General features: G+C 62.3%; 51 protein-coding genes, 1 tRNA gene and 1 pseudogene (1 of these 53 running past the window's edge). 24 read left to right on the plus strand and 29 right to left on the minus strand.

Annotated elements, in window-relative coordinates; genetic code table 11:
• Nucleotides 1-494, minus strand: partial view of a SulP family inorganic anion transporter gene (locus tag PM2_RS03270; protein WP_016713667.1) — the 5' portion only. 1213 nt of this gene lie to the left of the window's left edge; only the first 494 of its 1707 coding nucleotides appear in the window; the start codon lies at nucleotides 492-494; the stop codon falls past the left edge of the window.
• Between PM2_RS03270 and PM2_RS29680 the strand changes: the two genes are divergently transcribed.
• Entirely contained in the window at nucleotides 493-693 is a 201-nt protein-coding gene (locus PM2_RS29680) for a hypothetical protein (RefSeq protein ID WP_080587352.1), read from the plus strand. The genes PM2_RS03270 and PM2_RS29680 overlap by 2 nt on opposite strands.
• Here the strand turns inward: PM2_RS29680 and PM2_RS03275 are convergent.
• The 5 genes from PM2_RS03275 to PM2_RS03290 form a co-directional block, all read right to left on the minus strand.
• A tRNA-Gly gene (locus PM2_RS03275) sits at nucleotides 660-733 on the minus strand. The genes PM2_RS29680 and PM2_RS03275 overlap by 34 nt on opposite strands.
• 110 nt (nucleotides 734-843) lie before the next feature.
• A complete protein-coding gene (locus PM2_RS03280; protein ID WP_016713677.1) occupies nucleotides 844-1740 on the minus strand; it encodes an alpha/beta fold hydrolase in 897 nt (298 codons plus the stop codon).
• 345 nt (nucleotides 1741-2085) lie between these two features.
• The gene (locus PM2_RS03285; protein WP_028698575.1) at nucleotides 2086-2778 is read right to left on the minus strand and encodes a pseudouridine synthase; all 693 of its coding nucleotides are present in this window, start codon (nucleotides 2776-2778) and stop codon (nucleotides 2086-2088) included.
• A 9-nt stretch (nucleotides 2779-2787) separates the two neighbouring features.
• A complete protein-coding gene (locus tag PM2_RS29685; protein WP_080693990.1) occupies nucleotides 2788-3000 on the minus strand; it encodes a cysteine-rich CWC family protein in 213 nt (70 codons plus the stop codon).
• Entirely contained in the window at nucleotides 2993-4474 is a 1482-nt protein-coding gene (locus PM2_RS03290; RefSeq protein ID WP_028698574.1) for a sensor domain-containing diguanylate cyclase, read from the minus strand. The genes PM2_RS29685 and PM2_RS03290 overlap by 8 nt, the downstream gene beginning before the upstream one ends.
• Nucleotides 4475-4686: 212 nt before the next feature.
• Here PM2_RS03290 and PM2_RS03295 point away from each other — a divergent pair, with 212 nt between their 5' ends.
• On the plus strand, nucleotides 4687-5136 hold the full coding sequence (locus PM2_RS03295; protein ID WP_016713680.1) for a hypothetical protein: 450 nt from the start codon (nucleotides 4687-4689) through the stop codon (nucleotides 5134-5136).
• Between the two features lie 44 nt (nucleotides 5137-5180).
• On the opposite strand, the gene dspII is transcribed toward PM2_RS03295, so the two are convergent.
• Nucleotides 5181-6287, minus strand: coding sequence for an enoyl-CoA hydratase/isomerase DspII (gene dspII / locus PM2_RS03300; RefSeq protein ID WP_028698573.1), 1107 nt, complete (start codon nucleotides 6285-6287; stop codon nucleotides 5181-5183).
• Nucleotides 6288-6413: 126 nt separating this feature from the next.
• Between dspII and ung the strand changes: the two genes are divergently transcribed.
• Nucleotides 6414-7106, plus strand: coding sequence for a uracil-DNA glycosylase (gene ung, locus PM2_RS03305; protein WP_016713682.1), 693 nt, complete (start codon nucleotides 6414-6416; stop codon nucleotides 7104-7106).
• Between the two features lie 26 nt (nucleotides 7107-7132).
• Here the strand turns inward: ung and PM2_RS03310 are convergent, their stop codons facing one another.
• The 5 genes from PM2_RS03310 to PM2_RS03330 form a co-directional block, all read right to left on the minus strand.
• A complete protein-coding gene (locus PM2_RS03310; RefSeq protein WP_016713683.1) occupies nucleotides 7133-8164 on the minus strand; it encodes an AbrB family transcriptional regulator in 1032 nt (343 codons plus the stop codon).
• On the minus strand, nucleotides 8157-9671 hold the full coding sequence (locus tag PM2_RS03315; protein WP_016713684.1) for a tripartite tricarboxylate transporter permease: 1515 nt from the start codon (nucleotides 9669-9671) through the stop codon (nucleotides 8157-8159). Before PM2_RS03315 ends, PM2_RS03310 begins: the two co-directional genes overlap by 8 nt.
• A gap of 3 nt (nucleotides 9672-9674) precedes the next feature.
• Nucleotides 9675-10133 (minus strand): tripartite tricarboxylate transporter TctB family protein, encoded by a 459-nt coding sequence (locus PM2_RS03320; RefSeq protein ID WP_016713685.1) that lies wholly within the window; start codon nucleotides 10131-10133, stop codon nucleotides 9675-9677.
• 129 nt (nucleotides 10134-10262) lie between these two features.
• Nucleotides 10263-11243, minus strand: a complete 981-nt coding sequence (locus tag PM2_RS03325; protein WP_016713686.1) for a Bug family tripartite tricarboxylate transporter substrate binding protein — start codon at nucleotides 11241-11243, stop codon at nucleotides 10263-10265.
• Nucleotides 11244-11275: 32 nt separating this feature from the next.
• A complete protein-coding gene (locus tag PM2_RS03330) occupies nucleotides 11276-12565 on the minus strand; it encodes an OprD family porin (RefSeq protein WP_016713687.1) in 1290 nt (429 codons plus the stop codon).
• Nucleotides 12566-12766: 201 nt separating this feature from the next.
• On the opposite strand from PM2_RS03330, the gene PM2_RS03335 reads away from it, so the two are divergent.
• The gene (locus tag PM2_RS03335; RefSeq protein ID WP_016713688.1) at nucleotides 12767-13438 is read left to right on the plus strand and encodes a response regulator; all 672 of its coding nucleotides are present in this window, start codon (nucleotides 12767-12769) and stop codon (nucleotides 13436-13438) included.
• Nucleotides 13431-14810, plus strand: coding sequence for a sensor histidine kinase (locus PM2_RS03340; protein ID WP_028698572.1), 1380 nt, complete (start codon nucleotides 13431-13433; stop codon nucleotides 14808-14810). Before PM2_RS03335 ends, PM2_RS03340 begins: the two co-directional genes overlap by 8 nt.
• Nucleotides 14811-14872: 62 nt before the next feature.
• On the opposite strand, the gene PM2_RS03345 is transcribed toward PM2_RS03340, so the two are convergent.
• Together PM2_RS03345 and ygfZ are read right to left on the minus strand one after the other, a co-directional pair.
• Nucleotides 14873-15679, minus strand: a complete 807-nt coding sequence (locus PM2_RS03345; protein ID WP_025754590.1) for an HDOD domain-containing protein — start codon at nucleotides 15677-15679, stop codon at nucleotides 14873-14875.
• Nucleotides 15680-15734: 55 nt separating this feature from the next.
• Nucleotides 15735-16676, minus strand: a complete 942-nt coding sequence (gene ygfZ, locus PM2_RS03350) for a CAF17-like 4Fe-4S cluster assembly/insertion protein YgfZ (RefSeq protein ID WP_016713692.1) — start codon at nucleotides 16674-16676, stop codon at nucleotides 15735-15737.
• A 133-nt stretch (nucleotides 16677-16809) separates the two neighbouring features.
• Between ygfZ and PM2_RS03355 the strand changes: the two genes are divergently transcribed.
• Together PM2_RS03355 and PM2_RS03360 are read left to right on the plus strand one after the other, a co-directional pair.
• A complete protein-coding gene (locus PM2_RS03355; RefSeq protein WP_003252043.1) occupies nucleotides 16810-17064 on the plus strand; it encodes an FAD assembly factor SdhE in 255 nt (84 codons plus the stop codon).
• Nucleotides 17048-17512: a protein YgfX gene (locus PM2_RS03360; RefSeq protein WP_016713693.1), complete on the plus strand. Its 465-nt coding sequence runs from the start codon at nucleotides 17048-17050 to the stop codon at nucleotides 17510-17512. Before PM2_RS03355 ends, PM2_RS03360 begins: the two co-directional genes overlap by 17 nt.
• Nucleotides 17513-17594: 82 nt before the next feature.
• On the opposite strand, the gene nadB is transcribed toward PM2_RS03360, so the two are convergent.
• Entirely contained in the window at nucleotides 17595-19199 is a 1605-nt protein-coding gene (gene nadB, locus PM2_RS03365) for an L-aspartate oxidase (protein WP_016713694.1), read from the minus strand.
• Nucleotides 19200-19633: 434 nt separating this feature from the next.
• On the opposite strand from nadB, the gene rpoE reads away from it, so the two are divergent.
• The 10 genes and pseudogenes from rpoE to pdxJ all read left to right on the plus strand — a co-directional run bounded on the left by rpoE (nucleotide 19634) and on the right by pdxJ (nucleotide 29604).
• The gene (gene rpoE, locus PM2_RS03370; RefSeq protein WP_003252049.1) at nucleotides 19634-20215 is read left to right on the plus strand and encodes an RNA polymerase sigma factor RpoE/AlgU; all 582 of its coding nucleotides are present in this window, start codon (nucleotides 19634-19636) and stop codon (nucleotides 20213-20215) included.
• Between the two features lie 31 nt (nucleotides 20216-20246).
• Nucleotides 20247-20837 (plus strand): sigma-E factor negative regulatory protein, encoded by a 591-nt coding sequence (locus tag PM2_RS03375; RefSeq protein ID WP_015271600.1) that lies wholly within the window; start codon nucleotides 20247-20249, stop codon nucleotides 20835-20837.
• Nucleotides 20838-20849: 12 nt separating this feature from the next.
• Nucleotides 20850-21812 (plus strand): MucB/RseB C-terminal domain-containing protein, encoded by a 963-nt coding sequence (locus PM2_RS03380; RefSeq protein WP_028698571.1) that lies wholly within the window; start codon nucleotides 20850-20852, stop codon nucleotides 21810-21812.
• A 212-nt stretch (nucleotides 21813-22024) separates the two neighbouring features.
• On the plus strand, nucleotides 22025-23422 hold the full coding sequence (locus PM2_RS03385) for a DegQ family serine endoprotease (protein ID WP_371058986.1): 1398 nt from the start codon (nucleotides 22025-22027) through the stop codon (nucleotides 23420-23422).
• 181 nt (nucleotides 23423-23603) lie between these two features.
• Nucleotides 23604-25404: pseudogene (lepA, locus tag PM2_RS03390) on the plus strand (translation elongation factor 4).
• 5 nt (nucleotides 25405-25409) lie between these two features.
• Nucleotides 25410-26264: a signal peptidase I gene (gene lepB, locus PM2_RS03395; RefSeq protein WP_016713698.1), complete on the plus strand. Its 855-nt coding sequence runs from the start codon at nucleotides 25410-25412 to the stop codon at nucleotides 26262-26264.
• Between the two features lie 163 nt (nucleotides 26265-26427).
• Nucleotides 26428-27117, plus strand: a complete 690-nt coding sequence (rnc, locus tag PM2_RS03400) for a ribonuclease III (RefSeq protein ID WP_016713699.1) — start codon at nucleotides 26428-26430, stop codon at nucleotides 27115-27117.
• Nucleotides 27110-28012: a GTPase Era gene (gene era / locus PM2_RS03405; RefSeq protein WP_016498176.1), complete on the plus strand. Its 903-nt coding sequence runs from the start codon at nucleotides 27110-27112 to the stop codon at nucleotides 28010-28012. Before rnc ends, era begins: the two co-directional genes overlap by 8 nt.
• A 124-nt stretch (nucleotides 28013-28136) precedes the next feature.
• Nucleotides 28137-28820 carry a DNA repair protein RecO gene (recO, locus tag PM2_RS03410; RefSeq protein WP_016713700.1) on the plus strand — a complete coding sequence of 228 codons (684 nt, stop codon included), beginning with the start codon at nucleotides 28137-28139 and terminating at the stop codon, nucleotides 28818-28820.
• Nucleotides 28821-28881: 61 nt separating this feature from the next.
• A complete protein-coding gene (pdxJ, locus tag PM2_RS03415) occupies nucleotides 28882-29604 on the plus strand; it encodes a pyridoxine 5'-phosphate synthase (protein WP_219857540.1) in 723 nt (240 codons plus the stop codon).
• A 65-nt stretch (nucleotides 29605-29669) separates the two neighbouring features.
• Here the strand turns inward: pdxJ and PM2_RS03420 are convergent, their stop codons facing one another.
• Both PM2_RS03420 and PM2_RS03425 read right to left on the minus strand, forming a co-directional pair.
• A complete protein-coding gene (locus PM2_RS03420) occupies nucleotides 29670-31052 on the minus strand; it encodes a heavy metal sensor histidine kinase (protein ID WP_028698569.1) in 1383 nt (460 codons plus the stop codon).
• Nucleotides 31049-31723 (minus strand): heavy metal response regulator transcription factor, encoded by a 675-nt coding sequence (locus PM2_RS03425; protein ID WP_016713703.1) that lies wholly within the window; start codon nucleotides 31721-31723, stop codon nucleotides 31049-31051. Before PM2_RS03425 ends, PM2_RS03420 begins: the two co-directional genes overlap by 4 nt.
• Nucleotides 31724-31962: 239 nt before the next feature.
• Between PM2_RS03425 and PM2_RS03430 the strand changes: the two genes are divergently transcribed.
• Nucleotides 31963-32166 (plus strand): hypothetical protein, encoded by a 204-nt coding sequence (locus PM2_RS03430; protein ID WP_016713704.1) that lies wholly within the window; start codon nucleotides 31963-31965, stop codon nucleotides 32164-32166.
• Between the two features lie 68 nt (nucleotides 32167-32234).
• On the opposite strand, the gene cmoB is transcribed toward PM2_RS03430, so the two are convergent.
• Both cmoB and cmoA read right to left on the minus strand, forming a co-directional pair.
• Entirely contained in the window at nucleotides 32235-33191 is a 957-nt protein-coding gene (gene cmoB / locus PM2_RS03435; RefSeq protein ID WP_016713705.1) for a tRNA 5-methoxyuridine(34)/uridine 5-oxyacetic acid(34) synthase CmoB, read from the minus strand.
• Complete coding sequence (gene cmoA / locus PM2_RS03440; protein WP_019097224.1) at nucleotides 33188-33931, minus strand: carboxy-S-adenosyl-L-methionine synthase CmoA; 744 nt, start codon at nucleotides 33929-33931, stop codon at nucleotides 33188-33190. The genes cmoB and cmoA overlap by 4 nt, the downstream gene beginning before the upstream one ends.
• Before the next feature lie 210 nt (nucleotides 33932-34141).
• On the opposite strand from cmoA, the gene PM2_RS03445 reads away from it, so the two are divergent.
• The gene (locus PM2_RS03445) at nucleotides 34142-35332 is read left to right on the plus strand and encodes an alpha-xenorhabdolysin family binary toxin subunit A (RefSeq protein ID WP_016713707.1); all 1191 of its coding nucleotides are present in this window, start codon (nucleotides 34142-34144) and stop codon (nucleotides 35330-35332) included.
• A 1-nt stretch (nucleotide 35333) separates the two neighbouring features.
• Nucleotides 35334-36269 (plus strand): alpha-xenorhabdolysin family binary toxin subunit B, encoded by a 936-nt coding sequence (locus tag PM2_RS03450; protein WP_016713708.1) that lies wholly within the window; start codon nucleotides 35334-35336, stop codon nucleotides 36267-36269.
• Between the two features lie 6 nt (nucleotides 36270-36275).
• Here PM2_RS03450 and PM2_RS03455 read toward each other — a convergent pair whose 3' ends face one another.
• From PM2_RS03455 to PM2_RS03475, 5 genes are all read right to left on the minus strand, one after another.
• Nucleotides 36276-36668 (minus strand): protease inhibitor I42 family protein, encoded by a 393-nt coding sequence (locus PM2_RS03455; RefSeq protein WP_028698568.1) that lies wholly within the window; start codon nucleotides 36666-36668, stop codon nucleotides 36276-36278.
• Between the two features lie 107 nt (nucleotides 36669-36775).
• A complete protein-coding gene (gene lon, locus PM2_RS03460; protein ID WP_028698567.1) occupies nucleotides 36776-39196 on the minus strand; it encodes an endopeptidase La in 2421 nt (806 codons plus the stop codon).
• A gap of 227 nt (nucleotides 39197-39423) precedes the next feature.
• Complete coding sequence (locus PM2_RS03465) at nucleotides 39424-41835, minus strand: glucose/quinate/shikimate family membrane-bound PQQ-dependent dehydrogenase (protein ID WP_016713711.1); 2412 nt, start codon at nucleotides 41833-41835, stop codon at nucleotides 39424-39426.
• Nucleotides 41836-41864: 29 nt separating this feature from the next.
• Nucleotides 41865-43199, minus strand: coding sequence for a carbohydrate porin (locus PM2_RS03470; protein WP_028698566.1), 1335 nt, complete (start codon nucleotides 43197-43199; stop codon nucleotides 41865-41867).
• 217 nt (nucleotides 43200-43416) lie between these two features.
• Entirely contained in the window at nucleotides 43417-45465 is a 2049-nt protein-coding gene (locus PM2_RS03475; protein ID WP_028698565.1) for a TonB-dependent receptor, read from the minus strand.
• A 164-nt stretch (nucleotides 45466-45629) separates the two neighbouring features.
• Between PM2_RS03475 and PM2_RS03480 the strand changes: the two genes are divergently transcribed.
• Together PM2_RS03480 and PM2_RS03485 are read left to right on the plus strand one after the other, a co-directional pair.
• Nucleotides 45630-45851 carry a VF530 family protein gene (locus PM2_RS03480; RefSeq protein WP_028698564.1) on the plus strand — a complete coding sequence of 74 codons (222 nt, stop codon included), beginning with the start codon at nucleotides 45630-45632 and terminating at the stop codon, nucleotides 45849-45851.
• A 1-nt stretch (nucleotide 45852) separates the two neighbouring features.
• Nucleotides 45853-46494, plus strand: coding sequence for a Pr6Pr family membrane protein (locus tag PM2_RS03485; protein ID WP_028698563.1), 642 nt, complete (start codon nucleotides 45853-45855; stop codon nucleotides 46492-46494).
• A gap of 68 nt (nucleotides 46495-46562) precedes the next feature.
• On the opposite strand, the gene PM2_RS03490 is transcribed toward PM2_RS03485, so the two are convergent.
• The 3 genes from PM2_RS03490 to PM2_RS03500 form a co-directional block, all read right to left on the minus strand.
• Entirely contained in the window at nucleotides 46563-47324 is a 762-nt protein-coding gene (locus tag PM2_RS03490) for a siderophore-interacting protein (RefSeq protein ID WP_028698562.1), read from the minus strand.
• The gene (locus PM2_RS03495; RefSeq protein ID WP_028698561.1) at nucleotides 47317-47862 is read right to left on the minus strand and encodes a PadR family transcriptional regulator; all 546 of its coding nucleotides are present in this window, start codon (nucleotides 47860-47862) and stop codon (nucleotides 47317-47319) included. Before PM2_RS03495 ends, PM2_RS03490 begins: the two co-directional genes overlap by 8 nt.
• Before the next feature lie 88 nt (nucleotides 47863-47950).
• Entirely contained in the window at nucleotides 47951-51100 is a 3150-nt protein-coding gene (locus tag PM2_RS03500; protein WP_016713718.1) for a transglycosylase domain-containing protein, read from the minus strand.
• Nucleotides 51101-51492: 392 nt separating this feature from the next.
• On the opposite strand from PM2_RS03500, the gene PM2_RS03505 reads away from it, so the two are divergent.
• Nucleotides 51493-52911, plus strand: coding sequence for an amino acid permease (locus tag PM2_RS03505; protein ID WP_016713719.1), 1419 nt, complete (start codon nucleotides 51493-51495; stop codon nucleotides 52909-52911).
• A gap of 40 nt (nucleotides 52912-52951) precedes the next feature.
• Here PM2_RS03505 and PM2_RS03510 read toward each other — a convergent pair whose 3' ends face one another.
• Nucleotides 52952-54571, minus strand: coding sequence for an FMN-binding glutamate synthase family protein (locus PM2_RS03510; protein ID WP_016713720.1), 1620 nt, complete (start codon nucleotides 54569-54571; stop codon nucleotides 52952-52954).
• 240 nt (nucleotides 54572-54811) lie between these two features.
• On the opposite strand from PM2_RS03510, the gene PM2_RS03515 reads away from it, so the two are divergent.
• Entirely contained in the window at nucleotides 54812-55225 is a 414-nt protein-coding gene (locus PM2_RS03515) for an NUDIX hydrolase (protein WP_016713721.1), read from the plus strand.
• On the opposite strand, the gene metR is transcribed toward PM2_RS03515, so the two are convergent.
• Entirely contained in the window at nucleotides 55209-56126 is a 918-nt protein-coding gene (gene metR / locus PM2_RS03520; protein ID WP_019097212.1) for a transcriptional regulator MetR, read from the minus strand. The genes PM2_RS03515 and metR overlap by 17 nt on opposite strands.
• Nucleotides 56127-56321 lie beyond the last annotated feature (195 nt).

Here is a 56321-nt window from a genome sequence, read left to right on the forward strand (position 1 = left end):
ATAAAACCGTCGCCTTCGATCTTGAACCCCACCACCTTGGACAGCTGCCCGGCGATCAGGCTCAGGCCGATGCCGTTGAGGTAGCCGATGAGGATCGGCCGCGAGAAGAAGCTGGCGATGAACCCGGCCCGTGCCAGGCCGGCAGCGATCAGCATTACCCCCACCAGCACGGTGACGATCACCGACAGTTCGGCAATGCGCTGCGGGTCGCCCATGGCCAGCGGCGCCACGGCACCGGCGATCATCGCGCAGGTAGCGGCGTCAGGGCCAACCATCAGCTGGCGCGAGCTGCCGATCAGGGCATAGACCATCATTGGCAGCACGCAGGCGTACAGGCCGTACTGTGGCGGCAAACCGACAATTTGTGCGTAAGCGATGGCGATGGGTATCTGAATCGCCGCGACCGAGAGGCCTGCCTGCAAATCGGCATGGAACCATTCGCGGCGGTAGTGCAGCAGGTTGGCAAGGCCCGGTAGCCAGCGGGAGAGAAACATGCGTCGTCCTTTCGAAATGCTTCACGTAACCATCTACGCATTGAAGCGGATCGGCAGGCAATTGGCCATGGGCCAGATCAAACCGGGAGGGCAGAAACGAAAAAAGGAGCCGAGGCCCCTTTTGACAGCGATGACGTTGCTGGAACGCCATGCGGTGATGCAATGTGGAGCGGGTAGAGGGAATCGAACCCTCAACTAAAGCTTGGGAAGCTTTCGTTTTACCACTAAACTATACCCGCGTCTGCGCAGCACTTTTTACCAGAACCCTCCACGAATTAGAAGCCCAAGTTATAAAAAAGCTTGTCGGCACCCTATAGCCCGCGGGATCAGCCACAAGGCGCCGATGCGCTCAAATGGCCAATGCATGCTGCCCCTGCTGCCCTTGTTGAACAGGCTGGTAGCGGTGACGCGTTTCACGCACGGTCGGCTTGAGGAAACCGAGCAGGACGCTGCGGGTGTCTTCACAGGCCGTTTTGTTCTCCATGTCCAGGAAGTGGCCAGCGTCACGAATCACGCTGAAATGGCTCTTGCCCACATGCTTGCCGAACTGCCGGGCATCTTCGACCGTGGTGTACTCGTCGCGGTCGCCGTTGACGAACAGCACAGGGATGTCGATATTGCGCGCACCCTCCAGCGCCCGGTCCAGGTCGCGATGCAGCACCTCGTTGATGTGGAAGTGCATCTGCGCGTACTCGTGGCTGTCCAGGCTGCTGACGTGGCGGTAGTTGAAGCGCTTGAACAGTGATGGCAGATGCTTGCCGATGGTGTCGTTGACCAGGTTGCCGACTTGGTAGCGATCGCAGGCGGCCAGGTACTGGCAGCCACGGTCCAGGTAGTCGCGCATCGGTTCGTTGATCACCGGCGAGAAGGAACTCACGACGGCCTTCTTCACGCACCGCGGCTGGTGCGCCAGCGCCAGCAGGGTACTTGCGCCACCCCATGAGAACGACATCACATGGTCGGCCTGGAAGTGCTCGATCAGCTCAAGGAGAATATGCGCCTCGGTCTCCTTGCTGATAAACCGTTCCTGGCGGTTGTGTGGCTTGGACTTGCCGGCATACGGCTGGTCGAACAGCACTACGTTGAACTGCGGGTGCAGGTTACGTACCGTTTGGGCGAACGAGGCCGTGGTGGCCAGCGAACCATTGATCATGATGATCGTATTCTCGGCCGCTTCCGCGCGATAGAACTCCGTGTAAACCCGATACTGACCTTGGATATCAAGTACAGCGATTTCTGGCCTCATGTCATCGACTCCTGGCGCAAAAAGGGTATTCGCGTCACCTAGGGTGCACGTTCTTTATGACAGGTAGGCATTCGCCTGAAGAGTAACCGGGGGGCCCTGTGTCGATCCTTGGCACATGCGTCGACGGTATTGTTTTTGGCGGGCAATTTGCCGTGCCCCAAGGCATCAAGGCCCTGGGTGGCCGGCAAAAGGCGTCTTCGACTGCGGGCGTGACTTGTTAGTCACATGCAGACTGACGATTTGGATTCAAGCAGTGGGCCGGGGATCCTGCAAGTGCCGTTCGGGAGAATTTGTGACTTTTGTCGCTGACCGGTCGTATGACCACCTTGGGCCAGAACGGGCAGTCTAGACAGTGGCGATTTCATCCGCCGTCAGCTCGCGAAACGCCCCCGGAGCCAAATCAGGATCCAGGCGAATCGCGCCCATGCTTTCCCGGTGCAACCCCACCACCTTGTTGTCGAAGAACCCGAACATGCGTTTGACCTGGTGATAGCGCCCTTCGACGATCGCCAGCCGCGCCTGGCGCGGGCCGAGGATGTCCAGCTGGGCGGGCAGGGTGGTGAGGTCTTCAAAGGCGAAGTAGAAACCCTCACGGAACTTGGCCTCATAGTGCTCGCCAATCTCGTCCTCGGTGTCCACCAGGTAGTGCTTGGGCAGCTTGGTGGCAGGTTGGGTCAGGCGCCGTGACCATTGGCCATCGTTGGTCAGGATCATCAACCCGGTGGTGTTGAAGTCCAGGCGCCCGGCTATGTGCAGGTCGCCTCGCAATGCTTCGGGCAGCAGGTCGAGCACTGTAGGGTGCTGCGGGTCCTGGGTGGCGCTGACGCAGCCCGTGGGTTTGTGCAGCATCAGGTAGCGCGCCGGTCGGCCAGCCTGCAGCACCTGGTCGTCCAGTTCCACGCAGCTGAATTCGCGTACCTCGGTCAGCGGGTCGCTGACCACCTGCCCATCTACCCGCACACGACGTTGTACCAGCATCAGGCGGGTTTGTTGGCGGTTGAGGCTGGGCAGGTTGGCAAGGAAGCGGTCGAGGCGCATTTCAACAGGTCAGTGAGAAGTGGTTGATCGAAGTTGTTCTTCAACGACCGCGCAGCGTGGGCACAGGCAGGCTTTGTCACGTAATTCGGCGGGCAGGGCCTGGAGCACCGCCGGGTCGATACTCACGCTGTAACACCAGCAGGCCTGGGTGGCGCGGCGTGGGTCGGCCAGGCTGCACTGGTTGAGGGCACCGCAAGCGGGGCAGTGTTGGCTGTCATTCATCTTGGGTTTCACTGCAGACGCGGTTACGGCCGGCCTGCTTGGCACGATAGAGCGCTCGGTCGGCGCGGGTCAGCAGGGCGTGCAGGGTATCTCCCGGTTGCAGGTTGCTCAGGCCGATGCTGGTAGTCAGGCGCAGGGGTTGTTCGTCGTAGCTGAACGTGAGCTGTTCGGTGCGGCGGCGGATCTTTTCCGCAACCTCGATGGCCTGCCGACCCTCGGCTTCACGCAGCAGCACGATGAACTCCTCGCCGCCCCAGCGGCAGAGTATATCCGATTGGCGCAGGCTGCCCTGCAGCACATTGGCGAACTGGCGCAGCACTTCGTCGCCTGCCAGGTGGCCGTGGGTGTCATTCAGCGCCTTGAAGTGGTCCAGGTCGATCAGCAGCGCCACCAGCGGCCCACTGTCGCGCTTGGCTTCGTGCAACGCCTGGGCGGCGAGCAAGTCGAAACTGCGCCGGTTGGGCAGGCCGGTAAGGCTGTCGAGCGTGGCCAGGGCCTCGGTGCTGGCCTGATGACGGCGCACCATGGCATGCACCAGCGCCAGCACCACCAAGGTGATCATCGTGCAGATGGCCAGGTTCAGGTACAGGGAATGGCGAATGCGGTCGAGGGCGCCGGTTTCGCGCTTGTCCACCAACAGGTACCAGTCCAGCTCGGGCAGGTGACGCACGTTGAGGAAGTGGCTGTGGTTGTCGCTGTCGTGGTACTCGTGGCTGCCTTCGCCGGGTACAAGCTGTTCGGCCAGCACATCGCTCAATTCGGCGTTGTCGCTCAGTGGCTGGCCGACCCGCAAACCGTGCGGGCCACCTTCGGAACCGGTCAGCAACACTTTGCCTTTGGCATCGACAAACAAGACCGACCGCTGGTAGCGGCGCTGGTACTGGTCGATCAGCTTGACCACCGAGGACACACTCAGCCCCACCCCGGCAGCGCCAATGAAGCGGTGCTGGTAGTCGTGCACCTGGTAGTTGATGAACACGGTCAGGCTGTCCTGGTTGGCCATGTCGAGGTCGACGTTGATCTCGTAGGGGGCCTTGAGGTTGCGCAGGCGGAAATACCAGGCATCGCGCCATGTGCCGGCTTGCACCTGCTTGAGCACGCCCTTGGCTTGATAGTAGGTGAGGGTGCGGTCGGAGACGAAGAACGAGGTGAAGGTGTCCTGCTTGCCCATGACCTCGCCCAGGTAGCGTGTCATGCGCTGGGTGTCCTTTTCGCCCGACAGTACCCAGTCACGCAAAAAAGTATCCTGGGCCATCATCGAGGCGATCAGCACCGGGCGAATCAGGTCTTTCTGGATTTCCGAGTAGACCGTGTCGGAGGTCAGTGGCAATTCGGTATTGATAATGCCGTCGCGGATGGCGCTGCGCGAGGAGAAGTAGCTGAGCAGCGAGGTAGCAAGGAAGCCGCAGGCCAGCAGCACCAGCAGGGTAACGATCAGCGAGCGCTGCGAGAACAGAGCGGAACGTGAGGGCATGATCTTCCCATGATGTGTGCCGAGCCGCCCATTCTAGTGAGATGACCGATAAATGACTGCAAGTTTTTAGGGGCTATCGCACCTGTATCAAATTGTTGCAGAAATGGCACTGCACCTCGGCGTCGCTGTCTTATTCGGTGTCGATGAACGCATCACGCATCGATGCTCGCCAGCGCCGCTGTTCGGGCACTCCAGCGGTCCAGGAGGCCGCCATGTCCTATCGAATCCTGTTGATCGCCCTGCTGGGGCTGATGACTTCCGCCTGCGCCCCGTACTACGAGAGCGGGGGCTATTACCGTTCGGACTACTACTCCACCGACCGTTACGTCTCGCCGGGCTATTACCGTTATGACCGCTATTACGTCACGCCGCAACCGCGCTATTACTACCAGCCGGCGCCACGCTATTACTACCGGCCAGCCCCCGCGCCACAATACCGGCCGTATCCGCAGCCGGGGATGAACCGTTGGCATGGCAACCCCCGCTACGACTATGGCAATCGCCAACGGCAAGACTACAGGCAAGACCGGGATCGCCATGATTATCGTGATGGCAGTCAGCGCTACCAGCGTGGCGATTCGCATTCCAATAGGCAGGGGAATGGTGGCGGGCGTTGGGATGGCCAGCGTGGCCAGGGGCAAGGAGGCAACTGGCGGCGGTAAGGTGAAGTGAAGCGGGGGCGCTTTGCGCCCCATCGCCGGCAAGCCTAACCCAGATCTGCCAATGGGTGCCGCCCCTCCCACACCTTGGCAAAATGCGCCTCGACCACCGCCGCCGGCACCTGCGTCACATCGGGCCAGTGCCAGTGCGGCTGGTCGTCCTTGTCCAGCAGGCGGGCGCGTACGCCTTCGCTGAACTCGGGGTGACGGCAACAGTTCAGGCTCATGCTGTATTCCATCTGGAACACCTGTGCCAGCGACAGATACCGTGCCCTGCGGGTTTGCTCCCAGACCAGGTGCGCCGTCAGTGGGCAACCCTGATGCAGCCGTTGGCCGGCATCGGCCAGCAGCGAGTCGTCATGGTGCTTGAGCCCTTCCAGCGCACGCCAGGCCGCCGCCGCATCGGCCACGTCGAGCAACGCATCGATCACCTGCCGCCTTGGCAACCACTGGGCCTCGGGCAACTCGGCACAGGCGCGGCGCTGTTCGGCCTTGAGCAGGCTGTTCAGCTGCAGGGCGGTCTGCTCTTGCCAGTTCAACTGCAGCAGTTCTTCGATCAATGCCTCCTGCTGGTACTCGCCCAGTAAGCGGTCGGCCAGGCCCAGGTCAAGGGCATCGCGGGCGTTGATCGGTGCCCCCGTCAGCCCCAGGAACAACCCCAGCTTGCCCGGCAGCCGTGCCAGAAACCAGCTCGCGCCCACATCCGGGTACAGGCCAATGCTGATTTCCGGCATGGCCAGCCGGCTGCTGGGTGTGACGATACGCACGTTGGCCCCCTGCAACAGCCCCATGCCGCCACCTAGCACATGCCCATGTCCCCAGCACAGCAGCGGCTTGGGGTAGGTGTGCAGGGCAAAGTCCAGGCGATATTCGGCGGCGAAGAAGGCGGCAGCCAGGGGCGGCACGCTGCCGGGGTGGTCGCGGCAGGCTTGTACCAGTGCACGTACATCGCCACCGGCGCAGAAGGCTTTTGCGCCGGTGCCGCGCAGCAGCACGCAGACAACGCCCGGGTCGTGGGCCCAGGCATGCAGTTGTTCGCCCAATACTTCGATCATGGGCAGGTTCAGGGCATTGAGTGCCTTGGGTGCATCCAGGGTGGCAATGCCGATGCGGGCGCCATCGGCGCCGATGAGAACCTCGCAATGAATGGCCATGGACTACCTCGCTCAAGTCATCGCACAAGTATGGCCTGCCTGGCCGAACATGCCGGTTGTCGGTTGGATCGTTTGACAAGCGGGAAGGGCTTACCTAGTGTCGCGCCATTGTTTACGGATTGCCCCATGACTGACGACGATCGCATCAAACTCGAACCCAGCTGGAAGGCTGCACTGCGCGCCGAATTCGACCAGCCCTACATGCATCAGCTGCGAGAGTTCCTGCGCAGCGAATATGCCGCCGGCAAGGAGATCTACCCGCCAGGGCCGCTGATCTTCAATGCACTCAACTCGACACCGCTGGACCAGGTGAAGGTGGTCATCCTTGGCCAGGACCCTTACCACGGGCCGGGCCAGGCGCATGGTCTGTGTTTCTCGGTGCAACCGGGCGTGGCCACGCCGCCGTCGCTGGTCAACATCTACAAGGAACTGCAGCGCGATCTGAACATCCCGATTGCCAGCCATGGCTACCTGCAAAGCTGGGCCGAGCAGGGTGTATTGCTGCTGAACACGACCATGACCGTGGAGCGAGCCAATGCGGCATCGCACGCCAAGAAGGGGTGGGAGTTCTTTACCGACCGGGTTATCCAGGTAGTCAGTGAGCAGTGCCCGAACGTGGTGTTCCTGCTGTGGGGTTCGCATGCGCAGAGCAAACAGAAGCTGATCGATGGAACCAAGCACCTGGTGCTGAAGTCGGTGCATCCGTCGCCACTGTCGGCTTACCGTGGTTTCTTGGGGTGCGGGCATTTCAGCCGGACCAACAGCTTCCTTGAGCAGCGTGGCATGGCGCCGATCAACTGGGCGTTGCCGCCGCTTTGAGGATTACCGGGGCCGTGCAACGGCCCCTAGTGCTGGTTCCTTACCCAATACCTGAACAACGGCTCTGCCAAAAACAGCACGAACAGCAGACGCATCACCTGCAGCGCCGTCACCAGCGGTACCGACAGTTGCAGGGTTTCTGCCGTCAGGCTCATTTCGGCAATCCCGCCCGGCATCATCCCAAGCGTCAGCGAACGCAAATCCAGCGCGGTCATCACGCTTAGTACCCACGCGGCACTGCCGGCAATCGCCATGCATAGCGCCGTGGCTAACAGCGTGCGCCCCAGGAACGACGGTGCGCGGCGGAAGAAGGCGCGGTTGAAGTGGCAAGCCAGGCCGCTGCCTATCAGCCACTGGCCGATCTGGCTGGCACCATTGGGCAGTGCGATTTGCAGGTTGCCGGCCAGGCTGACCGTGGCCGCTACCAGCAATGGCCCGAACAGCCACGGATTGGGCTGGCGCAAGCGTTGCCAGAGCAGCGCAACGACAACGCCCAACGGCGCGATCAAGGCCAGCCAGCTCCAGCTGACGCTGCCCGCGTGGTTCAGTGGCACCCCGTCACCCAGCAAGAACTTGAACAGCGCCGGTACGCACAGCACCACCGCCAGCACCCGCAGGCTTTGCGCCGCAGCCACCTGGCTCAGTACCGCGCCGTTACGTGCGCCGAGGTTGACCATCTCCCCCGAGCCTCCTGGCATGCTGGCGAAAAAAGCCGTGGCGCGGTCTTCACCGGTCTTTCGCAGCAGCCACACGCTGATCACGCTGGACAGGGTCGTGAACAGGGCACCGAAGAAAATCAGCGCAAAATGGCTGCCCACCTGCTCGATCACTGCCGGGGTAAAGTGCAGGCCAATGCCGATGCCGATGATGCACTGCCCGCACTTGCGGCCGTTGGGTATCTCTGACAGTTGCCAGGGCGTCAGGCAGCGCACCAGGATGATGGCCAGCAGCGAGCCGACCATCCACGGCAAAGGCCAGCCGACTCTGCTGGCGATATAACCGCCAGCAAGGCCGACCAGCCCGGTTGCGACAAACAACGGCAACGCGCGATCAGGCATCGGCCAGGGCCCGGCGCTGCTGGCTGCGTTTGCGCCAAATGCGAAGCAGCGGCAAGGCGAGCATCAGCACCACCAGCGCCCACACGCCCATGCTGATCGGGCTCGACCAGAGGATGCCCAGCTCACCGTTGGAAATCGACAGTGCGCGGCGCAGGTTCTGCTCCATCAGCCCGCCGAGAATGAAACCGAGTAGGATCGGCGACAGCGGGAAGTCCAGCTTGCGCAGGATGTAGCCCATGATGCCGATGCCGACCATCAGGAACAGGTCGAAGGTGGTGGCATGCACGGCGTACACGCCGATGGCGGTGATGATGGCGATCACTGGCACCAGCGCCCAGTTCGGCACGGCGAGGATGCGGGTGAAAATGCGGATCATCGGAATGTTGAGGATCACCAGCATGATGTTGGCGATGAACAGCGAGGCGATCAGGCCCCAGACGATGTCTGGCTGCTGTTCGAACAGCAGTGGGCCGGGGGTGATGTTGTACAGGGTCAGGGCGCCGATCATCACGGCGGTGGTGCCAGAGCCCGGTACACCCAGGGTCAGCATCGGCACCAGGGCGCCACAGCACGAAGCACCGATGGCTGTTTCCGGCGCGGCCAGGCCACGGGCATCGCCCTTGCCGAACTTGCCGCTTTCACCCGCCAGGCGCTTCTCGGTCATGTAGGCCACGGCACTGGCCAACGTTGCCCCGGCGCCAGGCAGAACACCCATGATGAAACCAAGCAGACCGCAACGAATGTTCACCACGAACACCGAAGCCGCTTCCTTGAAGTTGAACAGCATGCGGCCGGTAGCCTTGACTGCCTGGTGGCCATGGTGGGTCTTTTCCAGCAGCAGGAGGATTTCGCTGATGGAGAACAGGCCCAGTACCAGCACCACGAACTGGATGCCGTCGGCCAGGTGCACGCTGTCACCGGTGAAGCGGTAGACGCCGCTGTTGGCGTCGATGCCGACCGCTGACAGGAACAGGCCGATCAGGGCAGCAATGAAGGTTTTCAGGGGCTTGTCACCGGCCATGCCGCCCAGGGCGACGATGGCGAACACCATCAGCACGAAGTACTCGGCCGGGCCGAAAGCAATGGCCCATTTCGCCAGCAACGGCGCGAACAGCACCATGCCGCAGGTGGCGATGAAGGCGCCGATGAACGAACTCCATGCCGACAGCGACAGGGCCACGCCGGCCAAGCCCTGTCGGGCCATCGGGTAACCGTCGAGGGTGGTCATCACGGTCGAGGCCTCGCCCGGGATGTTCAGCAGGATCGAGCTGATACGCCCACCGTACTCGCAACCCAGGTACACCGCCGCCAGCAGGATCAGCGCCGACTCCGGTGGCAAGCCCAGGGCGAAGGCGATGGGAATCAGCAGGGCCACGCCGTTGATCGGGCCCAGGCCTGGCAGCAGGCCGACCACGGTGCCGATCAGGGTGCCGGAGAGGGCGGTGACCAGGTTGTAGGGGGACAGGGCGACGCCGAAGCCCTGGCCCAGGTAGCTCAAGGTATCCATGTGTCAGTTCTCCAGTACGCTCAGCAGGCCAAGGGGCAGGGGCACGTCCATTACGCGGTCGAACAGCCAGTAGAGAAAGACGCTCATGCCGACCACCACCATGGCACTGTGCAGCCAGCGACCGCCGTACAGCCGGGCCATGGGTATACCGACCAGCATGGCGCTGAGAATGAAGCCCAAAGGCTCGAAGGTGGCGGCGAAAACAACCAACAGGCCAACGCAGGCGGCGATCTTGGTCAGGGTTTCGCGGTCCAGTTCCGGTTCGTCGTCCTTGCGCACGATGGGCGTAGGGCGAAACACCAGGTACAGCAGGCCAAGGCTCATCAGGCCGAGCATCAGCAGCGGGTAGGCGCGTGGGCCGACCGGCTCATAGGAAAACGCCGCCTGGTAGGGCAAGGCCATCACGGCCAGGGCGGCGCACACCGCCAGCAGGGCCAGGGCGAAGATGCGTTGCAGGATCATAGGGAAAGGCCTCGTTTGTGGGAGCGGGCTTGCCCCGCGAACACCGGCGAAGCCGGTGCCATGCACCGCGGTGCCTTCTTCGCGGGGCAAGCCCGCTCCCACAGGTATCTGTGAAAGGTTGTGGATGACTTACTGAATCAGCCCAAATTCCTTAGCCAATGCCTTGTAGTCAGCCACTTGCTTCTTCACATAGCCGTCCAGCTCGTCGCCGGTCATGGCGAACGGGAACAGCTCGCGCTGGTCACGCAGCTTGGCGAAGTCTTCCGAGGCCAGCATCTTGTCGAACGAAGCTTTCCACCAGGCGTAGTCCTCGTCGCTCACCTTTGGCCCCAGGTAGAAACCGCGTACTACCGGCCAGACAATGTCGTAGCCCTGTTCCTTGGCCGTGGGGATGTCTTTCATCTCGGGCTCGTCCAGGCGGTTTTCCGAGAACACCGCAAGGATGCGCATGTTGCCGCTCTGAATATGCGGCATGGAGTCGGAGATGTCGGTCGAGCCAACCTGGATATGGCCACCCAGCAACGCCGTGGCAATTTCGCCACCGCCTTCCAGGGCCACGTAGCGCAGGTCACGCGGGTTGATGCCGGCAGCCTTGGCGATCAGGGCGGTCTGCATCCAGTCCTGGCTGCCCACGGTGCCGCCAGAGCCGATCACCACTTTGCTCGGGTCTTTCTTCAGCGCCGCGACCAGGTCGTCGAGGGTTTTGTAAGGGGAGTCGCTTTTCACCGCGATGGCGCCATAGCTGGTACCGACAGCGGCCAGCCACTTCACCGCGTTCTCGTCGAAGCGGCCGAACTTGCCTTGTGCCAGGTTCAGCAGCGAACCACTGGACCAGGCCACCAGGGTGCCGGCATCGGCCGGGCGCTGGGCGACCACGGCGTTGTAGGCCACCGCGCCGACACCGCCGGGCATGTAGGTGACGCGCATCGGCTTGCTGAGGATCTTTTCCTGCACCAGGGCGCTTTGCACCAGTTTGCAGGTCAGGTCGAAGCCACCGCCGGGCGAGGCGGGGGCGATGCATTCGGGGCGTTTCGGTTCGGCAGCGAGGGCATTGCCGGCCAACAGCAGGCAGCCGGTAGCGAGGACGAGGCGGCGCAGTGAAAAGGTCATCGTCTATCTCCGTGAGCGTTGTTGTTATTGGGTTACCACAGGGCGACGCTGTAGCTCACCAGCAGCCGCACTTCGTCCGCGTCACGGGCGAAGTTGGAGCGGAAGGTGGCGTTGCGCAGGCGCACGGCGACGTTCTTCAACGGGCCGCTTTGTACCACGTACTTGAGCTCGGTGTTGCGTTCCCACTCCTTGCCCTCGCCGCCGGCGGCGCGGCTGACGTTGTCGCCACTGATGTAGCGGGTCATGAAGGTCAGACCGGGCACGCCGAGTGCGGCGAAGTTGTAGTCGTAGCGCGCTTGCCAGGAACGCTCGTCGGCGCCGGCGAAGTCGTTGATCTGGACGAAGTTGACCAAGTAAGGGTCGGCACCATCGACATACGGGAAGGCGCTGTCCCCTGACAGCTGCTGCCAGGCGGCGCTGACCTTGTGCCCGCCCAGGGCGTAGCTGAGCATGCCGTTGACGGTGGTGTTGTCGATGTTGCCCGCCTTGGCCGCACCGGCGTCGTCGCTCACGGCCAGGCGCAGGTCGGCGCCAAAGGTGCCCGGGCCCCACGGCTGGGTGGCGACCATGCCGATGAAGTGCTGGCGGTAGATGTCGTCGAGCTGGGCGAAGTGATAGCTGCCGGTGATGCGGTCGGTGAACTGGTAGTCCAGCCCGCCCAGGGCCAGGTTGTCGGCGCTGAAGCTGCCACCGAAGCGGCCGTTCTTGTTGTTCAGCGCCAGGTCTTCCCAGTTGGTGTCGTTGCGGTCCTTGGCTTTGTCCAGGCGACCGCCAGTGAAGGTCAGGCCCTTGATTTCCTTCGAGGTGAGCAGGCCACCTTCGAACGTTTGCGGCAGGATGCGCCCGTCGTTGGGCTGCAGGGTTGGCAGCTCGGGGATCAGGGTGCCGATCTTCAGTTCGGTCTGGGAAATCTTCACCTTACCGGTCAGGCCGAGTTTGGAATACTCATCGGCGGCTTTGCCATCATCGTGTGTCGGCAACAGGCCGGTGTCGGTGCGGTCGGGGCTGGAATCGAGCTTGATGCCGAGCATGCCCAGTGCATCCAGGCCAAAGCCTACGGTGCCATCGGTGTAGCCGGACTCGAAGTTGAGGATGAAGCCCTGGGCCCACTCGTCGCGCTTGGATTGCTGCGCGCTGGTGCCGTCGCGGAAGTCGCGGTTGAAGTACATGTTGCGGGTTTCGAAGGTTGCCGTGCTGTCTTCGAAGAAGGCGGCCTGGCTCATCGGGGCGACACCGGCAAGCGCAAGGGCGCTGGCGATGGCGGAGGGGCGTGCGGCAAAGGAACGGGTAGGCGCGAACGCCTGCGGCTGCGATGACAGCATCGTCGATGACTCCGTTTATTGTTCTTATTCGTTGCACCTTGCTGGTGCTTTTTTCGGCGCGAAGGGCGACCGTGGTGCGATGCTAGGTAACGAACCTTTCGCTAACCTTTCAGCGTGAAAGGTTTGTTACGAGGGGCTTCACAGGCTTAGCGACAGCGGTACACTCCGCGCCAACCGCCCCACCCGAGCAGGGAGAATCCGATGCGTGTGCTGCTGGTCGAAGACCATCTGCAACTGGCCGAAAGCGTGGCCCAGGCCTTGAAAAGCCACGGCCTTACCGTGGATGTGCTGCATGACGGCGTGGCTGCCGACCTGGCCCTGGCCAGCGAGGAATACGCCGTGGCCGTGCTGGATGTCGGCTTGCCGCGCATGGATGGCTTTGAGGTGCTGGCGCGCCTGCGCGGCCGTGGCAAGACTGTCCCGGTGCTGATGCTGACCGCGCGCAGCGACGTCAAGGACCGGGTTCATGGCCTGAACCTGGGGGCAGACGACTACCTGGCCAAACCGTTCGAGCTGACCGAGCTGGAAGCGCGGGTGAAGGCGTTGCTGCGCCGCAGTGTGCTCGGTGGCGAGCGCCAGCAGCGTTGCGGGCCGCTGGTCTACGACCTGGATACCCGGCGCTTTGCCCTTGGCGACGACAACCTGACCCTGACGTCGCGCGAGCAAAGCGTGCTGGAAGCGCTGATCGCACGCCCGGGTCGGGTGATGAGCAAGGAGCAACTGGCTGCCCAGGTGTTCGGCCTGGATGAAGAAGCCAGCCCGGATGCCATCGAAATCTATATCCACCGGCTGCGCAAAAAGCTCGACGGCCACCCGGTGGCCATTGTCACCTTCCGTGGGCTGGGCTACCTGCTAGAGCACCGCGATGCGTGACAACGGCAGCTTGCGCGGGCGCCTGCTGGGCAACCTGGCCCTGCTGCTGGTGGTGCTGATGCTGGCCAGCGGCCTGAGCGCCTACTGGAATGGCCGTGAGGCCGCCGATACCGCCTACGACCGCACCCTGCTGGCCTCGGCGCGCACCATCGCCGCTGGCCTGTCGCAGCGTGACGGCTCGCTGAGCGCGGATGTGCCTTACGTGGCTTTGGATACGTTCGCCTACGACAGCGCCGGGCGCATCTACTACCAGGTACTGGACATCAAGCAGCGGCTGATCTCCGGCTACGAGAACCTGCCACCGCCGCCGCCCGGCACGCCGCGCACTGACGATTACCCGGCGCTTGCGCGGTTCTACAACGCCACCTATCTGGGCCAGGATGTGCGGGTGGTCAGCCTGCTGAAGGCAGTGAGCGAGCCGAACATGAACGGCATGGCGGAAATCCGCGTGGCCGAGACGGAGGAGGCGCGGGTGCGCATGGCCCGTGGACTGATGGCCGACACCCTGTTGCGCCTGGGTATGCTGGCGCTGGGTGCGTTGGTGATGGTGTGGTTTGCCGTGAGTGCGGCATTGCGGCCCCTGGAGCGCCTGCGCACGGCGGTGGAAGAGCGCCAGCCAGATGACTTGCGGGCCTTGCCGGTGGTGCAGGTGCAGCGTGAGCTCGGCCCGCTGGTGCGAGCCTTGAACCACTTTACCGAGCGCCTGCGCGGCCAATTCGAGCGCCAGGCGCAGTTCATTGCCGATGCCGCCCATGAATTGCGTACGCCGCTGGCTGCCTTGAAGGCGCGGGTGGAGCTGGGCCTTCGCTCGTCCGAGCCGCAAGCGTGGCGGCAGACGCTGGAATCTGCGGCGCAAGGCACTGACCGCCTGACCCACCTGGCTAACCAGCTGTTGTCGTTGGCACGGGTGGAGAACGGAGCACGGGCAATTGCCGAGGGCGGCGCGCAGCGCCTGGACCTCAGCCAGCTGGCCCGTGAGTTGGGCATGGCCATGGCCCCGTTGGCACACAAACGCGGCGTTGCGCTGGCCCTGGAGGCCGAGGCGCCTGTGTGGCTGAAGGGTGAGCCGACGCTGCTCAACGAGCTGTTGAGCAACCTGGTGGACAATGCCCTGGCGCACACGCCAGAGGGTGGCAATGTGATCTTGCGGGTGGTGGCGCCGGCGGTGCTGGAGGTGGAAGACGACGGGCCGGGTATTCCCGAGGCTGAGCGTGAGCGGGTGTTCGAGCGGTTCTACCGGCGCAGTGCGCAAGGGAGCGGGCTTGGGCTGGCGATTGTCGGTGAGATCTGCCGGGCGCACCTGGCGCAGGTAAGCCTGCATGATGGCGAGAACGGCGGGCTGCGGGTGCGGGTGAGTTTTATCGCCGATTGATGTGTTGCTGTTCTGGCCCTATCGCCGGCAAGCCAGATAGGGCCAGAACAGGCTGGCACTGCTCAGCGGAACATGCTCCGCGCTTCAAGCAGCTCTTCCACCTCCAGCTCAGTACCAAACGGCAACCCCAGGTGGCGATAAGCCGGCAGCGCCGCCAATGGCCGATGGCGCCCGCGCTGGCTGATGCAGCGGGCGATCTGCACGATATCGATGTAATCGACCTTGTCAGTCTGCCGGTCCAGGTCCTGAACCTGGCTGGGCAGGTTGACCAGTTGCTCCGGAAACTCCCAGGCCTTGAGGATCTTGTCCCCCAGCACCGGCTGGATCTGCTCGATCACGTAATGCAGGCAAACCGGGTCGGACAGCAGTTCGTTGTGCTCTTCGGCGTAAATGAGTACCGGCAGTGCGCCAATCTGGTTGACCAGCCCACCCAAGGTAGCCTGGTCGGGCTTGAGGTGCGTGTAGCGCCTGCAGATTTCGTAGCTGATACCCGCAACTTCCAGGCTGTTGGCCCAGATGTCGCGCAGTTTTTGTTCAACGGCCGGCGCACGGGCATGGAAAATCTGCTCGATCACCAGACCAATGGCCAGGTTGCAGCTGTAATTGATGCCCAGCCGCGTGATGGCAGTGTGCAGGTCGGTGACCTCGACCGCTGCACGCAGCAGCGGGCTGTTGACTACCTTTATCAGGCGCGCAGAAAGGGCCGCATCGCGACCGATCACCTTGCTCAGGGCCGCTACGCTGATCTCGCTGTCTTCCGCTGCTTCGCGGATGCTCAAGGCAACCTCTGGCAGGGTCGGCAGGACCAGGTCATCCTTTTCGATGGCATCGAGCAACTGTGCTTGAACCATCTCGGCCAGCTTGTTCATGGGCGTGTCTACCGCAGTGGTGGTGCGGCCCCGCCACAAGGGCGGGGCAGGCTGGTCAGCGCTGGATTTCCCGGTCGCGGTCCAGTTCGTAAGGCAGGGTCAGTACCTGCAGGCGCGGGCCTTCGAGGCTCCCCAGGTGCAGGTTGTCATCTTCCACTGCCTCGGCGCTGAGCACCGCAAGCAGTTCACAGCCTGCGCCGTTGCCAGCAGCAATGACCACCTCACCGACCGACGAACCATGGGTGGGCGAGAAAATTTCGGCACCCGGTGCCGGGATGGCCTGCTGGTCCAGTGCCAGGCGGTACTGGCGGCGTTTGAGCTTGCCCAGGTACTGCATGCGGGCGACGATTTCCTGGCCGGTGTAGCAGCCTTTCTTGAAGCTGACACCATCGACGGCTTGCAGGTTGATCATCTGCGGGATGAACAGCTCACGGGTCGGCCCCATGACCTGGCCGATACCGGCGCGAACCTGCCCAAGCAGCCAGTCGTTGAGGTTGCCCTCGGGCAGGGCGCCGACGAGGGCCTGGCGCACGGTGTCGGCGTTGTCTGCCGGCACCCACAGTTCTACGCGGCCTGCAGAAACGGCAATGGCAATCAGGCCCTCATGGCGCACGGTGCTGCCGGCAGCTGCGGGCACGTCGAGCCCCAGCGCCTGCAGCGCAGCTTCGCCACCTTGCAGGCCAAAGCGTGCCCAGGCGGCGCTTTCGTCGGTCAGCGTGGCCTTGGAGAACACTGCGTACTTCTTCAGGTCGGCCAGTTGCGCATCGAGCAGTTCACTGGCCATGGCCAGCAGGTAGCCGTTGCCTTCGGGCAGGATGCGGAAGCTGGACTGCATGCGCCCCTTGACCATGCAGCGGGCGCCGAGGCTGGCGTGTTCCTGGCTGAGGTAGTTGATGTTGCAGGTCAGCTGGCCTTGCAGGAACTTGCCTGCATCGGAGCCGCGGACGGCGAGGATGCCCTCGTGGGACAGGGGGCAGAAGAAAGCGGAATCGGCCATGGGTCATCGCGGTGGCTAAAGACTGGCGGCCATCATAGAACGCCGGTAACAAAATAGGTAGGTGACTAGACCAACGCCCGGTGTCGCTTCGCGTGCCTGGCTGTATACTGGCGGGCCATTCGAGGAGGGCCCCATGGTCGAACAAACTGAACTCAACCGGCTTTTCTGGCACAGCCGCCGTGGCATGCTGGAACTGGACGTGCTGCTGGTGCCTTTCACCCAGGAAGTCTACCCCACCCTCAACGAGACCGACCGCGAACTGTACGTGCGTCTGTTGAGTTGCGAGGATCAGGACATGTTCGGCTGGTTCATGGAGCGCACCGAGTCTGAAGACCCGGAGCTGCAGCGCATGGTTCGCATTATCCTGGACCGTGTCCAGCCCAAGTGAGTGCTTCGAGTGCCGCTGGCAAGGCTCGCGCCTGCTGCTAGCGGCCTATCTGGTGTGCCAGGTACTGGCGTGGCTTGCCGTGTGGGCGAGCCCGCTGCCCGGGTGGCTGGCCCTCTCTGTTATCGCCGTCTGTATTGCCCACGCTGGCTGGGCCATTCCCCGACGTATCTTGTTGACGCATGAGCATGCCGTTGTTGGCTTGCGCCGTGATGTGCGTGGCTGGCAGGTGCTCAGCCGTGCCCGTGGCTGGCAGCCGGTGCGTTTGTGCCGGGACAGCGTGGCGTTGCCGGGGCTGGTGGTGTTGCGCTTTGAACGGGCAGGGCGCTGGTTGGGGCAGAGCCAATGCGTACCGAGGGATGCACTAGGGGCTGATGAGCACCGGCGCTTGCGGGTGCGGTTGAAGTTCAGCCGGCGCAGGTGGGCAGAGGTGGGGGCGAGTCAGGGCTGACAGGTGTTCGCCGTGGCAGCTTCAGCGCCTGCGAGATCGAGCGCCGCGCGGGCGGCGCTCGATCTCGCAGGCGCTACAACGTTCAGAGCGGGCTGAGGATGGTGTCCTTGGCCTCGTCCAGCATCCCAGGGTAGTCCAGGGTGTAATGCAGCCCACGGCTTTCCTTGCGTTGCATGGCCGACAGGATCATCAACTCGGCAACCTGCGCCAGGTTGCGCAGTTCGATCAGGTCGCGGCTGACCTTGTAGTTGCTGTAGAACTCGTCAATTTCATCCAGCAGCAGGCGAATGCGATGCTGCGCGCGTTGCAGGCGTTTGCTGGTGCGCACGATGCCGACATAGTCCCACATGAAACGCCGCAGTTCGTCCCAGTTATGCGCAATGATCACGTCCTCGTCCGAGTCGGTGACCTGGCTGGCGTCCCAACCCGGCAGGGCCTTGGGCATGGCCACTGCCTCCAGGTTCGCCTGGATGTCGGCAGCGGCGGCCCGGCCATAGACGAAGCATTCCAGCAATGAGTTGCTGGCCATGCGGTTGGCGCCGTGCAGGCCGGTGAAGCTGGTTTCGCCAATCGCGTACAAGCCCGGTACGTCGGTGTGGCCACGGTCGTCGACCATCACCCCGCCGCAGGTGTAGTGCGCGGCAGGCACCACCGGGATCGGTTGGCGGGTGATGTCGATGCCAAACGCCAGGCAGCGCTCGTACACGGTGGGGAAATGGCTCTTGATGAAGTCTGCCGGCTTGTGGGTGATGTCCAGGTAGACGCAGTCCACGCCCAGGCGCTTCATCTCATGGTCGATGGCGCGGGCCACGATGTCGCGCGGGGCCAGTTCTTCGCGTGGGTCGAAGCGTGGCATGAAGCGTTCGCCGTTGGGCAGGCGCAGCAGTGCGCCTTCGCCGCGCAGGGCTTCGGTGACCAGGAAGCTCTTGGCCTGCGGGTGGTACAGGCAGGTCGGGTGGAACTGGTTGAACTCAAGGTTGGCCACCCGGCAACCCGCCCGCCAGGCCATGGCGATACCGTCACCGCAAGCGCCATCGGGGTTGCTGGTATAGAGGTAGACCTTGGCCGCGCCACCGGTGGCCAGCACGGTGAAACGTGCGCCGAAGGTGTCTACCTCGCCGGTATTGCGGTTTAACACATAGGCGCCCAGGCAGCGTTCGCCAGGCAGGCCCAAGCGGCGTTCGGTGATCAGGTCGACCGCTACACGTTGCTCCAGCAGCTGTATGTTTGGGCGCAGGCGAGCCTGCTGCAGCAGCGTAGTGAAAATGGCCGCGCCGGTCGCATCGGCCGCGTGGATGATGCGCCGGTGGCTATGGCCGCCCTCACGGGTGAGATGAAACTCGAAACCGCCGTCATCAACGCTGTAGTGCTCGTCGCGGGTAAAGGGCACGCCTTGCTCGATCAGCCATTGAATGGCTTCCCGGCTGTGCTCGACGGTAAAGCGCACCGCCTCTTCGTTGCACAGGCCGCCGCCGGCATTGAGGGTGTCCTCGACATGCGACTGCACGGTATCGGTGTTGTCGAGCACCGCAGCGACCCCGCCCTGGGCCCAGAAGGTCGAGCCGTTGGCCAGGTCGCCCTTGCTGAGCACGGCAACGCGCAGGTGGCTGGGAAGGTTAAGTGCCAGGCTGAGACCGGCGGCACCGCTGCCGATCACCAGGACATCATGTTGGAATTGTTGGCTCATGTCGGGACACTAGTAATCTTTGGAAGGGGCGCGGCACAATAGTCACGCGCAGATGGCATTGTGAAACTATCGTTAAACTTGGCCGGGATGCCTTTATAGCAGCCCGGGGTGGCCAATTTCCATGCCACTTGCCAGGTTGCGGCAACCTTTGTGGGAACTTTCCGACATGGCCGGAAATCCTATGAAGGCTGCCCGCACGCCACAATTTGCCGCGGCGACGCAGGGCGGCAGGCCTGTCCGGGCTGTCTCTGCGTATTCGAAACCTGATTATCGACGTAGCCGGCCGTGTCCGCGCCGCGTCTTCCGTGCAAGCCGACCAAGGGCTGCAGGAAACTTGCTTGGAGGGGAGAACTTTTGCGTAAAGCCCGAGTCTATGGTTGCAAGCCTGAACGATCGCTGTTGCAACGCTCCTTCGAGTTTATCGAGGAGTGTTCATGCTAACCCAGGAAGAGGATCAGCAGCTTGTCGAGCGCGTGCAGCGCGGTGACAGGCGAGCGTTCGATCTGTTGGTGCTGAAGTATCAGCACAAGATTCTCGGGTTGATCGTGCGGTTCGTTCACGATACCCACGAGGCCCAGGATGTGGCGCAGGAAGCCTTTATCAAGGCCTACCGTGCGCTTGGCAACTTTCGCGGTGACAGTGCGTTTTATACCTGGCTGTACCGTATCGCCATCAACACGGCGAAGAATTACCTGGTGTCCCGTGGAAGACGGCCGCCAGACAGTGATGTGAGCTCCGAGGATGCGGAGTTTTACGACGGCGATCATGGCCTCAAGGATCTCGAGTCCCCAGAGCGCTCGTTGTTGCGGGATGAAATCGAAGGCACCGTCCATCGCACCATCCAGCAACTGCCCGAAGATTTGCGTACGGCACTGACCCTGCGCGAGTTCGACGGACTGAGTTACGAAGACATTGCCAGTGTCATGCAATGTCCGGTGGGTACCGTGCGCTCTCGAATCTTCCGCGCTCGGGAGGCCATAGACAAAGCCCTGCAGCCGTTGTTGCAGGAAACCTGAGACAGCGGCGACAGCCAAGAGAGGAACCGCCATGAGTCGTGAAGCTTTGCAGGAATCGCTGTCCGCGGTGATGGATAACGAAGCGGACGAACTGGAATTGCGTCGGGTGTTGAACGCCGTCGACGATGCCGAAACCCGTGCCACCTGGTCGCGTTACCAGGTGGCCCGTGCAGCCATGCACAAGGAGCTGCTGCTGCCTAACCTGGATATCGCCTCGGCGGTGTCTGCTGCGCTGGCTGACGAAGCGGTGCCGGCCAAGGTCAAGAAAGGCCCGTGGCGCAGCATTGGCCGCCTGGCTGTAGCGGCTTCGGTCACCGTTGCGGTGCTCGCCGGTGTACGCATGTACAACCAGGACGAGATCACCGGTGCGGAGCTTGCAGCCCAGCAGCCTGCCCAGCAAGGCCTGAGCGTGCCACAAGCACAAGGCCCGGCCGTTTTGGCAGGCTATAGTGAGAGCAGTGAGCAACCGACCGGGCCAATGGCCAACGGCGTGCTGCAGAACCAAGCCGGCTGGGATCAGCGTCTGCCAGGCTACCTGCGCCAGCATGCGCAGGAATCTGCGCTCAAGGGCACTGAAACCGCATTGCCTTACGCCCGCGCTGCCAGCCTGGAAAACCGTTAAGTAAGGAGGATCATGCGCGCGCTACCTCTGTTGTCGCTGCTGATTGGCAGCTGCGTGATGGTGCCAGCATTGGCGGCCAACTCCTCGCCCCAAGCGAGTGAGTGGCTAAACAAGCTGGCACAGGCCGAGCAAAAGCTGAGCTACCAAGGCTCTTTCGTCTACGAGCGCAACGGCAGCTTCTCTTCCCACGATATCTGGCACCGGGTCGAGGACGGCAAGGTCAGCGAGCGGCTGCTGCAGCTCGATGGCGCCGCCCAGGAAATCGTGCATGTGGATGGGAGGGTGGAGTGTGTCAGTGGGACCTTGGTCAGCAGTGTCGCGGCACCGCCAGACACCGCGCCGCGTGTGCTTGATCCGCTGAAACTGATGGGCTGGTACGATTTGAGCGTGGCGGGCAAGTCACGGGTCGCCGGGCGCGACGCCGTGATCGTGACGCTCACGCCCCGCGACCAGCACCGCTATGCCTTCGAACTGCACCTGGACCGTAATACCGGCCTGCCACTGCGCTCGTTGATGCTCAACGACAAAGGGCAGTTGCTGGAGCGCTTCCAGATGACCCGCCTCGATACCGATGAGCCGCCTGGCGACGATGACTTGCGCCCCAGCGCTGCCTGCAAGCCTGTGCAGCATGGCGCGCCCGTCAGCAATGGCAGTGTTGCTGGCTGGCGCTCGGACTGGCTGCCGCCCGGGTTCGAACTGGTCAACAGCTCGGTACGCCGCGACCCCAAACACAACAGTTCGGTCAGCAGCCTGATGTATGACGATGGCCTCGCACGTTTTTCCGTGTTCCTCGAACCGGTGAACGATGATGGCGGCACCGACATGCGCACCCAGCTCGGCCCGACTTCGGCTGTTTCGCGTCGCCTGAATACGCCAAAGGGCAAGGTGATGGTGACCGTGGTGGGGGAAATTCCGCTCGGTACGGCAGAACGCGTCGCTTTGTCGATGCGCCCTCAGGATGCCAAGGCGCGCTAGTGATGGCGCGCGTTTGCGGGCCGTGCCAAGGCAGGCGGACATACGGCTGAAATGAAATTAAAGCATTGTCATTTGCAATCCACCGGCAAATTTTCTATAGGTCAGGCTTTCAGGAGCCTGGCCTTTACTGCTTTGTGCAGGGGTCTTTCTAAACTACCGCTCGTTGTGACGGGAGCCGTATGTCAATACCACGTTTGAAATCCTACCTAACGATGTTCGCCGCCGTGCTGATGCTTGGCCAGGTGCTCACCGCCCAGGCCGAGGAAGCCCTGCCGGACTTCACCACCCTGGTCGAGCAGGCCTCGCCGGCCGTGGTCAACATCAGTACCAAGCAGAAGCTGCCCGACCGCGTCGCCGTCGGGCAGATGCCGGACCTGGAAGGCCTGCCGCCGATGTTCCGCGAGTTCTTCGAGCGCAACATGCCGCAGCAGCCGCGTTCGCCGCGTGGTGACCGTCAGCGCGAGGCGCAGTCGCTGGGCTCGGGCTTCATCATTTCCAGCGATGGCTACGTGCTGACCAACAACCATGTGGTGGCCGATGCCGACGAGATCATCGTCCGCCTGTCGGACCGCAGCGAGCTGCAGGCCAAGCTGGTCGGCACCGACCCGCGCACCGACGTGGCGCTGCTCAAGGTCGAAGGCAAGAACCTGCCGACGGTCAAGTTGGGTGACTCCGAGAAGCTCAAGGTGGGCGAATGGGTATTGGCCATCGGTTCGCCGTTCGGCTTCGACCATTCGGTGACCAAAGGTATCGTCAGCGCCAAGGGCCGTACCTTGCCAAACGACACCTATGTACCGTTCATCCAGACTGACGTGGCCATCAACCCGGGGAACTCCGGCGGCCCGCTGTTCAACATGAAGGGCGAAGTGGTGGGTATCAACTCGCAGATCTTCACCCGCTCCGGTGGCTTCATGGGTCTGTCGTTCGCCATCCCGATCGATGTGGCGATCGATGTGTCCAACCAGCTGAAGAAAGACGGTAAGGTCAGCCGCGGCTGGCTGGGCGTGGTCATCCAGGAGGTCAACAAGGACCTGGCGGAATCCTTCGGCCTGGACAAACCGGCCGGTGCCCTGGTGGCCCAGGTGCTGGAAAACGGCCCGGCAGCCAAGGGCGGCCTGCAGGTGGGCGACGTGATCCTGAGCATGAACGGTCAGCCAATCATCATGTCGGCCGACCTGCCACACCTGGTCGGCGGCCTCAAGGATGGCGAGAAGGCCAAGCTGGAAATCATCCGCAACGGCAAGCGCCAGACCCTGGACATCAGCGTCGGCGCGCTGCCGGACGATGATGCCGACATCGGCACCGGTGCCGATGGCAGTGCAGAGCGCAGCAGTAATCGTCTGGGTGTGTCGGTCGCCGACCTGACCGCCGAGCAGAAGAAATCCCTGGAGCTCAAAGGCGGTGTGGTCATCAAGGAAGTGCAGGATGGCCCGGCAGCGCTGATTGGTCTGCGTCCGGGTGATGTCATCAGCCACCTGAACAACCAGGCCATCGGTTCGGCCAAAGAGTTCACCGAAATCGCCAAGGAGCTGCCGAAGAACCGTTCGGTGTCGATGCGCGTGCTGCGTCAGGGCCGTGCCAGCTTCATCACCTTCAAGCTCGCTGAATAAGCGGTCTGGCAAGGGAGAAAGGGCAGCTACGGCTGCCCTTTTTCATGATTATTCACAATTGGACGGTGGATTGCTGTGTACAGTCGGACAGAGGAATCTCCCATATCCCGGCAGCTTGAGGTACAATTCCCGGCTATTTTTCGGCGGGCGTCCGGCTCGCAGCCTTTTCGAGTGTTGACCCGTGAGTGATTTGAGTCATATCCGCAATTTCTCCATCATCGCCCACATCGACCATGGCAAGTCGACGCTGGCCGACCGTTTCATCCAGATGTGCGGTGGCCTGTCGGCACGCGAAATGGAAGCCCAGGTGCTTGATTCCATGGACCTGGAGCGTGAACGCGGTATCACCATCAAGGCCCACAGCGTCACGCTGCACTACTAAGGCGCAGGACGGCAAGACCTACCAGCTGAACTTCATTGACACCCCCGGCCACGTCGACTTCACCTACGAAGTCTCGCGCTCGCTGGCGGCCTGTGAAGGTGCGCTGCTGGTCGTCGACGCCGGCCAGGGCGTAGAGGCCCAGTCCGTGGCCAACTGCTACACCGCCATCGAGCAGGGCCTGGAGGTCATGCCGGTGCTGAACAAGATGGACCTGCCCCAGGCCGACCCGGACCGCGTCAAGGACGAGATCGAGAAGATCATCGGCATCGACGCTACCGACGCCGTGGCCTGCAGTGCCAAAAGCGGCATGGGCGTGGACGAGGTGCTCGAGCGCCTGGTTCACTCCATTCCTGCACCCGAGGGCGAGATCGATGCCCCGCTGCAAGCGCTGATCATCGACTCCTGGTTCGACAACTACCTGGGCGTGGTCTCGCTGGTGCGCGTGCGTCAGGGCCGCGTCAAGAAGGGTGACAAGATCCTGGTCAAGTCCACCGGCAAGGTGCACCTGGTCGACAGCGTGGGTGTATTCACCCCGAAACACACCCAGACCGCAGACCTGAAAGCCGGCGAAGTAGGCTTCATCATCGCCAGCATCAAGGACATTCACGGTGCCCCTGTGGGTGACACCCTGACCCTGTCCTCGACCCCTGAGGTCGAAGTGCTGCCAGGCTTCAAGAAGATCCAGCCGCAGGTTTACGCCGGCCTGTTCCCGGTCAGTTCCGACGACTTCGAAGACTTCCGCGATGCCCTGCAGAAGCTGACCCTGAACGACTCGTCGCTGCAGTACATGCCGGAAAGCTCTGACGCCCTGGGCTTCGGCTTCCGTTGCGGCTTCCTTGGCATGCTGCACATGGAAATCATCCAGGAGCGCCTGGAGCGCGAATACGACCTGGACCTGATCACTACCGCACCTAGCGTGATCTACGAGCTGGAGCTGAAAACCGGCGAAACCATCGTTGTCGACAACCCGTCGAAGCTGCCAGACGTATCGGCTGTGGCCGACTTCCGTGAGCCGATCGTCACCGCGACCATTCTGGTACCGCAAGAGCACCTGGGTAACGTCATCACCCTGTGCATCGAGAAGCGTGGCGTGCAGCGCGACATGCAGTTCCTCGGCAGCCAGGTTCAGGTGCGTTACGACATGCCGATGAACGAAGTGGTACTGGACTTCTTCGACCGCCTCAAGTCCACCAGCCGCGGCTATGCTTCGCTGGACTATCATTTCGACCGCTACCAGTCGGCCAACCTGGTCAAGCTGGATGTACTGATCAACGGCGACAAGGTCGATGCCCTGGCATTGATCGTGCACCGCGACAACGCGGCCTATAAAGGCCGTGCGTTGACCGAAAAGATGAAGGAACTGATCCCTCGGCAGATGTTCGACGTGGCGATCCAGGCAGCTATCGGCGGCCAGATCATCGCGCGGACAACCGTCAAGGCGCTCAGAAAGAACGTACTGGCCAAGTGCTACGGCGGTGACGTCAGCCGTAAGAAGAAACTGCTGGAGAAGCAGAAGGCCGGTAAGAAACGCATGAAACAGGTGGGTAACGTGGAGATTCCACAAGAAGCCTTCCTCGCCGTGCTCAGGTTGGATAGCTAGGTCCTATGTCGCTAAATTTCCCGCTGTTGCTAGTCATCGCCGTCTTCGTATGCGGTCTGCTGGGCTTGATCGACCTGCTGTTCCTGGCCCCGCGCCGGCGCGCAGCAATCGCCAACTACCAGGGCAGCGTCAGCCAGCCCGAGATGGCCGTGGTCGAGCGCCTGAACAAGGAACCGCTGCTGGTCGAGTACGGCAAGTCGTTCTTTCCGGTGCTGTTCATCGTGCTGGTGCTGCGCTCGTTCCTGGTCGAGCCGTTCCAGATCCCTTCGGGGTCGATGAAACCGACCCTGGAAGTGGGCGACTTCATCCTGGTGAACAAGTTCTCGTACGGCATTCGTTTGCCGGTGATCGACAAGAAGGTCATCGAGGTCGGTGACCCGCAACGCGGTGATGTAATGGTGTTCCGCTACCCGAGCGACCCGAACGTCAACTACATCAAGCGTGTGGTTGGCTTGCCGGGTGATGTGGTTCGTTACACCAACGACAAGCGGCTGTTCGTCAACGGCCAGCCGATTGCCGAACAACTGGTGGGCACCGAGCCAGGTACCTTGGGCAGCGCCGAGCTGTACAAGGAAAAACTCGGCGAGGCCGAACACCTGATCCGCAAGGAAATGAGCCGTTACCGCATGCCGCCGGACCAGCAATGGACCGTGCCGGCAGGCCATTACTTCATGATGGGCGACAACCGCGACAATTCCAACGACAGCCGTTTCTGGGATGACCCAAACATTCCCAAGGAGCTGCACGGCATGGTTCCGGACCGGAACATCGTCGGCAAGGCCTTTGCGGTGTGGATGAGCTGGCCAGAACCCAAGCTCAGCCACCTGCCCAACCTGTCGCGGGTTGGCCTGATCCATTGATACCCATCGGCGCTGTCCAGCAGACAGCGCCGAATGCATTTCTGACATAGGCTGTGTTCTCAGGGATCGGGAGATTCGCCGCACATCGCGTGGCGAACCACAGCCAAACAGTCTTTCAGGATGTTGATTTGAACAACGCGTTGAACAACGAACGGGTGGCCGCATGAGTGCTTCCCTTGCCCGTCTGGAGCGAAAGCTCGGTTATACCTTCAAGAACCAGGACCAGATGCTCCTGGCGCTGACCCATCGCAGCTATGCCGGGCGCAACAACGAGCGCCTGGAGTTTCTCGGTGACGCCATTCTCAACTTCGTCGCCGGCGAAGCGCTTTTCGAGCGTTTCCCGCAGGCCCGTGAAGGCCAGCTGTCGCGCCTGCGTGCGCGGCTGGTCAAGGGCGAAACCCTGGCCCGGCTGGCCCGTGGTTTCGACCTGGGCGAATACTTGCGCCTGGGTTCGGGTGAGCTCAAGAGCGGCGGTTTTCGTCGCGAGTCGATCCTGGCCGACGCCCTGGAGGCACTGATCGGTGCCATCTACCTGGACGCCGATATGGAAACCGCACGGGAGCGCGTCCTGGCCTGGCTTGCCGATGAGTTCGAGGGCTTGACCCTGGTCGATACCAACAAGGACCCGAAAACCCGCCTGCAAGAGTTTCTGCAGTCGCGCAGCTGTGAGCTGCCGCGCTACGAAGTGGTGGATATCCAGGGTGAACCGCACTGCCGCACGTTCTTCGTCGAATGCGAAGTGGTGCTGCTGAACAACAAGAGCCGTGGTCAGGGCGTTAGCCGGCGTATTGCCGAGCAAGTAGCTGCCGCGTCTGCACTGATCGCCCTGGGCGTGGAGAATGGCAATGACTGATAACAACCCGACCCGCTGCGGCTACGTCGCCATTGTCGGCCGCCCCAACGTCGGCAAGTCGACCCTGCTCAACCACATCCTCGGCCAGAAGCTGGCGATTACTTCGCGCAAGCCGCAGACCACCCGCCACAACATGCTCGGCATCAAGACCGAGGGTGACGTGCAGGCGATCTACGTCGATACTCCGGGTATGCACAAGGCCAACGACAAGGCCCTGAACCGCTACATGAACCGCAACGCCTCGGCGGCCCTGAAGGACGTCGACGTGGTGATTTTCGTGGTCGACCGCACCAAGTGGACCGACGAGGACCAACTGGTGCTGGAGCGCGTGCAGTACGTGACTGGCCCGCTGATCATCGCGGTCAACAAGACCGACCGCATGGAAGAGAAGGCCGAGTTGATTCCGCACCTGCAGTGGCTGCAGGAGCAACTGCCGAACGCCGAGGTGATGCCGATCTCTGCGCAGCAGGGTCACAACCTCGAAGCGCTGGAAGCACAGATCGCCAAGCACTTGCCTGAAAACGATCACTTCTTCCCGGAAGACCAGATCACTGACCGCAGCAGCCGTTTCCTGGCCGCCGAACTGGTGCGCGAGAAGATCATGCGCCAGCTGGGTGCGGAGCTGCCGTATCAGATCACCGTGGAGATCGAGGAGTTCAAGCAACAGGGTCATGTGCTGCACATTCACGCGCTGATTCTGGTCGAGCGTGATGGCCAGAAGAAAATCATCATTGGCGACAAGGGCGAGCGCATCAAGCGCATTGGCTCCGAGGCGCGCAAGGACATGGAAGTGCTGTTCGACTCCAAGGTCATGCTCAACCTGTGGGTCAAGGTGAAAGGCGGCTGGTCCGACGACGAGCGCGCCCTGCGTTCGCTGGGTTACGGCGACCTGTAAGGCTACCAGACGGCTCAGGTATCTCTATGGGAGCGGGTTCACCCGCGAATGCTGTGGTGGGTTCACTGGCGCATTCGCGGGTGAAGCCGCTCCCACAGTTGCATGTGGCTTTTAGAGATCACTTATGGAACAAGCTGTCGGCCAGCCAGCCTATGTGCTTCACAGCCGTGCCTACAAGGAAACCAGTGCGCTGGTAGACTTCTTCACCCCGCAGGGCCGCATGCGTGCTGTACTGCGCCGTGCGCGCGGCAAGGGCGGCAGCCTGGTGCGGCCGTTCGTGCCGCTGGAGGTGGAACTGCGTGGCCGTGGTGAGCTGAAGAATGTCGGTCGCATGGACAGCGCCGGAATTGCGGCCTGGCTACACGGTGATGCCCTGTTCAGCGGCTTGTACCTCAACGAGCTGCTCATGCGCCTGCTGCCGGCTGAAGCGCCGTTCCCGGCCCTGTTCGAGCATTACACATTGACCCTGCAGGCCTTGGCCGCCGGGCGCCCGCTGGAGCCGCTGCTGCGTTCGTTCGAATGGCGGCTGCTGGACGAGCTCGGTTATGCGTTTTCCTTGAACCATGACGTCAACGACCACGTCATCGTGGCCGACGGCCTTTACCGCTTGCGCGTGGATGCCGGTCTGGAGCGGGTAGAGCTGGTGCAACCCGGCCTGTTCCGCGGCACCGAGCTCATGGCCCTGGCCGAAGCCGATTGGAACGCCCCGGGCGCCTTGCTCGCCGCCAAGCGCCTGATGCGCCAGGCATTGGCCGTTCACCTGGGCGCAAAACCGCTGGTCAGCCGGGAACTGTTTCGCAAGCGCTGATCACGACGTATGCTGTGGGGCTCAATCTTCAGGAGAGCCTTTCGTGACTCACAGCAACCGCATGCTTCTTGGCGTAAACATCGACCACGTGGCGACCCTGCGCCAGGCCCGGGGCACGCGTTACCCTGATCCGGTCAAGGCTGCCCTGGACGCCGAAGAGGCAGGCGCCGATGGCATCACCGTGCATCTGCGCGAAGACCGCCGGCACATCCAGGAGCGTGACGTGGTGCTGCTCAAGGATGTGCTGCAGACGCGCATGAACTTCGAGATGGGTGTCACCGAAGAGATGATGGCCTTTGCCGAGAAGATCCGCCCGGCGCACATTTGCCTGGTCCCCGAAACCCGTCAGGAGTTGACCACCGAAGGTGGCCTGGATGTGGCGGGACAAGAGGCGCGAATCAAGGCCGCCGTGGAGCGCCTGTCGCGCACCGGTGCCGAGGTGTCGTTGTTCATCGATGCTGACGAGCGGCAGATCGAGGCTTCACGCCGCGTAGGCGCGCCGGCCGTCGAGCTGCACACTGGGCGTTACGCCGATGCCGAGACCCCGACTGAAGTGGCTGAGGAACTCAAGCGTATCGTCGATGGCGTGGCCTTTGGCGTGGGGCAGGGGCTGATCGTCAATGCCGGTCACGGGCTGCATTACCACAACGTTGAGGCGGTGGCGGCGATCAAGGGTATCAATGAGCTGAACATTGGCCATGCGCTGGTGGCGCATGCGCTGTTTGTTGGCTTCAAGGCTGCCGTGGCCGAGATGAAGGCGCTGATCGTGGCGGCTTCACGCTGATAGCTTGGTCGCCTGTACCGGTCCTTTCGCGGGTAAACCGCGAAAGGGCCGGTACAGGCGACCGATTACTCGGCAGGAAACACCAGCGTGAAGCGGGTAGGCCCAAGGGGGCCGCTGTTCACTTCGACCCGCCCACCATGCAATTGCATGATCGACTTCACGATCGCCAACCCCAACCCGGTCCCGCCCTCCAGACGCGAGCGCCCCGATCCCACCCGGTAAAATCGCTCGAACAAGCGCGACTGGTGCTCGGCAGCAATGCCAGGCCCCTGGTTCTCCACAGATAGCCTTACTTCGCTGCCATAGCGTTCGATACGCAGTTCGATGGGCTCACCCTCAGGGCCATGCCGTATCGCATTGCTTAGCAGGTTCGATAACGCCCGCTGGAGCATCAACCGGTCACCCAGCGCCGTACCCCACCCCTGAACACGCAATTCAACGGCTTTCACTTCGGCGCTGAAAGCAAACAGCTCGACCACCCTTGCAGCCTCGTCGGCCAATGCCATCGGCTTGAGCGCGATCTGCACTTGAGGCTGGCTGACCTGGGCGAGAAACAGCATGTCGTTGATGATGCGGTTGAGCCGCGTCAGTTCCTCGATGCTGTCTTCCAGCACTTCCCGGTAGTTGGCGTTGTCCCGCTCACGGGCCAGGGTCACCTGCGCCTTGCCCATCAGGTTGCTCAATGGGGTACGCAGTTCATGGGCAAGATCATCGGAAAACTGCGACAACTGGCTGATACCTTGGTCGAGGCGATCGAGCATGACGTTGATGCTGCTGGCCAGTTCTGCCAGCTCCTGTGGCAAGCCAGTGGCGGGCAAACGATGCTGCAGATCCTGGGCCGATACCTGCCCGGCAATGCGCCGGAAGTGCCGCAGGGGTTTCAGGCCGCGTTGCATCAGCCACCAGGCGCCCGCGCCAATCAAGACCAGCAGCAGTGGCAGAGCGAGCAAAGTGGAATGCAGGTAAGCCTGCAGCAGGGCGTTGTCGTCGGTGCGGTTGAGCGACATCATCACCTTCACCGGCGTGTTGTCGCGCAGGCGCATCAGCCGGGTCACGGTGAGGATCTGATTGCCGCTGCTGTCGCGCCAGGCGTGAAAGCGCAGGCGGGCACCGGTGTGCAAATCGCCCACCTGCGACTCCAGAGCCGGGCCGAGGCTGAGCAGGTGCGGGTGGCGGCCCTCCAGGGCCATTACGCTGAGGCTGAGGTTGTCATGCCCCATTACCAAGTCGAGCAGGGGGTGTGCGCGGCTGCCCAGGTCTTCGCTGCGCAGGTCAACGCGCAGGTTGTGCTCGACCTGCAGCATCTTGCGCGCCAGGTCTTTGCGTGCGCGGTTGTCCAGTTCGTGATCCAGCGCGAACACCGCCAGGCAGGCAAGCAGCAGCACGAGTGCGGCGCCCATCAGTGTGACGCTCAGGCCCAGTCGCAGCGACAGGCTGGGGTTTTTCAAAAGCGCGCCTCAAGTACATAGCCTACGCCACGCAGGGTGTGGATGAGCTTGTTGTCGAACGGGTCGTCTATCTTCGCCCGCAGGCGCCGGATCGAGACCTCGACCACGTTGGTGTCGCAGTCGAAATTCATGTCCCAGACCAACGAGATGATCTGTGTGCGCGACAACACTTCGCCGGTCTGACGCATCAGCAGGTGTAGCAGCGCGAACTCCTTGGCGGTCAGGTCGATGCGTTGCCCGGCGCGGTAGGCGCGGTGGCGGCCGGGGTCCAGTTCCAGGTCGGCGACGCGTAGGGTGCTGGGTTGCAGTTGCTGGTCGTTGCGGCGCAGCAGGCTGCGGATGCGGGCCAGCAACTCAGGGAACTCGAAGGGCTTGAGCAAGTAGTCATCGGCGCCCAGGTCCAGGCCTTTGACCCGGTCGGCGAGACGACCGTGAGCGGTGAGCATCATGATGCGCGTGGCCGACTCGGCACGCAGCCGCTGCAGCACGGCCCAGCCATCGAGTTCTGGCAGGTTGACGTCGAGGATGACCAGGTCATACGGCTGCTGGCGGGCCAGGTGCAGGCCGTCGGTGCCAGTGTGGGCGCAGTCGACCACGTAGCCGTTTTCGCGTAGGCCCTGTTGCAGGTAATCGGCGGTACGCAGTTCGTCCTCGATGATCAGTAGGCGCATGAAGGGGCTCGGTGTGATGAAAGGGGGCGATTCTCGACCCTGTAGTGGCATCAGGGTCAAGGGGCGGGATGTTACGGGATGAGAAAGGAATCGCGGCGCAGATAACGGATTTGTAATGCTGCGGTTATCTGGCTGTCTGTTCTGCGCAGATTGCAGGACTGTAATCCCCGCCTCACCTTGCTGTTAGCTTCCCCTCACTAGGATGGCCGTGTCTGATCGGTTATCACGAGGCAACCACGATGAACCTGACCAAATACCTGCTGTTGGCCACCCTTGCCCTGGGCAGCGCCAGCGCCTATGCCGAGGGCGGTGCGGAACGCTCCAGGCAGTTCTGGCAAGCCTTCCGCGAAGACCAGCAGCGCCTGCACGGCGACAAGCAACAAGCGGTTGCCGAACGCGAGCGCAAGGCGCAAGAGAAGGCCCGCGAGGTGGCCAAGGACTGAGGTAACAGCACCTGCGCGCGACAGCTCCTCGGCGCAGGTGTATTCAGGCGCCCGATCGGGCGCCTTTTTTATTTGCGCGCCAGCAGGGTGGCGCGGCGTGGGGCCGGCAGGCCTTCGATGGTCTTGCTGTGGTCGTTCGGGTCGAGGAAGTCGCCCAGCGACTGATAGCGCATCCACTCGGTGCTGCGCTGCTCCTCAACGCTGGTCACGCAAACATCGACGCAACGCACATCGCTGAAACCGGCACGGCGCAACCAGCGCTCCAGGGCCGGAACCGATGGCAAGTACCAGACGTTGCGCATCTGCGCGTAACGGTCTTCAGGCACCAGTACCTGGTTCTCGTCGCCTTCGATCACCAAGGTTTCCAGCACTAGCTCGCCACCTTTGACCAGGCAGTCTTTCAGCGCCAGCAAGTGTTCGATGGGGGAGCGACGGTGGTAGAACACGCCCATGGAAAACACCGTGTCGAAACCTTCCAGGTTGGCGGGAAGGTCCTCTAGGGCGAACGGCAGATGCCAGGCCGGCAGCTCCGGCAGGTATCGCTGCACGGCCTGGAACTGGCAGAAGAACAGCCAGTTGGGGTCGACGCCGATCACCATGTCGGCCCCGGCACCGAGCATGCGCCACTGGTAGTAGCCGTTACCGCAGCCCACGTCGAGCACACGCTTGCCTTTGAGGTCCAGGTGCGGCGCAACGCGAGACCATTTCCAGTCCGAATGCCACTCGGTATCCACATGCACGCCAAACAGGTCGAACGGGCCTTTGCGCCAAGGCGACAGGCCCATCAGTGCCTGGCGCATTTGCGCACGGGTGTCGTCGTCGCAGTCGCAGTCCAGACGCAGTCCGTTGACCAGGTCGATATCGCTGGGTTGCAGGGCGGGCAGGGCATCGAGCGCACCGCGCCAGCGGTCGAGGTCACCGTGGCCTTTCTCCAGCTTGGCTTCCAGTTGCGCTTGTAGGCCTTGCGACCAGGAAGCCAGGGGCGTGCCCGCGAGGCGGCGGACGAGGGGGGACAGATCGATCATGGCAGGGCTATCAGCGAGGCGAAGTTAAGGCATTGGAACCAAGGCACCACTTTCGAGAAACCGGCGGCGCGCAGGCGCTCCTGGTGGGCTTCCAGGGTATCGGGGCGCATCACGTTTTCAATGGCGCTGCGCTTCTGGGCGATTTCCAGTTCGCTGTAGCCATTGGCCCGCTTGAAGTCCAGGTGCAGTTCATTGAGCAGGTCCTGCTCTTGCTCATCGGCGAACCGCAGCTTTTCCGAGAGGATCAGCGCGCCACCGGGCAGCAGTGCCTGGCGGATACGGCCGAGCAGTTCCAGACGCTGGTCGGGGGCGATGAACTGCAGGGTGAAGTTCATCGCCACTACCGAGGCGGGCTCGAAGGGCAGGGTAAGGATATCGGCCTCCAGCACATGCACCGGCAGCAGCTCCTGGAACATCGAGTCCTGGGCGGTGAGGTACTGGCGGCAACGTTCGACCATGGCGGCGGAATTGTCCACCGCGATCACCCGACAGCCGTCGCTGCGCACATGGCGGCGCAGCGACTGGGTAACTGCCCCCAGCGATGCGCCCAGGTCGTATAGCGCGGTATTTGGCTGGGCGAAACGCGCGGCCAGCACACCGAGGTTCTCGACGATGGTCGGGTACCCGGGCACCGAGCGCTTGATCATGTCCGGGAACACACGCACCACGTCCTCGTTGAAGACGAAATCAGGCACCTGCTCCAGGGGCTGGGAGAAGAGGCGGTCGGGTTGTTTGCTCACGGCAGGCTCGATACAGGGTGAAACGGGGGCGCATTTTATCCAAAGGCCGCGCATCTTGCCATGGCATTGCTTCAGGGTCGGAGCGTTCAGACCGGGAGCAGTGAACTTTCCCACAGTGCTAAGTTATCAAGATGAATGAATTCAGTCGGGTGAAGAAGGACACTTCGAATGCAGGTTGACTGGATTTGAAAAAGGATAGTGGGTTAAGTGATGAGTGCCAATACTGGGCGGGAAGAAGTTACCGTAGATGAACTGGACCCGGTGTCCAAGGTCAAGATGTTGCCGGAACGCTATTTTACATTCATCGAGAACCGGCTCGAGGGTGGCCAGCACGTTGGCAGCTTATTGACGGCTGATAATCTGAAGGTCATCAAGCGATACGCCAATACTGTAAATCAGTTGCCACACACGCGAGCCGAAATCGAGCGCGAAGTCGATTATGCGGCACTCGGCCTTGACGCCTCGATGGTTCATGACCTGTATACGGCGCTGCACAGGCATGTGTACGAGTGGGACATACTGGAACGCAGCATCAAGCAACTGGGCCCTGAAGTTGAACTGTTCGCTGAAAGCTTGGTACAGCGTGGCGGCAGCCTGCTTGCGCATCTTGAAAGCAGTGATGTCTTTATGGCAATCAAGCAGCGACAGGCCGAGCAGGGCGATGATGTTTATACGTCGGAACTGAGTGAAGAAGATCAAGCGCAGATCGCCAGTGTGCTGACACTTGGCATCAACGAACTGGTCAGGGAAATTGAAGGCACTCGCCGGCGAATTGATGAAGTAGACGCACGTGCCAACTGGTTCAACAGTGAGATCAAACGCGAACTGAAGCCGCGAATGACACGGTTGTTGAAACACTTCGACGAGAAGATTTCCCATCAAGACATTCTGATGAAACGGCGGCAGCTGGATCAATGGGACGAACAGATTGACCAGTTGAAGTCCGAGTACGATGCCAATGTGGGCTACGCGTTCACAGGTATCTTGCTGGGGCCGATTGGCCTGGTCATCACCGGCGGGGTGTTCGGTGACAAGGCAGAAAAGATCCGGGCCAGAAAAAACGCGTTGATCGAAGGGCGCGAAGAACTGGCGGATGCACTCGGCAGGATGGCCCCCGCGCTGAACGACTTCGAGCGTATCTCGACATTGGTCAGGGACCTGCAGTTCAGGTGCAAGGACCTGTCGGCAGCTACCCGGCGCCTGGCAGATGTATGGCTGTTTCTGGCCTCGTACGCCAATAACTCCGTGAACGAAGCCAAAGAGCTGAGCACCCTCACTCAACTTGAATCGTTTGTTCACGATTTTTCTGAGGTTATCAAACCGTGGAGCAAGATAGGCAATATCTGCCACACATTGTCTGAGTTATTTAATGAATTGATTGAAGAATATGAGGACGTTTGACATGGACGTGACCAACGTTAATGCGACCCTGCCGGATTTCGTGCAGATGCAAACCGTGCAAGATCAGGTATTCCACCTGATACAAAGCTGGGACATGAACGTGTTACCCGGGGCGCGTGAGCAACTGGGTGAACTGCGTACATTGTTGCTGGGTGTCGAACGCGCCTTCAAGGAGAGCCTGATAGGCGCTATCGTTTTGCTGGAGGACCGCGATTTCATTCCGAGCAAACTGGGGGGCGATACCCATTACCGGCTTGCCAGTGTGCTAAGCCGTTTAAGCCAGCTTCATTCACTGTTGTCCAGGCAGAATCTGCGGTTGGAACTTTTCACACTGTCTGCCTTGGTAGAGCCGTTAGCGGAACTGGACAAACGAATCGTCAGCCTCCAGAGCCAGGCGTTAGCCTTCGATCAACGATTGGCCCAATTGCGCCAGCAGCGGGCAGATATTGGCCAGGCTATCGAATTGTTCGAAAGGCCGTCCGTTGCCAGTGCACTGAAGGGCTTGATCCCGAGCGATGATGACATTGACCAGATCATCGGGTTGATCACGGACCCGAAGATCGATGCCAGCCTGCTGAAGGCTGTGACTGGCAAGTTGGCCAAGCATGCTGATGCACTGGAGGGGGCCAAGACGTTCAGTGACTTGAGCAAGGTTCGCACCAGGCTTGATGAAAAAATAGAGGCAGCGCTGGGCGACCAGCGGCAGCTGCTGCGAGCCTTGCAGAGTGCGCAGGGTGAGCGGGAGGCGATCACGGCGTTGTCTGGCCTTGAAGCACTCAAGAACGCGTGGTTGCACGAACTGCGCAAGGTTGAACTGGAGTGGCAGGCTCAGGCCGTGAAGCTCAACGCGACGATGGGCCTGGATGCTGCCACGGTCGCGCTGAAAGACCTCTGTGACTACCTAAAGGTCGTGCAGATGGCGTATGACCGCAGTTGATCGTGCTCAGCGGACGATAATCTTGCAGTCGAAGGTTTGCACCGGGGCGACGTCTGCGGCCCACGGCTGCTGGTAGACCAGCACCAGTTGGGCGTCTCCGGTGCTGCTGGCCTGGAAGCGCCAGGTGGAAACACCGGCGCTGCCGACCACGTCTTCTTCTTCGGGGGCGCTGTATACCTCCGGGCCGAGGCTACGCAGTACGCTTGAGGCTGGGTTTTCGACACGCCAGCGATAGCCGGTGGACGGGTTGCTGGGCAAGCTCAGGGTGAGTGCCTGGCCAACCTGCAGCCGGGTTGGGCATTCACTCTCGGCATCCAGTTCGACGGGCTGTGTTTGGTGCTGGGCGCAGGCAGAAAGCAGGGCGAAGCTCAGGGGAACGAGCAGACGAGGGGCGGTCATGTTGGCTCCGGGGGCTGGCGATGGCCCGAGGATAACCGATGCTGTTGGGTTTTGTGTTGTCAGTGCCGGCCTCTTCGCGGCTAAAGCCGCGAAGAGGCCGGTGCAGGTTAGAACAGAACCTTGGCCACATCGGCAAAGCGCTTGGCGAAGTGAACCGTCAGGCCTTCGCGCAAATAGTCCGGCAGTTCTTCGAAGTCCCCTCGGTTAGGCTCTGGCAAGACCAGCTCGAAGATTTTCTGCCGCCGCGCCGCAATCACCTTCTCGCGCACACCACCAATCGGTAGCACCTGGCCGGTGAGGGTCAGCTCGCCGGTCATGGCCACGCCTTTTTTTGGTGCCTGGTCGCGGGCCAGCGACAGCAGGGCACTTGCCATGGTGATGCCCGCGCTCGGGCCGTCTTTGGGCGTGGCCCCTTCAGGTACATGCAGGTGGATGAACGCTTCGTTGAAGAAGCCTGGGTCACCGCCAAACTGCTTGAGGTTGGAGCTGACATAGCTGTAGGCAATTTCGGCCGACTCCTTCATCACGTCACCCAGCTTGCCAGTCAGCTTGAAGCCACGGTTGAGGGTGTGAATGCGGGTCGCCTCGATCGGCAGCGTGGCGCCACCCATGCTGGTCCAGGCCAGGCCCGTGATCACGCCTTTGCCAGCCAGTACCTGCTCGCTGCGGAACACCGGTATGCCGAGTGCCGCTTCGAGGTCCTTGGTGCCGATCTTCAGTTTTGCATCGGGGGCTTCCAGCAACTTGACCACGGCCTTGCGTACCAGCTTGCCCAGTTGCTTTTCCAGCTGACGCACGCCTGCTTCGCGGGCATAGCCATCGATCACCAGGCGCAAGGCGCTGTCGCTGATGCTGAGGCTGCTTTTGGAGACGCCGGCCTTTTCCAGTTGCTTGGGCCACAGGTGGCGTTTGGCGATGGCCAGCTTTTCCTCGGTGATATAGCCGGACAGGCGGATCACTTCCATGCGGTCGAGCAATGGGCCAGGGATTGAGTCGAGGGTGTTGGCAGTGCACACGAACAGCACCTTGGACAGGTCCAGGCGCAGGTCGAGGTAGTGGTCGAGGAAGTCGACGTTCTGCTCCGGGTCGAGGGTTTCCAGCAGCGCTGAAGCCGGGTCGCCCTGGTAGCTCTGGCCCATCTTGTCGATTTCGTCGAGCATGATCACCGGGTTCATCACTTCGACGTCTTTCAGGGCTTGCACCAGCTTGCCGGGCTGGGCACCGATGTAGGTACGGCGATGGCCCTTGATCTCGGCCTCATCACGCATGCCGCCCACGCTGAAACGGTAGAACGGCCGGCCAAGCGACTCGGCGATGGACTTGCCGATGCTGGTCTTGCCCACCCCGGGCGGGCCGACCAGCAGCACGATCGAGCCGCTGATCTCGCCTTTCCAGGCCCCTACGGCGAGAAATTCAAGGATGCGTTCCTTGATGTCGTCGAGGCCGGCATGGTGCTGGTCGAGGACCTTGCGCGCATGCTTGAGGTCGAGCTTGTCCTTGCCGTAAACACCCCACGGCAGTGCGGTGGCCCATTCGAGGTAGTTGCGGGTGACGGCGTATTCGGGTGAGCCGGTTTCGAGAATGGCCAGCTTGCCCATCTCTTCGTCGATGCGCTTGCGCGCCTGGGACGGCAAGGTCTTGCCTTCCAGGCGCTGCTCGAACTGTTCGAGGTCGGCACTGCGGTCGTCCTTGGTCAGGCCCAGCTCTTGCTGGATGACCTTGAGCTGTTCCTTGAGGAAGAACTCGCGCTGATGTTCGCCGATCTGCCGGTTGACCTCGGCCGAGATCTCGTTCTGCAGGCGCGCGACTTCCACCTCTTTGCGCAGCATCGGCAGCACCTTTTCCATGCGTTTGAGCATGGGTACGCAGTCGAGTACTTCCTGCAACTGGTTGCCGGTGGCCGAGGTGAGCGCGGCGGCGAAATCGGTGAGCGGCGACGGGTCGTTGGGGCTGAAGCGATTGAGGTAGTTCTTCAACTCTTCGCTGTACAACGGGTTGAGCGGCAGCAGCTCTTTGATCGCGTTGATCAGCGCCATGCCGTAGGCCTTTACCTCGTCGGTGGGCTCGGCGGGCTGGCGCGGGTATTCGACTTCAACCAGGTAGGGCGGGCGGTGGTGCTTGAGCCAGGTGCGGATGCGTACCCGGGTCAGGCCCTGGGCAACGAACTGCAGTTTGCCGTTCTCACGGCTGGCATGGTGCACCTTGACCAGCGTGCCGTACTGCGGCAGCGCGGCGGTGTCGAAGTGGCGGTGGTCTTCTGGCGGGGTGTCCATGAAGAACAGTGCCAGGCAGTGGTCCGGCGACTTGGCCACCAGGTCGAGCGTTTCGGCCCAGGGTTCTTCATTGACGATGACCGGCAGTACCTGAGCCGGGAAGAACGGGCGGTTGTGGATCGGGATCACGTAGACCTTGTCCGGCAGCTGCTGGCCGGGCAGGGCGAGGGCATGGCCGGTTTCGGCCTGCGTGGTGGTGTGTTCGACTTCGTTGTGTTCGTCGGGGTGTTCCGGGAAATCCTGCTGGTCGCTCATGGGGCACCTGCGTGAATGACTATGGTGCTTAGATGGGGCAGGGTGGGATGGGTTTCAATGGTAGACGAAGGCAGCAGGCAGGGCTTTCATCTTTGGTCGGCTGTACCGGCCTCTTCGCGGCTAAAGCCGCTCCTACAGGTACGGCGCCTGCCTTGGGGGCAGCACAGAACCTGTAGGAGCGGCTTTAGCCGCGAATGCGGCAGCACAGCCACCGCATCACTTGAGGGTTATTCAGCGAGTTTGTAAGCGATGATGTAGTCGCCCATTTTGGTACCCAGCGAGCCATGGCCGCCGGCAGTCACCAGCACGTACTGCTTGCCATCCTTGCCGGTGTAGCTCATCGGCGTGGCTTGGCCACCTGCCGGCAGGCGGGCTTTCCACAGTTCCTTGCCGTTGTTCACGTCATAGGCGCGCAGGTACTGGTCGAGGGTGCCGCTGAGGAAGCCGACGCCACCAGCGGTCACGATCGAGCCGCCCATGCTTGGCACGCCAACTGGCAGGCCGATCGGGACCGGGGTGCTGTCGCGGGTGGTACCGTTCTTGTGCTTCCACACCACCTTGTTGGTGAACAGGTCGATGGCGGCAACGTAACCCCAGGCCGGGGCCTGGCACGGTACGCCCAGTGGCGACATGAACGGGTGCATGGTCACTGCATAAGGGGCGCCGGTATTCGGCTGCACGCCGCTGGTCTCGCTTTCGCGTTTGCTGCCTTCGGCAACCTGCTCACGCGGGACCATCTTCGATACGAAGGCCATGTAGTTGGGCGAGGTGAACAGCAGCTGGCGCACCGGGTCAACCGACACGCTGCCCCAGTTGAATACGCCGACGTTGCCTGGGTAGACCAGCGAGCCCTGCTCGGACGGCGGGGTGTACTGGCCTTCGTAGCGCAGCTCGCGGAACTGGATGCGGCACAGCATCTGGTCGAACGGCGTGGCGCCCCACATGGCCTGTTCGGTCAGCTCAGGGCCAAGCAGGTTGAGGTCGGAGCGGGCCTGGGTCGGCGAGGTGTGGTCGCCCTTCACCGCGCCTTGCGGGGTAGGGATTTCGCGAATCGGTACGATCGGCGTGCCGTCGCGGCGGTCGAGCACATACAGGCTGCCTTGCTTGGTCGGCACGATGATCGCGGGTTTCACGCCATCGTCGGTCTTCAGGTGCACCAGGGTCGGCTGGCTGCCGACGTCCATGTCCCACAGGTCGTGATGGGTGAACTGGTAGTTCCAGCGAGCCTTGCCGGTGGCCAGGTCAAGCGCGACCACGCCGGCGCTGTACTTCTCTGCGCCTGGTGTGCGGTCGGCGCCCCACTGGTCCGGGGTCTGGTTGCCCAGCGGCAGGTAGATCATGCCAAGGTCTTCATCGACGCTGGCGATCGACCACATGTTGGCCGAGTTGCGGCTGTACAGCTTGCCCGGGGCCAATGGCTTGGTGTCGTCCGGGTTGTTGCTGTCCCAGTTCCAAACCAGGTGGCCATCGTGCACGTCGTAGGCACGGATCACGCCGGACGGCTCGTTGGTCGACTCGTTGTCGGTCACGTGGCCGCCGATGATCACCAGGTCACGGGTGACTGCAGCAGGCGAGGTGGAGTAGTAGCCGCCGGCGGTGAACGGGCCGATACCGGTGGTGAGGTCGATCACGCCCTGGTTGGCGAAGCCTTCGCACACCTTGCCGTTGTCGGCGTTGATGGCGATCAGGCGGGCATCTGCGGTAGGCAGGTAGAGGCGGCGCGGGCAGGCCTGGGCCACGGCTTGGCCTGCGTCAGTGATTTTCGGTGCCGGGCTGCCGTCGCGGCTGACGTAGCGGTTTTCGTCATAGTACGAAACGCCACGGCAGGTCATGTGGGCAAAGCCCTTGAAGGTGCCGACCGGGCTTTTGACCTGAGGGTCGTAGCGCCAGATTTCCGCACCCGTGTCCGGGTCCAGTGCCAGCAGGCGGCTGTGCGCGGTGCAGGCATAGAGCATGCCGTTGACCTTCAGCGGGGTGTTCTGGTTGGTCAGCTCCACCGGGTCGTTTTCGGTCGGCAAGTCACCGGTACGAATACGCCAGGCCTCTTCCAGGCGGTAGGCGTTTTGTGGGGTGATCTGACGCAGCGGCGAGTAGCGGTCGCCATGTTCAGTACGGCCGTAGGCCTGCCATTCGCCGTCGGGCATGGCCGGGGCAGCACTGGCCATTTCACTGCTTTCGCGGCCCAGTTCGCCGAACACTTCACCGGGGTGGGTGAACTGGCTGGCGACCGCGCAAGCGCCGGATGCGACCACGGCAACGCTCAGCAGCGCAGTGTTGGCTTTGCTGGCCGGGCCGATCAGCGGGCGACGTGCCCAAGGCAGCAGCAGCACCACGCCGATGGCGAACCAGATGGCCAGGCGTGGCACCAGTTGCCACCAGTCCAGGCCCACTTCGAGCAGGGCCCAGACGGTGCTGGCCAGCAGTACCAGGCCATACAGGCCCAGGGCGATACGGCGCTGAGCCAGCAGCAGGATGCCCGACAGGGCAAAACCGATACCGGCGATCAGGTAGTAAAGCGATCCACCCAGCTGGCTCAGCTTGATGCCGCCGGCCAGCAGGGCCAGGCCCATCAGCAACAGCAGCGCGCCCATCAGGCGCGGTAGCCAGCGGCTTCCATTGTTGGCACTTTCAGTGCTCATCGTAGGTTCTCCGTCAGGTCAAAAAGGGGTTAGAAACTGCTCTGGATCTTCAGGCCGCCGACCAGGGCGCCATCAACCTGCGATACCCCGCCCGGGTGGCGGATGTACTGCAGGTTGGGGCGAACCGTGAGCCAGTCGGCCAAATGAATGCCGTAGTACAGCTCGGCGCTGTATTCGGTGTCCTGCACGGGCAGGAAGCCGGGGTTGTCGTAGTCGTCGACGCCGGCGGCCTGGTTGGCCAGGCGGGCGTTCTTGCGGTAGGCAGGGTTGACGTGCACGCGGGCCAGGGCGAAACCGATGTCGTCCTTGGCGCGGGCGTCGAAAGGCCCCTTGTATACCAGTCCTGCCTGCACATAGTTGTCGATGGCATTGGTCTTCTTGTCATGCACCGTGGCGTTGGCGAACAGGCTCAGGCCACGCGACTGGTCGGAGGCCAGCGAAGTCACCTGCTGCTGGGCGCCGAGCCACATGCCGTGTTTGCTGGAACTGCTGCGGTAGGCGGCGCCGCTCAGGGCTGCCGGCTGGCCGTTGCTGTCCTTGAGAACATCCTGTGCCTTGGCATTACTGTAGTAGTAGCCGGCGCGATATTCCCCTTTCAGGCCATTCAGACGCGGGCTCCACACCAGTTCCACCGGCATTACCGCGCCCTGGGTGCCGCTGCCGCTGAGCTTGAAGCCGTTGCCGGATTCAAGGTTGGAAGGGTTCTGCTCGAAGACGCCGACCTGCGCGTAAAGCTCGGAGGTAAGGTTGTAGCGCACGCGCAGGGCCCACTGGCTGACCGGCCAGTTGTACCAGATGCCGCCCACCCAGTTGCCCACCTGCGAGCCGCAGAAGGCCAGGTTCTGGAAGTCGCAGGGGAAGCTGTTGAAGTCCTCGCCTTCGCCGAAGCGGCCGAATTTCACGTCCAGCGCGCTGTCGAAGTACTTCTGCTTGATCCACATCTGGGTCAGGCGCCAAGTTTCGCCACGGCCCCAGACTTCCTGGGCCGAGGTGAAGCCGCCGACGCGTGGGTCGTTGATGCGGTCGTTGCTGATGTTGTCGCCGTGGCGTTCGGTGATGGTCAGCTGGAACTCGGTGTCATGCCAGCCCAGGATCTTTTCCAGGTCCAGGTGGCTGCCAAAGGTGAACTGGTCGCTGTAGCGCGCCGTGCGGTCGTGGTCGTAGCCGCCGTGCAGGTTGCTGCCCATCTCGCCGGTGTAGCCGAGGGTGAAATCGTAGCCTTTTTCCAGCAATTCGCTGCGGGTGCCGCCCCAGTCGCCGAGCATCCAGGGGGAGTCGTTGGCGAACATTTCGCTGGCACTGGCGGGTGTCGCCAAGGCACTGAGGGCAAGGCCGATGTAACAGGGTTTGGGCAGTTGAAACATGAGATAGCGCTATCTTTTGATTGTTGAAAAAACGGCAAGCGCATCGAAGGTCGGGCCCTTCAATGGATATGGCGACAAGAGGGTTTCGATGAAGCGTTTCAGCTTGCGGCGAGGAGGATATAGGGGAAGTTGTAAGAAAAAAAGACAAAATGTCGCAGGGCATTATTGTTTGTCTGGTAACAATGGCCTGTAGGGGGCGCAAAGCGCCCCCGCGATTTCAGAATGTAGTACGCAGGCCGACTTCCACACTACGCCCCGGCGCCGGGGCAATATCGCGCAGAATAGAGCTGGCATAACGCACAGTCTGGTCGGTCAGGTTTTCACCGCGCACAAACGCCAGCCACTGGCTTTGGCCAACCTCGAAGCGGTAGCCAACGCTCGCCCCCAGCGTGGTGTAGCCATCGGTGCTGGTTTCGTTGGCCGGCTTGCGGTGTTGCGATGCCGCATGTTGCACATCGACCCGTGCCTGCCAGCGGTCCAGTTCCCAGACAAGCCCGCTGTTCAGGCGCAGCGGGGCGATGCGTGGCAGCGGCTCGCCACTGTCGAGGTTCTTGGCTCGGGTGTAGTCGCCGGAGAGTTCCAGCGCGAAGCTGCCGTAACGGTTCTCGGCCAGTTGCCAGCGGTCCTGGGCTTCGATGCCATAGAAGCGCGCACGCACGCCCTGGTACTGGTACTCCGGGAAGCTACCGTGGTCATGATCGTGGTCGTGGTCATCCTCGTCGTGGTCGTGGTCATGCCCACCTTCGCGGGTGTTGCCGGTGCCGATCAATCCGATGTAGTTGCGGAAGTGGCTGTAGAACACCCCGACACTGCCCTTGTGCGTGCCATTGTCGAAGCGTAGTGCCAGGTCGGCGGAAATGGCCTTTTCCTTGTTCAGGCTGGCATCGCCAACTTCAAAGGCGCCAGTGGCCACATGTGCGCCATTGGCATACAGCTCGTAGAAGGTCGGAGCGCGCTCGGTGTAGCCGAGGTTGGCGGCCAGCGACCAGATCGGGTCAAGCTGGTACACCGCACCTGACGACAGGCTGAAGGCGTTGAAGCTGCTCGCGCTGTCGGCATCGACGAAGTTTTCGTTGCCTTTGGCGTCGGGGTCTACCCGGGTGTGCTCCATGCGTGCACCCAGGCTCAGGTTCAGGCGCTCGGTGGCCTGCCACTGCTCGAGCATGAACAGCGCCAGGCTGTCGGTATCGGTGTGCGGTACAAAGGCTTCTTCGCCCAGGGCAGAGAACTCGTTGCGGCTGACCTGGGCGCCAATCACCCCTTCCACCGGCCCGAGCGGTTGGTGGCGGGCTTCGATGCGCGCTTCGTAGCCTTTGTTCTTGAAGGTGGTGTGCACCTCGCCTTCTTCAATCTCCCTGTGTTCGTAGTCGGTGTAGCCGGCATCGACCTTGACCGAGCTGAACGGGCCGCCGAGGTCGCGCAGTTCGGAGGCGAAGGCGTAGTGGTCCTGCTTCATGTCCAGGCGCACGCCAGATTCGGCCACCGAGCCGTAGTTGCTGTCATAGCCGCTGTAGGACAGGCCAGCATAGCCGTGATCCCAATGGTACGCGCCACCGACCGCACCGCCATCCTGGCGACCGTCGCTGTTTTCCAGGCGGTGCTTGCTGCCGGGCTCGTCAGCGTCACGCACCTTGGAACTGCGGGCGTAGCCGGGGATGCGCAGGTCGTTGAACTGGCGACTGTTGGCATCCAGGTGCAGGGCAAAGGCACCGTTACCGGCCTCCAGCTTGCCGGCGCTGCTGCGGGTGGTGTCGGCGCCGCCGTAGCGCAGCTCACCGGCACCGTGAATGCCCTCGATGGGCGCATCCGGGATGCGGTTGTCGAAGGTGTTGACCACACCGCCGATGGCGTTACCGCCGTACAGCAGGGCGGCAGGGCCACGGACGATCTCGACGCGGTCGACGGTGACCGGGTCCAGCGGTACGGCATGGTCGTAGGACAGCGACGAGGCATCCAGCGCGCCGACGCCGTTGCGCAGGATACGAATGCGGTCGCCGTCCAGGCCACGAATCACCGGGCGGCTGGCACCCGGTCCGAACCAGGTGGAGGCGACACCGGGCTGTTTGTTCAGGGTTTCACCGAGGCTGCCGTGCTGTTGCTGCAACAGGTTGTCGCCTTCAAGCACGGTGCTGGGAGCGGCCAGCTGGCGATTGCCCAGTGGGTTGGCGGTGATGACCTGGGGTTCGAGTTCCACGGCCTGGCTGGGTGATGCAGCCAGCCAGAGCGCGACGGCAAGGGGTGAGAGGCGAAGCGGTGTGTACAGCATGGGGATGGGGCGTTCCTTGGCAGAGGATTTTGTAATGTTACAACATAACATATCTATTTCAGCACAGAGGTTTTGCCCATTGCCAGCGGTTTTTCTGTCGAGTCGACTGATCCCACCCACCACTACACTCGTGTAAGGTGCGCATCTTTCCTACGGAGCACAGCATGAACACGGCCCAACACAACGCGCTACACGGCAAGACCCTTGAGCAGATCCTTACCGAGCTGGTGGCGCACTACCAATGGCAGGGCCTGGCCGAACGCATCGATGTGCGCTGCTTCAAGAGCAACCCGACCATCAAGTCGAGCCTGACCTTCTTGCGCAAGACACCGTGGGCGCGGGAAAAGGTCGAGCAGCTGTATGTGAAAATGCAGCGACAGGCCTGACATGCCACAGCGTCCTTGGCTGACCGGTATGGCTGTACTGGGCTGGTTCGGTCTGACTGTGCAGGTGTACCTGGTGCTGGTGGCGCGTTGGCAGGAACAGGCCAGCCTGATGGGCGGCCTGATCAACGTGTTCGGGTACTTCACCGTGCTGAGCAATACCTTGGTGGCGACGGTGCTCAGTTATGCGGCGTTTGGGCGGGAAGGGCGTGCCAAGCGTTTTTTCCTGTCTCCTTCGGTGAGTTCCGCGATCGCTGCCAGTATCGTGCTGGTGGCACTGGCCTACAGCGTGCTGCTGCGCCACTTGTGGCAACCGCAGGGTTGGCAGTGGCTGGCGGATGAACTGCTGCACGACGTGATGCCGGTGCTGTATGCCTTGTATTGGTGGTGCGAGGTGCGCAAGGGCACGTTGCGGCTATGGCACCTGGCGGTCTGGGCGATATACCCGGCGGTGTACTTTGCCTATGCGCTGTGGCGGGGGAGCGAGATTGGCGTGTATGCCTACCCGTTCATCGATGTGGCGAGCCTTGGATATGGGCAGGTGATGCTCAATGCCTTGGGGGTGTTGATGGGGTTCTGGGGGATTGGAGTCGTTTTGCTGGGGCTGGACAAATGGCAAGGGCGACGGGCGGCTGAAAATCTCTAGATATGTTGTTGCCTGTTCCGGCCCTTTCGCGGGTAAACCCGCGAAAGGGCCGGAACAGGCAACAACAATCACTCGTCGTCCGCAGTCCCGTCGGCACGCCAGTAGGCCGCAGCCTTCAGCGCATCTTCCGGCACCCCTTTCTCCAGCAGCAGCGCCTTGGCCTGGCGGGTCAGGGTTTTTTCCAGCGCCACCCAGCCATACAACCGGCCTTGCGGCAAGGTCAGGTTCTTCACCAGTGCCAGCAAATCTTCCTGCTGGCGGCGTACCCAGATCACTTCAACCTGAGCCTTGCTCGGCAGTGGCTGGCGCTCCTGCTCATCTTCGATCTGGATCACCGCCAGCACTTGGCGGCCCGCTGGCAACTCTTCCAGCCGACGGCCAATTGCCGGAATGGCCGTTTCGTCACCAACCAGCAAATAGCTGTCGAACATGTCCGGCACCACCATCGACGCCCGTGGCCCGGCGATATCCAGCGTTTGCCCCGGCGCGGCCTGCGCAGCCCAGGTGGAGGCAGGGCCGTCACCGTGCAGCACAAAGTCGATATCCAGCTCATTGGCCACCAGGTCGATACGCCGTGGTGTGTACTCGCGCATGGTGGGCCGTGCACCACCGTCACGCCCCAGATTACGGGCCTCGATGGCCTGCTGTTGTTCTGGCGTTTCGGCGAACAGCAGTTTGATATGGTCGTCGCTGCCCACGCTGGTGAAGCCTTGCAGCTCGGTACCACCCAGGGTGATGCGGCGCATGCGTGGGGTGAGGTCGGTGACCCGCAGTACCTGCAGTCGGCGTTGTCGGATCTCGTGGTTGACGCGGTGGATGGTGTCACTCATGGGGAGTCTCCCTGACAGGTTCGGCCGGCCCGGAGGCAATGGCCTTGGCGGTATGGTTGAGCAGGTCGCGAACTCGTTCGATTTCTTCCGGTGTCCAGCGGCCGCTGTGCATGTGCAGTGCGTGGCGCAGGTTGCCGACCGCTTCGTGAATTTCTGGCGGGCGGTCATGGCCGCGCAGGGCGCGTTTGCTGACTTCGATGCGCATACGCACGCCGTCCAGCGCGACAGCTTGCTCGGCCAGCGCATGGCGGCCGGCATCGGTGATGGCGTAGAGGCGTTTGCTGCCCTGTATCTGGCCGCTGATCAGCTCGGCTTCTTCAAGGAAGTTCAGCGTGGGGTAGATCACCCCGGGGCTTGGGCTGTAGCTGCCGTCGAAAAGGTTCTCGATCTGGCGGATCAGGTCGTAACCGTGGCCGGGCTGTTCGGCCAGCAGGTCGAGCATCAATAGCTTGAGGTCTCCGGGGGCGAAAACGCGTGGGCCACGCTCGCCACGGCCAGGGCGCCGTTCGAAGGGATCATGGGGGGTGTGTTCGCGCATGGGACAGGGCTCCATCAGTTGCGATATATCTTAAGATATTACTCAAGATATATCTAAAGACAAGCCCTTTAATGCGGATGATTATCATCTAGTCGTTCGATACGTTCCCTGCCGCTGGTGGTGTGTGCAGGGCAACCTGCGGCGGTTTGCATTCATTCGGATTGCCCGGTTGCAGGTACGGCATGAGGATCGGGGCCATGCCCTTGAGCACCTGCACGGGCAGTGCCGAGGTGAATTTGAACGCCTCTGCCGAGCGCCCCGGGACGAAGGCGGTGAGGGTGCCGAAGTGGTTGTCGCCCAGGAAGAACACGAAGGTGGCGGTACGGTTCAGCGAGCGCGAGCCAATCAACCGACCGCCGGCGCCGAAGCTTTCGATGCGGTTGTCACCGGTACCGGTCTTGCCACCCATCACCAATGGTGTGCCGTCCTGCAGCTTGAAGCTGCCGGAAATACGCCGCGCGGTACCTGCGTCTACCACTTGCGACATGGCGCCTTTCAGGGCACGCGCGACTTCAACCGGCAGAATCCGCACGCCCCGGTCAGGGTCGGTGATCAGCTTGGTTTCGTAAGGTGTGTTGGCCGCAAAGTGCAGGGTATCGATACGCAAGGTTGGCAGGCGAACGCCGTCGTTCTGGATGATGCCGACCAGTTCGGAAAGGGCAGCAGGGCGGTCGCCCGAGCTGCCGATGGCAGTGGCCAGCGAAGGCACCAGGTGGTCGAATGGATAGCCCACGCGTTTCCAGCGCTGGTGGATGTCGAGGAAGGCTTCGATCTCGACCATGGTGCGGATGCGGCTATCGCGGGCGCCTTGGTGGCGGCTCTTGAACAACCAGCCGTACACCTCCTGGCGCTCGAAGCGGCTGGCGTTGACCATCTCGGTCAGGGTCGAGCTGGGGTTCTTCAGCAAGTAGCCGAGCAGCCACAGGTCGAGCGGGTGGACCTTGGCGATGTAGCCTTGATCAGGCAGGTCGTACTTGCCTGGGCCGTAGGCGTCGTACATTTCCGACAGGCGACCGTCGGTCAGCTTGCCCAAGGCAATCTTGTCGCCCTTGAGGTGGGCACGGACGAAGGCATTGAAGGTTTCCTGGCCGGCTTCGGGGAACAGGTAGCGGTGCACCGCCGCCAGCCGCTGTGGCGTCACACGCATACTGTCGAGGAAGGTGTCCAGGCGCTGCTGCGAGGTCTTGCGTTGGTATTTCTTCCAGAAGCGCATCAGGTAATTGGTGCCTTCCTTGTCGGCGAAGCGGGCCAGGTATTCCTGGCGGCGCGGATCGGCGTCGTCCTTTAGCAGCGGCACGCGGTTGTACGGCTGCTGGTAGGTCACGTAGCGCACCAGGTCGCGCATCAGGCGGATGAACGGCAGGTTGATCGATTCGCGCAGGGCATCCTTGAGCGTCGGGTTGCGGTTGTTGTCTTCCTTGCGGAAGTTGTTGAACACATGCATGCCGCCGCCGGTGAAGAAGGCTTCACCGGTGTTGGCGGAATACTTGCGCTCCAGCGCCGCATCGAGCATGGCATCCAGGCTCTGGTTCTTGCTGTTTTGTGCAAGCCACTCCAGCGACCACTGGGTAATGCGGTCGAGTTCGGCGACTTCGACCTTTTTCAACTCGGCGGCGGGTTTGCCCGCGTACTTGTCGTGCAGCTGCGCGATGATTTCCAGGTAGGTGGTCAGTACCCGCAGCTTGGCGGTCGAGCCCAGCTCCAGCTTGCTGCCTTCGTTGATGTCGAAAGGCTGGTTGGTGCTGTCGGTCTGCACACGCACCCGTGAGCCGTCGCCGGTGCGCTCGAACAGGGTAAAGCTGTAGCTCACCTGGTCGGTGGTCTTGCTGGTCAGCAGGCGCTCGCCGATCAGGCCGATCTGCGCCGCGAATTCGGGGTCGGCAAGGTTCTTCAGGTACTGGCTCACTTGCAACTGCAAATCCGCCTGCAAGGTGCTGGTGGCCGACAGGTCGAGTCGGTCGAGGTCGTACAAAGGGCGGTTGAGCATGGCGGCCAGGCGGTTGCGTGCCAGGCTGATGCCCTTGTTGGTCACAATCGGCACGATGGTCGGCTGCGCAACCCAGTCGCGGTACACCGCCTTGCTGGCCAGCGCGGCGTCGGCCAAGGGCTGCTCGATCACCTTGTTGGCGGCCAGCACGCGGATGTGCGAATCGGTCAGTTCTGCCAGCTCGACGCGGCCCTTGGACAGGTAATGCGAGGGGCGGCGCTGGGCAATCATCAGTGACAGTACTTGGCGCAGGGCCAGGCCGCGTGCGGCCATGCTCTCGGGGTCGCTGGCCGTGGAAGTCAGGGCCTGGTTGACCTGGTCGAAGTCGGCGCCGTACCACACCCGCAAGCCTTCGGCCATGCCATGCACTTCGCCATGCCCCGGTACAGCCGAGAGAGGCACGCTGTTGAGGTAGTCACGCACGATACGCTGACGAGCCTCAGTCGTGTCAGGGCCGCCTTGGTAGGCGCGTACGCTGGCGGAAATCATCTGGCGGATTTTCTCGGCCCCCGAGACGGTCAGGCCGTCTGGGGAGTGACGGTATTTTTCCAGCTGCGTGGCCAAGGTACTGCCGCCAGCGGACTGGCCGGGCAAGGCCAGGTACTTGGCCACCTGGCTGTAGGCTGCCTTGGCAAAGCGTGGCCAGTCCACGGCCGGGTTGTTGCGCGGGTCCTGGGTGTCGAGCAGGTCGCGGTTCTCGATGAACAGCAGGCTGTTGACCATCACCGGCGGGATCGCTGCAAAATCAGGGTACAGGTGCTGCGGGTAGTTGTACTGGTACAGGGTGTCGCCACGGCAGTCGGTGATCGACAGACCGGCCTGGATTTTCTCGATGTAAGGCACGAACAGCCCGTGTTCGACGTAGTTCATCAACGCTGGCGAGAACTTCACCTGCTCGCTGATCAGGTAGTCGCGCTTGAGCAGGCGTGGCAAGAACTCGCCCAACGCGCTGTAGCCCAGGCGTTTGTCGAACGGCCCTTCACCCGGGTACACGATGGCATCGCTGGGGCCTGGCTGCAGCGAATAGGTCAGCGTGCCGGCCAGTTTGCTGAATTCTCGCGATTGCAGCTCGGAGGTGCGGAATTCGTCATACGCCGCAAAGCCGATGGCAACCAGCGCCACCAGCAGAATAAGGATGATCAGCCGCCACCATAGCCGACGCTGACGGGGTGACTTGGGTTGTGGCGTCTCGGCCGGAGGTATCTCGGGTGCTTCCGTTCTGGTTGGTTCCGATTGCCACAGTGCGCCCATAGTCTTCTATCCGGCCAGGTATTTTCGTCTTGCTTGTCTGAAGCTTAGACGTTGAGCGGGTGAGGTGAAAAATTTGTAGGACGGGAAGAAAGGCGAGGTAGGGCTATGCGGCTTTGGTGTGGGTTTCTTCGTACCGGGATGTTGCTATGGTGCTCGGGCGATCGTGATAAGTGTGACGCGATCCCGGGGTTCTCGCCAAATTTCTGCACATATACAGTGAAAACCCCTACAACGCTCTTCCTATACTGCTCGCCCCCTTCGACCTGCCGGGCGCTCTATTCCGGCATACGGGCCGGCCCACAAGGCCAGTCTGGCAAGCCAACGCCACGCCTATCGGCATGGCCGGTGCTGCACGAAGGTCAAATCCAATAACAAAATGAGGTTGTATTGCTATGCCAGTCGGCAACCACCCTGCCCACGGCCCTGCCACTGAAGGCGGCCCGCTCAAGCGTGAACTGGGCGAACGGCACATCCGTCTGATGGCGCTGGGCGCCTGTATCGGTGTCGGTCTTTTCCTGGGTTCGGCCAAGGCCATCGAAATGGCCGGCCCTGCGATCATGCTGTCCTATATCATCGGCGGCCTGGCCATCCTTGTGATCATGCGCGCCCTTGGTGAAATGGCCGTGCACAACCCTGTCGCCGGCTCCTTCAGCCGCTATGCCCAGGACTACCTCGGCCCTCTGGCGGGCTTCCTCACCGGTTGGAACTACTGGTTCCTGTGGCTGGTGACCTGCGTTGCCGAAATTACCGCAGTGGCCATCTATATGGGCATCTGGTTCCCCGACGTACCGCGCTGGATCTGGGCCCTGGCGGCGCTGGGCAGCATGGGCGCGGTCAACCTGGTAGCGGTGAAGGCTTTCGGTGAATTCGAGTTCTGGTTCGCCCTGATCAAGATCGTCACCATCATCGCCATGGTCCTGGGCGGTATCGGCATCATCGCCTTTGGTTTTGGCAATGACGGTGTGGCTATGGGCATTTCCAACCTGTGGAGCAACGGTGGCTTCATGCCCAATGGCGTGACCGGCGTGCTGATGTCGCTGCAGATGGTGATGTTCGCTTACCTGGGCGTGGAAATGATCGGCCTGACCGCCGGTGAAGCACGCAACCCGCAAAAGACCATCCCGCAGGCCATCGGCTCGGTGTTCTGGCGCATTCTGCTGTTCTACGTGGGCGCGTTGTTCGTGATCCTGTCGATCTACCCGTGGAACGAAATCGGCAGCCAGGGCAGCCCGTTCGTGATGACCTTCGAGCGCCTCGGTATCAAGACTGCGGCCGGCATCATCAACTTCGTGGTCATCACAGCGGCACTGTCGTCGTGCAACGGCGGCATCTTCAGCACCGGGCGCATGCTCTATAGCCTGGCGCAGAACGGCCAGGCCCCGGCGGCCTTCGCCCGTACTTCGAAGAATGGGGTACCGCGCAATGCGCTGCTGCTGTCGATCGGCGCGCTGTTGCTGGGTGTACTGGCCAACTATCTGGTGCCGGAAAAGGTCTTTGTCTGGGTCACCTCGATCGCTACCTTCGGCGCGATCTGGACCTGGGTGATGATTCTGCTCGCACAGCTCAAGTTCCGCGCAGGCCTTACCACCGCCGAGCGCAAGGCACTGAAGTACCGTATGTGGCTGTGGCCGCTGAGCTCCTACCTGGCGCTGGCGTTCCTGGTGCTGGTGGTTGGCTTGATGGCGTACTTCGAGGATACCCGTGTGGCCCTGTACATCGGCCCGGCGTTCCTGGTGCTGTTGACGGTGTTGTATTACGCGTTCCGCCTGGCGCCGAAAGAAGCTCAAGGTGTAGCAAATACCGCGTCCTGATCTGAAATAACCGGGGCTGCGCAGCAGCCCCGGGGCTCTCTCAGGCAGCTACTTCACTGTGCGGTTCAAAACTGTCCGCCCGGGCCAGTTGCCACATGCGCGAATAGAACTGCCCGTTCACCTCGCCCGTCAGCAGCTCTCCTGGCTTCAAGAACACATGCATCTGCGAGAACAGCTTGATCTCGGTGGCCGAGATGCGCCGCACCAGGTGCTTGGCCTCCAGCTGCGCAGGGTGCTCCAGGCCTGCCGCCGCGAGCATTTCAGCCAGGGCACGCAGGGTGTTGTGGTGGAAGTTCAATACCCGCTGGGCCTTGTCCGGCACCACCAGCGCACGCTGGCGTAGTGGGTCTTGTGTCGCCACGCCGGTCGGGCACTTGTTGGTGTGGCAGCTCTGCGACTGAATACAACCGATGGCGAACATGAAGCCGCGTGCCGAGTTTGCCCAGTCAGCGCCAATCGCCAGTACGCTGGCGATGTCGAAGGCGCTGACAATCTTGCCGCTGGCCCCGAGCTTGATCTTGTCGCGCAAGTTAAGGCCCACCAGGGTGTTGTGCACGAACAACAACCCTTCGCGTAGCGGCACGCCGATATGGTCGGTGAATTCCACCGGCGCCGCGCCGGTGCCGCCTTCCTTGCCATCGACAACAATGAAGTCGGGCAGGATGCCGGTTTCCAGCATGGCTTTGGCAATGCCCATGAACTCCCAAGGGTGGCCCAGGCAGAATTTGAAACCGACGGGTTTGCCACCGGACAATTCACGCAGCTGTGCGATGAACTGCATCATCTCGATTGGCGTAGAGAAAGCGCTGTGGCGCGACGGCGAGATGCAGTCCTCACCCATCAGCACGCCACGGGTCTCGGCGATTTCCTGGGTGACCTTGTGTTTGGGCAGGATGCCGCCATGGCCGGGTTTGGCGCCCTGGCTCATCTTGATCTCGATCATGCGAACCTGCGGGCTGCGCGCCTGGGCGGCGAAGCGTTCGGGGTCGAAGCGCCCGTCTGGCGTGCGGCAACCGAAGTAGCCACTGCCCAGTTCCCAGACCAGGTCGCCACCGTGCTCGCGGTGGTAAGGGCTGATGCTGCCCTCGCCGGTGTCATGGTGGAAATTACCCAGCTTGGCACCCTGGTTGAGGGCGCGGATGGCGTTGGCGCTGAGCGAGCCGAAGCTCATTGCCGAAATGTTGAAAATCGATGCCGAGTACGGCTGGCTGCACTGCGGCCCGCCGACAATGACGCGGAAGCTGGACGGGTCGGCCAGCGGCGCCGGGCGCATGGAGTGGCCGATGAACTCGAAGCCGGACTCGTATACATCGATCAGGGTGCCGAATGGCTTGTCCGAGGCTTCGTTTTTCGCCCGGGCATACACCAGCGAACGCTGGGCGCGGGAGAACGGCAAGGCGTCGCTGTCCGATTCCAGCAGGTACTGGCGGATTTCCGGGCGAATGGCTTCGACCAGGTAGCGGATGTTGCCCAGAATCGGGTAGTTGCGGCGCACCGCATGGCGTTGCTGCAGCAGGTCGAATACGCCGATCAGGCTGAGGATGCCAGTGGTCAGGGTGAACGGCCACAGCCATTCGTGGTGGGTGAAGGGCAGGCTCGCCAGGGTGAACAGCACACAGGCGGCGAAGAAGGCATAGCGACTGAGAAGTGACAGGCTCATACGGGGTCCTTGCGATGGCGCGGTCAGGCTCAGGGCCTGGGGGCAAACCCCGACCATAGCCAAGATGCGGGGCGCTGCAAATTAAAATCGGGGTAGCGAAAACCATTCTCGAATCGAGGGTATGACCACAGCCGGAACACATGCCCTGTGGCAGCAGCTGTCTTCTTGTGGGCGCTGGCCTTGTCAGGCCAATGATCCCCATGGGATCCTCCCCGGCCATTATTTCCAGCGAGCCCTCCCATGCCCAACATCATCCGCATCGCCGCTGCCCTGCTGATCGACCCCCAGGGCCGTACCTTGCTGGTGCGCAAGCGCGGCACCGAGGCCTTCATGCAGCCAGGTGGCAAGATCGATGCCGGTGAATCACCGGTGCAGGCGCTGGTGCGTGAACTGCATGAAGAGCTGGGGCTGAACATCAACGCGGACCAGGCCGTGCATCTGGGCCGGTTCAGTGCCCCGGCCGCGAACGAACCAGGCTTCGAGGTGCAAGCCGAACTGTTCCGTGTCGACAGCGCCGCGTCGGTAACGCCGGCTGCGGAGATCGAAGAGGTGGTGTGGCTGGCTGCCGATCAGGCACCAGCCCTGCCGCTGGCGCCTTTGACCCGCGACCTGATACTGCCGCTGTACCGCCAGGCAGTCAGCGCACCGCGCTGACGCCGTCGAGCGTGGCGAACGAGGTGTCTTTGGCGGTCAACAAGAAGTCGCGCATGTACGGCGCATCGAGCATGTCGGTGCGCACGGCAGCATAAAGGGTGGCGAACAGGCCTTTTTCACCCAGGCGCTTGCCCTTTACATAGCCGCGCGAGCTGTACTCGTGCAGTGCCCAGTGCGGCATGCCGCAGACCCCACGGCCACTGGCCACCAGTTGCATCATCATCACCGTCAGCTCCGACGTGCGCACGGCAGCCGGCTCTATGTCGGCCGGCTCCAGGAAGCGGGTGAAGATGTCCAGGCGGTCGCGCTCCACCGGGTAGGTGATCAGCGTCTGGTCGAGCAAGTCTTGCGGCACGATGTAGGGCTTGCTGGCCAGCGCGTGCTGGTTAGCCACGGCCAGCATCGCTTCGTACGTGAACAGCGGCACATACGTGATACCTGCCAGGTCCACCGGGTCGGAAGTCACCACCAGGTCCAGGTCGCCGCGTGCCAGTGCCGGCAGCGGGGCGAAGGCAAAGCCGGAGGCTAGGTCCAGCTCCACTTCCGGCCAGGCATCGCGGAACTGGTCGATGGTCGGCATCAGCCACTGGAAGCAGCTGTGGCATTCGATGGCCATGTGCAGGCGCCCGGCGGTGCCACCGGCCAGGCGCGCAATGTCGCGCTCGGCGCCGCGCAGCAGTGGCAGGGTGGCATCAGCCAGTTGCAGCAGGCGCAGCCCGGCACTGGTGAAGCGGATCGGCTTGGTCTTGCGCACGAACAGCGGCAGGCCCAGGCGCTCTTCCAGCTCCTTGAACTGATGCGACAGCGCCGACTGGGTCAGGTGCAGGCGCTCGGCGGCTTCCACCAGGCTGTCGGCTTCGCGCAGGGCATGAAGGGTTTTCAGGTGACGGATCTCCAGCACAGCTGACTCCGGGGTGTGGGATTGAAGAAACAGGGAATGAGTTGAGTTTCTCTCATGTTGGCGTGCCTGTCGACTGGGCGTTCAGCCGCACCGCCTGGCGGGAGTCATGAAACTGTCACCGAACTGTGGCAGCGCGCCCGAACAGAATTCATCAGACTCGCGCTCTACTGGGGATCTGCATTCTGGTGTTTCTTT

Origin of the sequence: Pseudomonas monteilii NBRC 103158 = DSM 14164 (genome assembly GCF_000730605.1) — a bacterium.
Taxonomy (GTDB): domain Bacteria; phylum Pseudomonadota; class Gammaproteobacteria; order Pseudomonadales; family Pseudomonadaceae; genus Aquipseudomonas; species Aquipseudomonas monteilii.

Bases quoted from the DNA above. Each gene is read 5' to 3' on its own strand.
- PM2_RS29680 (WP_080587352.1), top strand. From the start codon at position 493: ATGCGTCGTCCTTTCGAAATGCTTCACGTAACCATCTACGCATTGAAG.
- PM2_RS03280 (WP_016713677.1), bottom strand. From the start codon at position 1,740: ATGAGGCCAGAAATCGCTGTACTTGATATCCAAGGTCAGTATCGGGTT.
- PM2_RS03285 (WP_028698575.1), bottom strand. From the start codon at position 2,778: ATGCGCCTCGACCGCTTCCTTGCCAACCTGCCCAGCCTCAACCGCCAA.
- PM2_RS29685 (WP_080693990.1), bottom strand. From the start codon at position 3,000: ATGAATGACAGCCAACACTGCCCCGCTTGCGGTGCCCTCAACCAGTGC.
- PM2_RS03290 (WP_028698574.1), bottom strand. From the start codon at position 4,474: ATGCCCTCACGTTCCGCTCTGTTCTCGCAGCGCTCGCTGATCGTTACC.
- PM2_RS03295 (WP_016713680.1), top strand. From the start codon at position 4,687: ATGTCCTATCGAATCCTGTTGATCGCCCTGCTGGGGCTGATGACTTCC.
- dspII (WP_028698573.1), bottom strand. From the start codon at position 6,287: ATGGCCATTCATTGCGAGGTTCTCATCGGCGCCGATGGCGCCCGCATC.
- ung (WP_016713682.1), top strand. From the start codon at position 6,414: ATGACTGACGACGATCGCATCAAACTCGAACCCAGCTGGAAGGCTGCA.
- PM2_RS03310 (WP_016713683.1), bottom strand. From the start codon at position 8,164: ATGCCTGATCGCGCGTTGCCGTTGTTTGTCGCAACCGGGCTGGTCGGC.
- PM2_RS03315 (WP_016713684.1), bottom strand. From the start codon at position 9,671: ATGGATACCTTGAGCTACCTGGGCCAGGGCTTCGGCGTCGCCCTGTCC.
- PM2_RS03320 (WP_016713685.1), bottom strand. From the start codon at position 10,133: ATGATCCTGCAACGCATCTTCGCCCTGGCCCTGCTGGCGGTGTGCGCC.
- PM2_RS03325 (WP_016713686.1), bottom strand. From the start codon at position 11,243: ATGACCTTTTCACTGCGCCGCCTCGTCCTCGCTACCGGCTGCCTGCTG.
- PM2_RS03330 (WP_016713687.1), bottom strand. From the start codon at position 12,565: ATGCTGTCATCGCAGCCGCAGGCGTTCGCGCCTACCCGTTCCTTTGCC.
- PM2_RS03335 (WP_016713688.1), top strand. From the start codon at position 12,767: ATGCGTGTGCTGCTGGTCGAAGACCATCTGCAACTGGCCGAAAGCGTG.
- PM2_RS03340 (WP_028698572.1), top strand. From the start codon at position 13,431: ATGCGTGACAACGGCAGCTTGCGCGGGCGCCTGCTGGGCAACCTGGCC.
- PM2_RS03345 (WP_025754590.1), bottom strand. From the start codon at position 15,679: ATGAACAAGCTGGCCGAGATGGTTCAAGCACAGTTGCTCGATGCCATC.
- ygfZ (WP_016713692.1), bottom strand. From the start codon at position 16,676: ATGGCCGATTCCGCTTTCTTCTGCCCCCTGTCCCACGAGGGCATCCTC.
- PM2_RS03355 (WP_003252043.1), top strand. From the start codon at position 16,810: ATGGTCGAACAAACTGAACTCAACCGGCTTTTCTGGCACAGCCGCCGT.
- nadB (WP_016713694.1), bottom strand. From the start codon at position 19,199: ATGAGCCAACAATTCCAACATGATGTCCTGGTGATCGGCAGCGGTGCC.
- rpoE (WP_003252049.1), top strand. From the start codon at position 19,634: ATGCTAACCCAGGAAGAGGATCAGCAGCTTGTCGAGCGCGTGCAGCGC.
- PM2_RS03375 (WP_015271600.1), top strand. From the start codon at position 20,247: ATGAGTCGTGAAGCTTTGCAGGAATCGCTGTCCGCGGTGATGGATAAC.
- PM2_RS03380 (WP_028698571.1), top strand. From the start codon at position 20,850: ATGCGCGCGCTACCTCTGTTGTCGCTGCTGATTGGCAGCTGCGTGATG.
- PM2_RS03385 (WP_371058986.1), top strand. From the start codon at position 22,025: ATGTTCGCCGCCGTGCTGATGCTTGGCCAGGTGCTCACCGCCCAGGCC.
- lepB (WP_016713698.1), top strand. From the start codon at position 25,410: ATGTCGCTAAATTTCCCGCTGTTGCTAGTCATCGCCGTCTTCGTATGC.
- rnc (WP_016713699.1), top strand. From the start codon at position 26,428: ATGAGTGCTTCCCTTGCCCGTCTGGAGCGAAAGCTCGGTTATACCTTC.
- era (WP_016498176.1), top strand. From the start codon at position 27,110: ATGACTGATAACAACCCGACCCGCTGCGGCTACGTCGCCATTGTCGGC.
- recO (WP_016713700.1), top strand. From the start codon at position 28,137: ATGGAACAAGCTGTCGGCCAGCCAGCCTATGTGCTTCACAGCCGTGCC.
- pdxJ (WP_219857540.1), top strand. From the start codon at position 28,882: ATGCTTCTTGGCGTAAACATCGACCACGTGGCGACCCTGCGCCAGGCC.
- PM2_RS03425 (WP_016713703.1), bottom strand. From the start codon at position 31,723: ATGCGCCTACTGATCATCGAGGACGAACTGCGTACCGCCGATTACCTG.
- PM2_RS03430 (WP_016713704.1), top strand. From the start codon at position 31,963: ATGAACCTGACCAAATACCTGCTGTTGGCCACCCTTGCCCTGGGCAGC.
- cmoB (WP_016713705.1), bottom strand. From the start codon at position 33,191: ATGATCGATCTGTCCCCCCTCGTCCGCCGCCTCGCGGGCACGCCCCTG.
- PM2_RS03445 (WP_016713707.1), top strand. From the start codon at position 34,142: ATGAGTGCCAATACTGGGCGGGAAGAAGTTACCGTAGATGAACTGGAC.
- PM2_RS03450 (WP_016713708.1), top strand. From the start codon at position 35,334: ATGGACGTGACCAACGTTAATGCGACCCTGCCGGATTTCGTGCAGATG.
- PM2_RS03455 (WP_028698568.1), bottom strand. From the start codon at position 36,668: ATGACCGCCCCTCGTCTGCTCGTTCCCCTGAGCTTCGCCCTGCTTTCT.
- lon (WP_028698567.1), bottom strand. From the start codon at position 39,196: ATGAGCGACCAGCAGGATTTCCCGGAACACCCCGACGAACACAACGAA.
- PM2_RS03465 (WP_016713711.1), bottom strand. From the start codon at position 41,835: ATGAGCACTGAAAGTGCCAACAATGGAAGCCGCTGGCTACCGCGCCTG.
- PM2_RS03470 (WP_028698566.1), bottom strand. From the start codon at position 43,199: ATGTTTCAACTGCCCAAACCCTGTTACATCGGCCTTGCCCTCAGTGCC.
- PM2_RS03475 (WP_028698565.1), bottom strand. From the start codon at position 45,465: ATGCTGTACACACCGCTTCGCCTCTCACCCCTTGCCGTCGCGCTCTGG.
- PM2_RS03480 (WP_028698564.1), top strand. From the start codon at position 45,630: ATGAACACGGCCCAACACAACGCGCTACACGGCAAGACCCTTGAGCAG.
- PM2_RS03485 (WP_028698563.1), top strand. From the start codon at position 45,853: ATGCCACAGCGTCCTTGGCTGACCGGTATGGCTGTACTGGGCTGGTTC.
- PM2_RS03490 (WP_028698562.1), bottom strand. From the start codon at position 47,324: ATGAGTGACACCATCCACCGCGTCAACCACGAGATCCGACAACGCCGA.
- PM2_RS03495 (WP_028698561.1), bottom strand. From the start codon at position 47,862: ATGCGCGAACACACCCCCCATGATCCCTTCGAACGGCGCCCTGGCCGT.
- PM2_RS03500 (WP_016713718.1), bottom strand. From the start codon at position 51,100: ATGGGCGCACTGTGGCAATCGGAACCAACCAGAACGGAAGCACCCGAG.
- PM2_RS03505 (WP_016713719.1), top strand. From the start codon at position 51,493: ATGCCAGTCGGCAACCACCCTGCCCACGGCCCTGCCACTGAAGGCGGC.
- PM2_RS03510 (WP_016713720.1), bottom strand. From the start codon at position 54,571: ATGAGCCTGTCACTTCTCAGTCGCTATGCCTTCTTCGCCGCCTGTGTG.
- PM2_RS03515 (WP_016713721.1), top strand. From the start codon at position 54,812: ATGCCCAACATCATCCGCATCGCCGCTGCCCTGCTGATCGACCCCCAG.